Origin of the sequence: Paenibacillus sp. JCM 10914, from assembly GCF_001315105.1 — a bacterium.
GTDB lineage: Bacteria > Bacillota > Bacilli > Paenibacillales > Paenibacillaceae > Paenibacillus_AQ.
Genome location: NZ_BAZR01000012.1, coordinates 57,387 through 115,057, shown reverse-complemented (window position 1 = coordinate 115,057; position 57,671 = coordinate 57,387). Strand labels below are relative to the sequence as shown.

General features: G+C 48.5%; 49 protein-coding genes, 8 pseudogenes and 1 other annotated feature (2 of these 58 cut by a window edge). Of the genes and pseudogenes, 10 read left to right on the top strand and 47 right to left on the bottom strand.

Going from position 1 to position 57,671, the window contains the following annotated elements; all coding sequences use genetic code 11:
- From JCM10914_RS15275 to JCM10914_RS15260, 4 genes are all read right to left on the bottom strand, one after another.
- Positions 1-655: the 5' portion of a 6-bladed beta-propeller gene (locus JCM10914_RS15275; RefSeq protein ID WP_023962472.1), read on the bottom strand. Its footprint begins 692 nt before the window's first position; 655 of the gene's 1,347 nt are visible here — the first part of the coding sequence; the start codon lies at positions 653-655; the stop codon falls past the left edge of the window.
- Between the two features lie 228 nt (positions 656-883).
- Positions 884-3,850, bottom strand: coding sequence for a LuxR C-terminal-related transcriptional regulator (locus tag JCM10914_RS31410; protein ID WP_269433893.1), 2,967 nt, complete (start codon positions 3,848-3,850; stop codon positions 884-886).
- The gene (locus tag JCM10914_RS15265) at positions 3,817-5,259 is read right to left on the bottom strand and encodes an AAA family ATPase (protein ID WP_023962470.1); all 1,443 of its coding nucleotides are present in this window, start codon (positions 5,257-5,259) and stop codon (positions 3,817-3,819) included. The genes JCM10914_RS31410 and JCM10914_RS15265 overlap by 34 nt, the downstream gene beginning before the upstream one ends.
- A 249-nt stretch (positions 5,260-5,508) precedes the next feature.
- Positions 5,509-6,261 (bottom strand): SDR family NAD(P)-dependent oxidoreductase, encoded by a 753-nt coding sequence (locus JCM10914_RS15260; protein WP_023962469.1) that lies wholly within the window; start codon positions 6,259-6,261, stop codon positions 5,509-5,511.
- Between the two features lie 124 nt (positions 6,262-6,385).
- Between JCM10914_RS15260 and JCM10914_RS15255 the strand changes: the two genes are divergently transcribed.
- Positions 6,386-7,273 (top strand): LysR substrate-binding domain-containing protein, encoded by an 888-nt coding sequence (locus JCM10914_RS15255; RefSeq protein ID WP_023962468.1) that lies wholly within the window; start codon positions 6,386-6,388, stop codon positions 7,271-7,273.
- Between the two features lie 144 nt (positions 7,274-7,417).
- Here JCM10914_RS15255 and groL read toward each other — a convergent pair whose 3' ends face one another.
- The 7 genes from groL to JCM10914_RS15220 all read right to left on the bottom strand — a co-directional run bounded on the left by groL (position 7,418) and on the right by JCM10914_RS15220 (position 12,955).
- Complete coding sequence (groL, locus tag JCM10914_RS15250; protein ID WP_023962467.1) at positions 7,418-9,046, bottom strand: chaperonin GroEL; 1,629 nt, start codon at positions 9,044-9,046, stop codon at positions 7,418-7,420.
- A 59-nt stretch (positions 9,047-9,105) separates the two neighbouring features.
- On the bottom strand, positions 9,106-9,387 hold the full coding sequence (gene groES / locus JCM10914_RS15245; RefSeq protein WP_023962466.1) for a co-chaperone GroES: 282 nt from the start codon (positions 9,385-9,387) through the stop codon (positions 9,106-9,108).
- A 543-nt stretch (positions 9,388-9,930) separates the two neighbouring features.
- Complete coding sequence (gene tatC, locus JCM10914_RS15240; protein ID WP_036718449.1) at positions 9,931-10,686, bottom strand: twin-arginine translocase subunit TatC; 756 nt, start codon at positions 10,684-10,686, stop codon at positions 9,931-9,933.
- Positions 10,687-10,793: 107 nt separating this feature from the next.
- Positions 10,794-11,030, bottom strand: coding sequence for a twin-arginine translocase TatA/TatE family subunit (gene tatA / locus JCM10914_RS15235; protein ID WP_023962464.1), 237 nt, complete (start codon positions 11,028-11,030; stop codon positions 10,794-10,796).
- Between the two features lie 214 nt (positions 11,031-11,244).
- Positions 11,245-11,736, bottom strand: coding sequence for a molybdenum cofactor biosynthesis protein B (locus tag JCM10914_RS15230; RefSeq protein ID WP_023962463.1), 492 nt, complete (start codon positions 11,734-11,736; stop codon positions 11,245-11,247).
- A 46-nt stretch (positions 11,737-11,782) separates the two neighbouring features.
- Positions 11,783-12,259, bottom strand: coding sequence for a cyclic pyranopterin monophosphate synthase MoaC (gene moaC / locus JCM10914_RS15225; RefSeq protein WP_023962462.1), 477 nt, complete (start codon positions 12,257-12,259; stop codon positions 11,783-11,785).
- Positions 12,260-12,262: 3 nt separating this feature from the next.
- A complete protein-coding gene (locus JCM10914_RS15220) occupies positions 12,263-12,955 on the bottom strand; it encodes a 5-formyltetrahydrofolate cyclo-ligase (protein ID WP_052019821.1) in 693 nt (230 codons plus the stop codon).
- Positions 12,956-13,143: 188 nt separating this feature from the next.
- On the opposite strand from JCM10914_RS15220, the pseudogene JCM10914_RS15215 reads away from it, so the two are divergent.
- Positions 13,144-15,095 (top strand): annotated as a pseudogene (locus JCM10914_RS15215) (ABC-F family ATP-binding cassette domain-containing protein).
- A gap of 391 nt (positions 15,096-15,486) precedes the next feature.
- Here JCM10914_RS15215 and JCM10914_RS15210 read toward each other — a convergent pair.
- The 7 genes and pseudogenes from JCM10914_RS15210 to JCM10914_RS15180 all read right to left on the bottom strand — a co-directional run bounded on the left by JCM10914_RS15210 (position 15,487) and on the right by JCM10914_RS15180 (position 21,291).
- Positions 15,487-17,009, bottom strand: a pseudogene (locus JCM10914_RS15210) (2-isopropylmalate synthase).
- A 129-nt stretch (positions 17,010-17,138) separates the two neighbouring features.
- Positions 17,139-17,435: a binding site (T-box leader), on the bottom strand.
- Positions 17,436-17,847: 412 nt separating this feature from the next.
- Positions 17,848-18,891 (bottom strand): tRNA (adenosine(37)-N6)-threonylcarbamoyltransferase complex transferase subunit TsaD, encoded by a 1,044-nt coding sequence (gene tsaD / locus JCM10914_RS15205; protein ID WP_023962454.1) that lies wholly within the window; start codon positions 18,889-18,891, stop codon positions 17,848-17,850.
- Positions 18,892-18,900: 9 nt separating this feature from the next.
- Positions 18,901-19,419, bottom strand: a complete 519-nt coding sequence (rimI, locus tag JCM10914_RS15200) for a ribosomal protein S18-alanine N-acetyltransferase (protein WP_023962451.1) — start codon at positions 19,417-19,419, stop codon at positions 18,901-18,903.
- 20 nt (positions 19,420-19,439) lie between these two features.
- On the bottom strand, positions 19,440-20,231 hold the full coding sequence (tsaB, locus tag JCM10914_RS15195; protein WP_023962449.1) for a tRNA (adenosine(37)-N6)-threonylcarbamoyltransferase complex dimerization subunit type 1 TsaB: 792 nt from the start codon (positions 20,229-20,231) through the stop codon (positions 19,440-19,442).
- 7 nt (positions 20,232-20,238) lie between these two features.
- Positions 20,239-20,691: a tRNA (adenosine(37)-N6)-threonylcarbamoyltransferase complex ATPase subunit type 1 TsaE gene (gene tsaE / locus JCM10914_RS15190; RefSeq protein WP_023962447.1), complete on the bottom strand. Its 453-nt coding sequence runs from the start codon at positions 20,689-20,691 to the stop codon at positions 20,239-20,241.
- Positions 20,692-20,913: 222 nt separating this feature from the next.
- Positions 20,914-21,090 (bottom strand): annotated as a pseudogene (locus tag JCM10914_RS15185) (H-type small acid-soluble spore protein); the annotation flags it as partial.
- Between the two features lie 3 nt (positions 21,091-21,093).
- Complete coding sequence (locus JCM10914_RS15180; protein ID WP_023962443.1) at positions 21,094-21,291, bottom strand: hypothetical protein; 198 nt, start codon at positions 21,289-21,291, stop codon at positions 21,094-21,096.
- Between the two features lie 240 nt (positions 21,292-21,531).
- Here JCM10914_RS15180 and JCM10914_RS15175 point away from each other — a divergent pair.
- From JCM10914_RS15175 to ligD, 3 genes and pseudogenes are all read left to right on the top strand, one after another.
- A pseudogene (locus JCM10914_RS15175) lies at positions 21,532-22,460 on the top strand (Ku protein).
- A gap of 5 nt (positions 22,461-22,465) precedes the next feature.
- The gene (locus JCM10914_RS15170) at positions 22,466-23,371 is read left to right on the top strand and encodes a DNA ligase (RefSeq protein WP_036718402.1); all 906 of its coding nucleotides are present in this window, start codon (positions 22,466-22,468) and stop codon (positions 23,369-23,371) included.
- Between the two features lie 5 nt (positions 23,372-23,376).
- Positions 23,377-24,299: pseudogene (gene ligD / locus JCM10914_RS15165) on the top strand (non-homologous end-joining DNA ligase).
- On the opposite strand, the gene JCM10914_RS30430 reads toward ligD, so the two are convergent.
- Positions 24,282-24,833 carry a hypothetical protein gene (locus JCM10914_RS30430; protein ID WP_231638663.1) on the bottom strand — a complete coding sequence of 184 codons (552 nt, stop codon included), beginning with the start codon at positions 24,831-24,833 and terminating at the stop codon, positions 24,282-24,284. The pseudogene ligD and the gene JCM10914_RS30430 sit on opposite strands and share 18 nt — an antisense overlap.
- A gap of 74 nt (positions 24,834-24,907) precedes the next feature.
- On the bottom strand, positions 24,908-25,270 hold the full coding sequence (locus JCM10914_RS30425) for a radical SAM domain protein (RefSeq protein ID WP_023962430.1): 363 nt from the start codon (positions 25,268-25,270) through the stop codon (positions 24,908-24,910).
- Positions 25,271-25,462: 192 nt separating this feature from the next.
- Here JCM10914_RS30425 and JCM10914_RS15155 point away from each other — a divergent pair, with 192 nt between their 5' ends.
- Positions 25,463-26,038 (top strand): TetR/AcrR family transcriptional regulator, encoded by a 576-nt coding sequence (locus JCM10914_RS15155; RefSeq protein WP_023962428.1) that lies wholly within the window; start codon positions 25,463-25,465, stop codon positions 26,036-26,038.
- A gap of 35 nt (positions 26,039-26,073) precedes the next feature.
- Positions 26,074-27,039 (top strand): serine hydrolase, encoded by a 966-nt coding sequence (locus JCM10914_RS15150; RefSeq protein ID WP_231638662.1) that lies wholly within the window; start codon positions 26,074-26,076, stop codon positions 27,037-27,039.
- Between the two features lie 109 nt (positions 27,040-27,148).
- Here the strand turns inward: JCM10914_RS15150 and JCM10914_RS15145 are convergent, their stop codons facing one another.
- Both JCM10914_RS15145 and cls read right to left on the bottom strand, forming a co-directional pair.
- On the bottom strand, positions 27,149-28,066 hold the full coding sequence (locus JCM10914_RS15145; RefSeq protein ID WP_023962424.1) for a YitT family protein: 918 nt from the start codon (positions 28,064-28,066) through the stop codon (positions 27,149-27,151).
- Positions 28,067-28,235: 169 nt separating this feature from the next.
- Positions 28,236-29,666, bottom strand: a complete 1,431-nt coding sequence (gene cls / locus JCM10914_RS15140; RefSeq protein ID WP_023962422.1) for a cardiolipin synthase — start codon at positions 29,664-29,666, stop codon at positions 28,236-28,238.
- 245 nt (positions 29,667-29,911) lie between these two features.
- Here cls and JCM10914_RS15135 point away from each other — a divergent pair, with 245 nt between their 5' ends.
- Together JCM10914_RS15135 and JCM10914_RS15130 are read left to right on the top strand one after the other, a co-directional pair.
- Positions 29,912-30,883 carry a M23 family metallopeptidase gene (locus tag JCM10914_RS15135; protein ID WP_023962420.1) on the top strand — a complete coding sequence of 324 codons (972 nt, stop codon included), beginning with the start codon at positions 29,912-29,914 and terminating at the stop codon, positions 30,881-30,883.
- 13 nt (positions 30,884-30,896) lie between these two features.
- Positions 30,897-31,313 carry a polymer-forming cytoskeletal protein gene (locus tag JCM10914_RS15130; RefSeq protein ID WP_023962418.1) on the top strand — a complete coding sequence of 139 codons (417 nt, stop codon included), beginning with the start codon at positions 30,897-30,899 and terminating at the stop codon, positions 31,311-31,313.
- Positions 31,314-31,402: 89 nt separating this feature from the next.
- On the opposite strand, the pseudogene JCM10914_RS15125 reads toward JCM10914_RS15130, so the two are convergent.
- The 23 genes and pseudogenes from JCM10914_RS15125 to JCM10914_RS15025 all read right to left on the bottom strand — a co-directional run.
- Positions 31,403-32,098 (bottom strand): annotated as a pseudogene (locus JCM10914_RS15125) (ABC transporter permease); the annotation flags it as partial.
- 87 nt (positions 32,099-32,185) lie between these two features.
- Positions 32,186-33,084 (bottom strand): annotated as a pseudogene (locus JCM10914_RS15120) (ABC transporter ATP-binding protein); the annotation flags it as partial.
- Positions 33,085-33,211: 127 nt separating this feature from the next.
- A complete protein-coding gene (locus tag JCM10914_RS28910; RefSeq protein WP_023962412.1) occupies positions 33,212-33,379 on the bottom strand; it encodes a hypothetical protein in 168 nt (55 codons plus the stop codon).
- 118 nt (positions 33,380-33,497) lie between these two features.
- The gene (gene tdh, locus JCM10914_RS15115; protein WP_023962410.1) at positions 33,498-34,595 is read right to left on the bottom strand and encodes an L-threonine 3-dehydrogenase; all 1,098 of its coding nucleotides are present in this window, start codon (positions 34,593-34,595) and stop codon (positions 33,498-33,500) included.
- Between the two features lie 132 nt (positions 34,596-34,727).
- Positions 34,728-36,716, bottom strand: a complete 1,989-nt coding sequence (locus JCM10914_RS15110) for a right-handed parallel beta-helix repeat-containing protein (RefSeq protein ID WP_023962408.1) — start codon at positions 36,714-36,716, stop codon at positions 34,728-34,730.
- On the bottom strand, positions 36,713-36,892 hold the full coding sequence (locus tag JCM10914_RS15105) for a hypothetical protein (RefSeq protein WP_023962406.1): 180 nt from the start codon (positions 36,890-36,892) through the stop codon (positions 36,713-36,715). The genes JCM10914_RS15110 and JCM10914_RS15105 overlap by 4 nt, the downstream gene beginning before the upstream one ends.
- Positions 36,893-36,998: 106 nt before the next feature.
- Complete coding sequence (gene rfbA, locus JCM10914_RS15100) at positions 36,999-37,901, bottom strand: glucose-1-phosphate thymidylyltransferase RfbA (protein ID WP_036718398.1); 903 nt, start codon at positions 37,899-37,901, stop codon at positions 36,999-37,001.
- Complete coding sequence (cps2T, locus tag JCM10914_RS15095) at positions 37,834-39,069, bottom strand: beta 1-4 rhamnosyltransferase Cps2T (RefSeq protein WP_052019818.1); 1,236 nt, start codon at positions 39,067-39,069, stop codon at positions 37,834-37,836. The genes rfbA and cps2T overlap by 68 nt, the downstream gene beginning before the upstream one ends.
- On the bottom strand, positions 39,066-40,451 hold the full coding sequence (locus JCM10914_RS15090) for a glycosyltransferase (RefSeq protein ID WP_023962400.1): 1,386 nt from the start codon (positions 40,449-40,451) through the stop codon (positions 39,066-39,068). Before JCM10914_RS15090 ends, cps2T begins: the two co-directional genes overlap by 4 nt.
- Positions 40,448-41,677 carry an O-antigen ligase gene (locus tag JCM10914_RS15085; RefSeq protein ID WP_023962398.1) on the bottom strand — a complete coding sequence of 410 codons (1,230 nt, stop codon included), beginning with the start codon at positions 41,675-41,677 and terminating at the stop codon, positions 40,448-40,450. Before JCM10914_RS15085 ends, JCM10914_RS15090 begins: the two co-directional genes overlap by 4 nt.
- Before the next feature lies 1 nt (position 41,678).
- Positions 41,679-42,947 (bottom strand): glycosyl transferase group 1, encoded by a 1,269-nt coding sequence (locus tag JCM10914_RS15080; RefSeq protein ID WP_023962396.1) that lies wholly within the window; start codon positions 42,945-42,947, stop codon positions 41,679-41,681.
- Position 42,948: 1 nt separating this feature from the next.
- Complete coding sequence (locus JCM10914_RS30420; RefSeq protein WP_023962394.1) at positions 42,949-43,392, bottom strand: hypothetical protein; 444 nt, start codon at positions 43,390-43,392, stop codon at positions 42,949-42,951.
- Positions 43,359-44,087, bottom strand: coding sequence for a hypothetical protein (locus tag JCM10914_RS30415; protein WP_231638661.1), 729 nt, complete (start codon positions 44,085-44,087; stop codon positions 43,359-43,361). The genes JCM10914_RS30420 and JCM10914_RS30415 overlap by 34 nt, the downstream gene beginning before the upstream one ends.
- A gap of 56 nt (positions 44,088-44,143) precedes the next feature.
- The gene (locus JCM10914_RS15070) at positions 44,144-45,262 is read right to left on the bottom strand and encodes a GNAT family N-acetyltransferase (protein ID WP_023962390.1); all 1,119 of its coding nucleotides are present in this window, start codon (positions 45,260-45,262) and stop codon (positions 44,144-44,146) included.
- A complete protein-coding gene (locus JCM10914_RS15065; RefSeq protein WP_023962388.1) occupies positions 45,262-46,368 on the bottom strand; it encodes a GNAT family N-acetyltransferase in 1,107 nt (368 codons plus the stop codon). Before JCM10914_RS15065 ends, JCM10914_RS15070 begins: the two co-directional genes overlap by 1 nt.
- Positions 46,365-47,849, bottom strand: a complete 1,485-nt coding sequence (locus tag JCM10914_RS15060) for an oligosaccharide flippase family protein (protein ID WP_052019816.1) — start codon at positions 47,847-47,849, stop codon at positions 46,365-46,367. The genes JCM10914_RS15065 and JCM10914_RS15060 overlap by 4 nt, the downstream gene beginning before the upstream one ends.
- A complete protein-coding gene (locus JCM10914_RS15055) occupies positions 47,839-48,960 on the bottom strand; it encodes a glycosyltransferase family 4 protein (RefSeq protein ID WP_023962384.1) in 1,122 nt (373 codons plus the stop codon). Before JCM10914_RS15055 ends, JCM10914_RS15060 begins: the two co-directional genes overlap by 11 nt.
- A gap of 13 nt (positions 48,961-48,973) precedes the next feature.
- Entirely contained in the window at positions 48,974-50,299 is a 1,326-nt protein-coding gene (locus JCM10914_RS15050; RefSeq protein WP_023962382.1) for a phenylacetate--CoA ligase family protein, read from the bottom strand.
- 2 nt (positions 50,300-50,301) lie between these two features.
- Entirely contained in the window at positions 50,302-52,323 is a 2,022-nt protein-coding gene (locus tag JCM10914_RS15045; RefSeq protein ID WP_023962380.1) for an alginate lyase family protein, read from the bottom strand.
- Positions 52,324-52,359: 36 nt separating this feature from the next.
- Positions 52,360-53,598, bottom strand: coding sequence for a UDP-N-acetyl-D-mannosamine dehydrogenase (gene wecC, locus JCM10914_RS15040; protein WP_023962378.1), 1,239 nt, complete (start codon positions 53,596-53,598; stop codon positions 52,360-52,362).
- Between the two features lie 199 nt (positions 53,599-53,797).
- Positions 53,798-54,481 carry a CpsD/CapB family tyrosine-protein kinase gene (locus JCM10914_RS15035; RefSeq protein ID WP_036718392.1) on the bottom strand — a complete coding sequence of 228 codons (684 nt, stop codon included), beginning with the start codon at positions 54,479-54,481 and terminating at the stop codon, positions 53,798-53,800.
- Positions 54,462-55,211 carry a YveK family protein gene (locus JCM10914_RS15030; RefSeq protein WP_023962374.1) on the bottom strand — a complete coding sequence of 250 codons (750 nt, stop codon included), beginning with the start codon at positions 55,209-55,211 and terminating at the stop codon, positions 54,462-54,464. Before JCM10914_RS15030 ends, JCM10914_RS15035 begins: the two co-directional genes overlap by 20 nt.
- 46 nt (positions 55,212-55,257) lie before the next feature.
- Positions 55,258-55,989 carry a tyrosine-protein phosphatase gene (locus tag JCM10914_RS15025; RefSeq protein ID WP_036718427.1) on the bottom strand — a complete coding sequence of 244 codons (732 nt, stop codon included), beginning with the start codon at positions 55,987-55,989 and terminating at the stop codon, positions 55,258-55,260.
- A gap of 177 nt (positions 55,990-56,166) precedes the next feature.
- On the opposite strand from JCM10914_RS15025, the pseudogene JCM10914_RS15020 reads away from it, so the two are divergent.
- Positions 56,167-56,358 (top strand): annotated as a pseudogene (locus JCM10914_RS15020) (helix-turn-helix domain-containing protein); the annotation flags it as partial.
- An 89-nt stretch (positions 56,359-56,447) separates the two neighbouring features.
- On the opposite strand, the gene JCM10914_RS15015 reads toward JCM10914_RS15020, so the two are convergent.
- Both JCM10914_RS15015 and JCM10914_RS15010 read right to left on the bottom strand, forming a co-directional pair.
- Positions 56,448-57,419 carry an LCP family protein gene (locus JCM10914_RS15015; RefSeq protein WP_023962368.1) on the bottom strand — a complete coding sequence of 324 codons (972 nt, stop codon included), beginning with the start codon at positions 57,417-57,419 and terminating at the stop codon, positions 56,448-56,450.
- 40 nt (positions 57,420-57,459) lie between these two features.
- Positions 57,460-57,671: the 3' end of a sugar transferase gene (locus JCM10914_RS15010; protein WP_023962366.1), read on the bottom strand. 460 nt of this gene lie beyond the right edge of the window; the window shows 212 of its 672 coding nt (coding positions 461-672); its start codon lies beyond the right edge, outside the window; it ends in the stop codon at positions 57,460-57,462.

Below are 57,671 nucleotides of genomic sequence, written 5' to 3'. Positions count from 1 at the left end.
ATTGACTGATATAGGTCCCATCTGCATCAAATTTTTGGACTCTATGGTTTTCACTTTCGGTTATATAAACAATTCCACTATCATCTATCGCAACTCCATAGGGGCGATTAAATTCACCATCTCCATTGCCATAGCCTCCCCATTTGCCCAAAAATTGACCATTCAAATCAAATTTTTGGACTCTATGGTTATCCCGATCCGTAACATAGGCTATATCTGTGTTGCGGTCAATTTCAATATTTGCTGGATTTCTAAACTCCCCATCATTAGCGCCCCGCCTTCCCCACTCGGTGAGGTAAGTCCCGTCCGCATCAAACTTTTGGATTCGGTGATTCTCCCTATCCACGACATAGACATTGGCATTGCTGTCTATGGCAACTCCACTAGGATAATTAAACTGACCATTTCCACTTCCCAATCCACCCCACTGGGTTAGGAGGTTTCCATGAGAGTCCAATTTAACAATTTGATGATTACCGTAATTCGCAATATACATATTACCATCATCATCTATCTCTATAGCGACGGGACGATCAATCAAGGTTTGATTCTGATAGATAGAAGGGTTAAATTCGTCCCCTCCGCTTGCCCTTACAATCGGATACGCGTTCAGCAGCAATGCCATGATAAGCATCGTACTAAACATCATTCTCATGAATTGACTCCTACTTTTCATCATAAAATTCGATACCAGTCCTTTCAATTACTTTCATCATAAATCAAATAATTGGACAATATATCCAACTATAGTTGTATTGCACAAAAAAACCTATCATTTGATCAGATAAATGATAGATCAAATGATAGGAGATTGTATCCAACTAAAGTTGTAGAACGTATGGAATTAGCTTGAATTCTGCGAAAGTAGAGTGTTTCGTTCCTGTTATGGAATCAATTGTAAATCTCTTGCCCGAGCAACCGCTTGTCCGCGGCGTTTCACGTCCAGCTTCCCAAATATATTGGAAATGTGCGATTTTACGGTAGGCTCCGTAATGCCAAATCTTTCAGCGATACCTTTGTTGGATAAGCCTTCTGAGATCGCCTTCAGAATTTCCATCTCCCGATTGGTAAGAGATTCGACCAACCGCCCTGGTCCCGTCTTGTTGTTGATTCCAGCTTCGACGCGTTCAGCAGTAGAGGCTGTATCTTCTGCGAGCATCTTGTGGTAGAACATTTGTATTATCATAAGTTCCAATACATTAACGTCTTGATCCGTAAAAACTTTCGGCACATGCCCGTTCTCCAAATAAAGCAACATCACAGCCCGCTCTCCCGGTATCATGATCCGCATGCAGAGTATAGAACGTGGACACCGATCTTGGATATACGGATCCTTAATATAATGGCTCTCTAATGCATCTTGAAGCACAATGGGCTTATCCGTCATCACGGTATGTCGCAAAATGCTCTCCGCATAAGTTAAGTCTCGGTCGCCTCCGTAAGACGATGATTCTGACTTGGCCTCAACTCGAAAAATTTCGTCACGATAGTTCAACACCAATCCACGATCTGCACCCACCTGATGAAGCGCAGCTGTGAGCAATCTCTCCATTACTTGGCCTTGACTGGGCGGGGTTGTCCAGTCCGCTGTCTGACGACGCGGCTCCGCTTCAGCCTGGATCGGATATGATCTGGCTCCCGAACCTGCATGAAGCGGCATGCCTGCGGCCTGGCTGTTCATATCCATCTCGAATACCGGACCCGCATAGGTATTTACAGCATGATTCAATAGATCGGCGTACTGGCTCCTGATTTGGGTGACTTTAGATGAAATGCCCCAGACAGAGTAAGCCGTGCAAGCGTCCATCATCGCAATCATCGTTCCAGCTTGACTGCCTAATTCATTCTGATAGTAGACAGCTAGACGTTCGCAAGCAATTCCTTCCATGAGTCCGTTTTTCTCCGCTCTCGCTGCTCTAATCGCAGAAGAGTACCCACGAGTCGCATCATGGTCCGCAAGCACGATTCCGTTGTATTCTGCTTGTAAAAGTAGATAAGCCGAGGATGCGCTGCCGAGATATCCCTTACGCTTTTTCATCAACCGCAGCTGTTTTTGTAGCGTCTTCTGAATACAGATCCGTTCTTTCGAGCTTGCTTCGGGATAAATAGCCGCCAAGGCCAACATCTCCAGCAGACGGTGTTTGCGAATGCGAACCCAATCCTGATCCAATTCATTGGCTCTCCCTCGCTTGGCCCAGTATAAGGCCTCTCTGTACTTCCCTGCCAAATAGGCGACCTCAAGCCTGCACCCACAACTGTAGTTATCCTCATCCTCTGGCTCGTGCTCCGTGCCATGGGATATGGGTATGGCAACAAAGCGCTCATGTAATGTCTCATCTTGAAGCGCGGCCTGGTAGGCATGGGCTGTGCTTACGACCTCCAGCGTACTATGGTCTGCGAAGGTTTTGGATTTATGTTCGAAATATGCCAATCGCTCGGATAGTTCATGAATATCACCCAAATGGTTAATCAAACTGGTTACCACCGCTAGATTAGCATACAAAGCATCGCTGTGCTCCACGCTCCAGTGCAAAGCCTTATCCAAATGAACCATAGCTTCTGCCGGATTCTCCAATTGTTTGGATATGCCGCTAATCAAGGAAAGTTGATATTGTAAGTTCGATTCCGTTCTTAATACGGACTGCATTCTTTCCAATTGAGTGGCGGGACGAACGTGAAATACAGACGGTAAACCTCGCTGAAGAATTAATTCGTAAATGCCTATAATACGAACGAGATACTTATTGATCCCTTTTTGTAATCCATATCGAATAAATCTCGCGTACAGGGCGATCAAGGATTCGGCATTCTGGATAAGCAAAGGGAAGAACACAGCCTCCATTAGTTCGGATAAAGCACGATAATCAGGCTCATCATTCGGTGATGCGTGATAGCGCTGTTCTTTCATTCGATACAGGAACATGCTCGTGTGGATAACTTCCTTCATTAATGTTGCTTTTGATACGTTCGTTCGCAGCAACCAACCGAATTCCGATAGTGCCTCTCTGCCAAAGTGTACTGCACGTTCATTATCTTCAAACGTATGCATCTGTATCAGATTGATAAAGATCTTCGAGCGTTCCGTTCGACTCGATGAGGTAACTTGATATTTCAATAGCTCTTGCAATTGATGCTTCGCTACTTCAGTGTGGCCACACATATACTCACATCGAGCCAATGCCACCTTCAGCCGGCTTGCCAGCGAATCCAATCGGTAGTCTGTACTCGTATGAGGAATCAACTGCAGGCCAATATCGAAGTAATGCCTGGCCCTCGAAAACTGCGCGGCGTCTTGCGCCTGTAGGCCAGCTTCTAGGTTATGCGCTGCAAGTTCTCCTTTCTCACGTTCGGACATCCGCTCCATACCCATATTCAAATGATCGATGATGTTACTCTTTGCCTTTAGGTCTTCATCCGAACAACGACGCTGAAGTAAACGGCCAATCTTCAGATGCCACTCAGCACTGTTATCCTGATAATGGGTATATACCATCCGCTGTACTTGGTCATCGATGAACAGATAAACATCTTCCCCTATGTTCCCCGGCAAATTCTCGTCCTCCGGGCAGACGATCCCTTCATTTACCGCAGCTTCCAGCAGACCCAAAGTTACATCGAGTGAGTTGTCACTCGCTTCAGCCAAGAGAGACAACGAAAACCGAGATCCGATGGCGGCGGCAATGCCCAGTACAACCTTCGTTTCTTCCCGCAGTTTGGCTAAGGCAGCCTCGTTCAAGCGACGGCTGTCTTCTGAGTCGTTGCGCTGCGCAATGACCTCCGCATCCCACATCCAGCGCTGCTGAACCTCATCAAACTTTAGGCGTTTTTCCTTACTCCAGCGCTCCAGCAATAACCTAATCGATTGCGGGTTACCGCTGGTCTGATAATAAACGCTCCTGGCGAATAGACGAATGCGCGCCGAGTCTCATACATGACGTCGGAGATATACTGCCTTACCTCTTCATATGCTAAACCACGAAGGTCAATCTGCTCAGATGAGCAAGTATGTATATGGGCAGTGGGCCCATTCAGGTTCGAGTAAAGTTGTGAATATTCCCCATTATGGCTGCGAGAGCTTGGATCAGCCAACGTCTGATAGGCTCCGATCAGCATCAGTCCTGGTGCTGCTTGTTCTCCCACTAACAGCTTCAATACTTCGAGCGTGTCGGGATCACAAGTTTGAAGATGATCGATAAACATGACCATCGGCCGTTGGTGGGTCGCTATGCAGCGAATCAGTCGCGCCAACAATTCGGCGTGCTGCAGCTTCGCCCCCATGCTCGGTACATGGGGCACATCGAGCTTGATATCCAACAGCGATCTTACCTCGGGAAGCAATTCCGTAAGCGTCTGCCGTTCCTTCCGGAATTCAGCTCTTATCAGTTCTTTCACTTTCGCAATGGATTCGACGGGCTCGCTCCAGAGTTGACTAATCCACTGCCGCAAAGCCTCCAGAATAGGCTGAAAGGGTGTATCCGCTTGTGACCGCGCATCACCTTGGACAAACCAACCTCCACGGCTAAAAACAACCGAACGATAATGCTGAACCAGTGCAGATTTGCCGCTTCCTGCGTCGCCTGTCAGCCAGCGGAATACGGACAACCCTGCTGCGGCTTGATGAAGACCCGATTCCAGTTGGTCTAACGCTATGTTACGCCCGTACAGCTTATCCGGAAGTTTAAACGTGCTGACCGTGTCCAGGTAACCAGGATTTGGAGTCAGCGCATCTATCGGCCGTGCCAACCTTGCTTCACACTGCTCTAGATCACACAACAGTCCGTACGCGCTCTGATATCGATCCTCGGGGAGCTTTGACAGCAGTTTCATAATCACGTCCTGCAACGGCCCCCCCAAATCCGAGCGATGCACGCTGAGCAAGCGTGGGAAGGCCGTAAGATGAACGTATTCCCAATCCTCCTCGCCTTCCGGTTCAAATGGCTTGCGTCCGCTGAGCAGCTCGTAGAATATGAAGCCCAGTACATATAGATCGCTGCGACCGTCCGGAATCAACGGAATGCGGCTCGACTGCTCCGGTGCACGATAAGCGGCATCCCATTCAGCGTTCTCGTTCATCACAGCCCGCTTGGCATCCAATTGGATTCCAATATTAGACGGATTTATCCCTCCGCTATACGCGTATTGTTGATGTATCTTATATACCATCTTGGTCAAGATGATCGACAATTCCAAAAATTCCGCCAGATCCAGCGGCGACTCAGCCAACCAGCTTTTTAATGATCGTTCTCTTATGCCTGCCATGTCATTTCCTCTTCTATGTTCGCATTAAGATTCTCTACTATTAGATTAACATAATTAGGAATTGAATGAGTACCGACTATAGGTAATTCATAAGCATTATGAGATCCATTTCGTAATGCATGTCGTATTGGTAACAGAAGCTTTAAACCTAAAACAGAGCACTGCTTCGTGACTAGTACAATAATTAATAGAAAAAAGAACGTTCCTCTATTAGCGGAACGTTCTTTGAATTGGGATTCGAAATCCGATCTATAATCTGCAACCTCCGCCGTCAACCATTAAAGTTTGACCTGTTATATAATCGGAATCTTGGCTTGCGAAGAATACGACCGCCTTACCGATGTCGTTCTCCAAGTCCCCTACTCTACGAAGAGGAATCTTCGATAATACTTCATTAAAATCATCTGGCTTATATTGAGCCCAATGCTGAACGCCTGGTGAATTCCCGAAAGGACAAATGACATTGACTTTAACGCCATGTGGACCGAACTCGTTAGCCGCAACGCGTGAAAGTCCACGAACCGCTTCTTTAGCTGCAGCATAGGCCGCTTGATTCAAATCGCCGTTGATTCCTGCGCCGGACCCAAAGTTAATGATATGACCCTTTGTTTCTTTCAAATAAGGGAAAGCATATTGCATGAGATAAAATGTTGGGAAAAAGCCCGTCTTAAACGGAAGTTCCAAATCTTCTGTTGAAAGCTCGAGAAGAGGCTTTACTCTGGAAGCTTGTGCATTGTTAACAAGGACATCCAACTGACCGAACGTAGCGATGGTTTTGTTAATAATCATGGCATGCGTACTAAAATCTGCTAAGTCTGCATGAATGAAAATAGATTTCGGTTGAATCTCGCACAATTCTTCTATTGCTTGAACTCCGGCTTCGTTATTATAATCCACAATAACGACTCTTGCGCCTTCCTTAACGAATGCTTTTGCGATGCCATTTCCGATACCTGACGCTCCGCCAGTAATGATAGCTACTTTATTCTCTAATTTATTCATTATGATCACCTCATAGTAATTATAGCGTTAGCTATTAACTCAATATACAGTGAATAATTTGTTGATTAACAATTGATATTGTATAATCAGATCTAAGTTAACGTCTGGAATGGGAGGTCGAGATATGGAGCTTCAACAACTTAAATACTTTGCGGAAGTCGCGAATCGATTACATTTCGGACGCGCCGCCGAGTATCTTCACGCTTCTCAGCAGACCGTCAGTTATCAGATCGGGCAGCTCGAAAGTGAACTTGGTGTTCAACTATTTAAGCGAACGACGCGTAAGGTTGAATTGACTTTAGCAGGCGAAGCATTATTAGAGGAAGTTCGACATGTTTTTGAGCATTTACAACGAGGAATAGATGAAGCGATCCGCGCAGAGAGAGGAAAACGCGGTAAACTGGTCATCGGTTACATTAACATAATGCTATACAGTATTTTGCCGGGTGTCGTCCGTCTCTATCGCGAGCATTATCCAGACGTCGAAGTCGTAATGCTTGAGATGGATTTTCACCAATTAGAGAAGGGGCTTCAGCAAGGTGATGTCGACATCGGATTTTCTATCTACTTAAACGATAAATATAGCCAACAGAACATGAACTGGCTACCTTTCGCAACTGAATCCATCGGCGTTGCATTACCCAAAGGCCATCATTTATCCGGAAGAAAGAAGTTGACTCTAAACGATCTGGCGAATGAGATGTTCGTCTTCCCTAATCGAAACGAAGAACCTCTCCTATTCGATTCTTATGTCTTCTCTTGCCGACAAGCCGGTTTCAGTCCGCACATCGTTCAGATGGCCGCGAGTAATCAAGCCGTAATCGGGCTTGTTGCAGCGGGGATCGGGATCGCCTTCATGCTTGGCTGCATGTCCCAACGTTTCGCTTATGACATCACCTTTATTCCTTTGGAAGAGCCGTTGCTTGATATTAAACTCGCGATATGTTGGCCACAAAGTAATCAGATTGAACAGGTGTCCCAGTTTACCGGAATCGTAGAAAGTCTGATCTAATCAACCTTAGTTTTACTTTCATGAGCATAAAAAGAGAGCATCTCATTTTTTAGAACCAATGAGATGCTCTCTAATTGTATTACGTGTTCAAACGAGGTTTTTCTCTAAAGGATACCCCTAGTACATAGAGGTTTATCATCCTTATTACATCATGCCGCCCATTCCACCCATGCCGCCCATGTCAGGCATAGCTGGTTTTTCTGGTTCTGGCTTGTCAGCGATAACCGCTTCGGTAGTCAGGAACATAGACGCAACGGAAGCTGCGTTTTGAAGAGCGGAACGTGTTACCTTCGCAGGGTCAACGATACCCGCTTCGAACATGTTCACCCAAGTATCGGTAGCTGCATTGTAGCCGATGCCGATCTCTTCTTTTTTCAAACGCTCAACGATTACGGAACCTTCTTTACCAGCGTTGGCTGCAATCGTGCGAATTGGCTCTTCCAGAGCGCGCAGAACGATGTTCACGCCTGTCTTCTCGTCGCCTTCTACGTCTACAGCAGCTACTGCCTTGTATACGTTCACGAGTGCAGTACCACCACCGGATACCATACCTTCTTCAACCGCAGCGCGGGTTGCGTTCAGGGCATCTTCGATGCGCAGTTTGCGTTCTTTGAGCTCGGTTTCAGTAGCCGCGCCGACTTTGATAACGGCTACGCCGCCAGCCAATTTAGCCAGACGCTCTTGCAGCTTCTCTTTGTCGAAATCGGAAGTGGTTTCTTCCAATTGGTTACGAATTTGCTTCACGCGAGCATCGATATCTTCTTTGTTGCCAGCGCCATCGACGATGATCGTGTTCTCTTTGGTTACGCGCACTTGGCGAGCGGTACCCAGTTGTTCGATCGTAGCTGTTTTCAGGTCAAGACCAAGTTCTTCTGTGATTAGTTGGCCACCAGTCAAAGCTGCGATATCTTGCAGCATCGCTTTACGACGGTCACCGAAGCCAGGAGCCTTGACAGCAACCGCGTTGAATGTTCCGCGCAGTTTGTTCAGGATCAGCATCGCTTGTGCTTCGCCTTCGATATCTTCAGCAATCAGTACGAGTGCTTTACCTTGTTGCACGATTTTTTCGAGGATCGGCAAGATTTCTTGCGTGTTCGTTACTTTTTTATCCGTAATCAGGATGTATGGATTCTCAAGTACCGCTTCCATCTTATCCGTATCGGTAATCATGTATGGAGAGATGTAGCCGCGGTCGAATTGCATACCTTCTACAACTTCCAGCTCAGTCAAGAAGCCACGGGATTCTTCAACGGTAATAACGCCGTCTTTGCCCACTTTGTCCATAGCTTCTGCGATCAGTTGACCTACTTCGTCGTCAGCAGCAGATACGGAAGCCACTTGAGCGATTTCCTGATGGTTCTTTACTTCTTTTGCAATGTTGGACAGCTCAACGACAGCTGCTCTTACCGCTTTGTCGATACCCTTGCGGATAACCATTGGGTTAGCACCGGCTGTAACGTTCTTCAGGCCTTCGCGAATCATTGCTTGTGCGAGAACAGTTGCCGTGGTTGTACCATCGCCAGCCACATCGTTTGTCTTGGTAGCTACTTCTTTAACAAGCTGAGCACCCATGTTCTCGAATGCATCTTCCAGCTCGATTTCTTTTGCAATCGTTACACCGTCATTGGTGATAAGCGGGCTTCCGAATTTCTTTTCCAGCACCACGTTACGGCCCTTCGGTCCAAGTGTTACTTTCACTGCATTTGCCAAAGCGTCTACACCACGAAGCATTGCGCGACGTGCGTCTTCACTGAACTTAATGTCTTTTGCCATGGTAATACATACCTCCCTAGTGGATTAGTAATGATGGAACTTGATATATTCAGGCGTGATTAGCCCAAGATCGCGTGGATATCGCTTTCTTTCATAATCAAATATTCTTTACCTTCGTATTTGATTTCTGTTCCAGCGTATTTGGAGAAAATGACGCGGTCGCCTTCTTTGACTTCCAAAGGTACGCGTGCACCGTCTTTCACAGAGCCGCTGCCTACAGCGATAACTTTGCCTTCTTGCGGCTTCTCCTTAGCGGAGTCAGGAAGTACAATCCCGAATGCCGTAGCTTCTTCTTGTTCAATTGGTTCTACCAGTACGCGTTCACCTAAAGGTCTGATCATGAAAAAATAGCCTCCTTTAAATATGTTGTCATGCTTTTCTCAAAGCCATATGTATTAGCACTCGACTAGTCTCAGTGCTAACAACCATTTTTATGATACTCAAGTTGTCTCCAAATTTCAAGTCCTTTACATGATTTTCTACTCATTTTTTTGTCCTGCCGGGAGTGGAAAAAGGCTGTCCGCTGAGCCACTTCTCCATTGTATCCATGGCCAGGCAAAATATGCCTGGGATTACCGGAAGTTCAGCAGCTGAGATATATGAAAAAGAGTGTCTTCCTTATTATGATGGAAGACACTCTGTGTACAGTATGGGCGGTGGTAGCACGACGCTACCGTTCTTGCGCTGCAAGTCCCTCTCAGGGACTTGCTATGCTCTTTCGCGCCCATTCCCGCGTTACAAGTCCCTCTCGAGGACTTGCTATGCTCTTTTGCGCCAATTCCTGCGCTACAAGTCCCCCTCGGGGACTTGCTATGCTCTTTTGCGCCAATTCCTGCGGTACAAGTCCCTCTCGGGGACTTGCTACCTACCGCCACATGCACGCTTTAATCCTTTTCCTCTTCAGCCTCAACATAATGGCCGTCCCGCTCCAGATCTGCTTCAAGCTGCTTCCGGTAAATAACCGAGGAGAGAAACACGCTAAATTCATACAAGAGCAGAAGCGGAATCGCCACCAGGAAATCCGAGATGAAATCCGGCGGTGTGATTAGAACTGCCGCAAACACGAGTGCAAAATACGAAATTTTCCGCATTTTGCGCAAACGCAGCGGGTTGAGAATCCGCAGTCGGGTGAGGAACATGACCACAAGCGGAAGTTCAAACAACAGGGCAAGCGGTAACACCAAATTGAACATGAAGTTCAGGTAGTTCGTAATGCCATAGGTTTCTTCAAGCCCCATGCTTTGCGTAATCGTTGTCGTAAAGGATAACGTCATCGGAAACACAATGAAATACCCGAATAAAATACCGAGGAGAAACAGCAAGAACGCGTAAGGAATGTAACGAACGGTTGCCTTCTGCTCCTCTTTACGAAGTCCTGGCTTTACGAAAGCCCACAGTTGATAAAAGATTAACGGTATCGAGATCACCAGCGAGAAGATCGCAGCGATCTTCATATAAATACCGATACCATCCCAGAAGGAGAAGGCATGCAGCGTAAAGTTCTTCGCTTCCTCGGCTGCCGTCAAGAATTGATAGATGGGCTCAGCTACAAAAATACCCCCGATGAGCCCGACGACAAATACGACGAGCACAACGATAATCCGTTTGCGAAGCTCGCCCAAATGCTCCACGAGCGCCATATCTTTCAGTTGTTGTTCAGACAAATTCGACACCACCCTATATGTGACCGTGACAAAACAAAATCCCTCCCGAAGGAAGGGATTTCACACCTTACATGCCATAATATTTATTCAGGAAGACGCTTGTCCTCCAGCTTGCTTGGCGCAGCCGTTGGCTCTGGGGCTTCCTCTTTCTTCTTCGCAGGTGCTTCATCTTCCGCCATAATCTCGCGCGTACCGTTCTTGAATTCGCGGAATGTACGTCCGACCGCACGTCCCAATTCAGGAAGCTTGTTCGGTCCGAACAAGAGCAACGCCAAAATGACGAGCAATATAATACCCGGCACTCCAATAGTTGAACCCATATCTATTCTCCTCCTCGTCCTGCTTGATGCCTCGATCAAGGTCTACCAGATGTCTTATGATCCGTCATACCTTGCATGTCGCAGGTTATAACTCAGATGATGTTGTTACACCGACTATGAACAGTTGGAACAATTTCATACATCGCCATCATACCATACTGCAATTTGTATATACAGTCTGCAATCGTGACAGATTATTTACATATTATTCCCCTTAGAGCTGTTCCCGATACTGTCCCGTTACCATGAGTAGCGCTTCCGGCAATTGATCCATGACCGCGGCCAGATTCTCGTGAACGCCTTTTGGCGAGCCAGGTAGATTAACAACCAAGGTCCGGCCGCGAACGCCGCAGATGCCGCGGAACAACATCGCACTGCGATTCTTTTGCATAACGGTTGCACGCATCGCTTCCGCGATTCCAGGGACCTCCCGCTCAATGACGCGCTTGGTCGCCTCCGGCGTCACATCTCGAACCGCGAGCTCGGTTCCGCCGGTCGTTAATACGAGATCAACCTGATAATAGTCGGTTAATTCGATGAGTGCCGCAATGATCTCATCCTGCTCATCCGGAACGATCCGGTATTCAATGATTTCTCCGCCAAGCTCTTCCTCTACCAATTCACGGATCACTTGAGCGCTTGTATCCTCACGTTCCCCCCGCGAACCTTTGTCGCTCGCCGTCAGGATCGCCGTTTTCCACATCATCTGCTCTCTCTCCTTCCCACTCGTCCGAAAATGGCTGTATGTCAACTCAAGTTGATTCTCTTATGTAGTCCCCATTCTTACCGCCGCTCTTGCTTACAAGCATAGTCGGTCCAATGATCATATCCTTCTGAAGCGCTTTGCACATATCATACACGGTCAGTGCAGCAGCCGAGGCTGCGGTGAGCGCCTCCATCTCTACCCCGGTTTTCCCGGTCGTCTTGACCGTGGTTTCTATGTATAACTCATCTCTTCCGTTGTCGCTAAATGCCACGTTTACGCCGGTTAATGGAAGAGGATGACACATAGGAATCCAACTGGACGTATTCTTCGCCGCCATAATCGCTGCTACCTGGGCGACCGCCAGCACATCCCCCTTGCCGATCTTTCCTGCCTGAATCCGGGCCAACGTATCCTCATGCATCGAGACGGTGGTCTTGGCTACGGCGATTCGCGATGTCACCTCTTTATCGCTGACATCCACCATACGCGCCCGTCCCTGATCATTAAAATGACTTAGTTCCATTACTTATCCTCCTGCAAAGGACTGATTCATGCGATAATAGCCCTGCTCCGTAACCAGCCCGTCCAATATTCTGTCATGCACTTCCGTCGGGACATGGTCCAGCACCTGACTCGCGTAACCTAATCCAATCCATTGAGCGTCTCCAAGCATAGCGCTATTCGGGTTCGTTGCCTCCACGGGCATTACGGACAGCCGATCGTAATAGCCTCCGCCATATCCGAGACGCCCGCCATTTCGGTCGAAAGCCAATCCCGGCACCCATATGATCTCGGGTACGATATCCCGCACCCGAGATGAGCGTGATGGATCGGGCTCCATAATACCGTACGCGCCGGGAACCAACTCAGACCAGTCCATCATCTCATACAGCTCCATCGTACGATCCTCAGGCACACTGCGGGGGACGATCACCCGTATCCCGCTCTGCCACGCCCATTCTATAATGGATCGGGTATCAAGCTCTGATCGGAACGATAGGTAGATCATGAAGCTTTTGACCTGATCCGCCTTCATCAATTCGCAGGCATATTCGCAAGCCAACCTTGACTTCTCCGCCCGCTCCTCTAAAGACAGCCGATTTCTTTGCTCAGCCATGCGATGACGCAGCGCTTGTTTTGCGGCTGCCCGCTCGCTCATTTCCTCGAAGTTCGACAACGTGATCGTCCTCTCGCGCAAACCGTATGTTCTTCTATCCATCTATTTGACGAATCATATCTACAATTATATTTAGTTTACCATTGTTCCACCCATTAGCCAAGAATGCGGGAAGTCTTCATTGAAGGTCGATTGTTACGGTGATTTCATGTAAACTTACATGTATAGCCCCAAGCATGATCGGTGCGAATAATTCATAGAAACATAGAATGATGGAGGTTTCACATAACATGCTGCTGCAAGCCAATGGCATTACGAAATTATATGGCGTTACCCCTGTGCTTGAAGGTATTAACCTGCAAGTGCTGGAGCGTGAACGAATCGGACTCGTCGGCGTTAACGGTGCCGGTAAATCCACATTGCTCAAGATTTTGGCCGGAGAAATGTCCTATGATGGAGGACAAATCTTTAAGGCTAAGGAAACAACGGTTGGTTACCTTGCCCAGAACAGTGGACTATCATCCGATGAAACCATCTGGAATGAGATGCTGGCCGTCTTCGCACCGCTGCTGGAGATGGAGCAAGAGCTGCGCCAGATGGAGGTTCAAATCGCAGACCCTGCATCTTCCGAAGACTCCAAACGATATGAGGAACTGTTGAACCGCTATGCGATCCGCTCTGACCAATTCAAAGATCAAGGCGGATACGAGATTGAAACCCGAATACGAAGCGTGCTGCACGGAATGGGTTTTGGAGATTTCCCAGCTGACACCTCCATCTCCACGTTAAGCGGTGGCCAGAAAACAAGGCTGGCACTAGCCAAAATCCTGCTGCAAGCACCTGACTTGCTCATGCTTGATGAACCAACGAACCACCTGGACATCGCGACCCTGACTTGGCTTGAGGATTATCTGCGCGGATACGCGGGATCCCTGCTTGTCGTATCCCATGACCGTTATTTCTTGGACCGTCTGGTCACGACGATCGTTGAGATCGAACGACGCCATTCCAGGAAATATACCGGCAACTACAGCCGCTTTATCGACCTCAAGGCTGCCGAATACGAATCTCAGCTTAAGCAATACGAGAAGCAGCAAGACGAGATCGCTAAGATGGAGACGTTCATCCAGCGTAACCTGGTTCGTGCATCTACAACTAAGCGTGCCCAGAGCCGGCGCAAAGCACTTGATAAAATGGATCGATTGGACAAGCCGATGGGAGACTTGAAGAAAGCCCACTTCTCCTTCGAACCAGAGTATATGTCCGGCAAAGACGTGCTCCACGTACGAGATTTATCCGTCGCGTTCGATTCCAGTCCTCCACTGTTCAGCCAAGCATCCTTCGATCTCAGTCGGGGCGAGACGGTCGCTCTAATCGGTCCGAACGGTGTCGGCAAATCGACATTGCTCAAATGCCTGATTGAGACGATAGTACCCACCGCGGGAAGCATCCGTTGGGGCACGAAAGTGAAAATCGGGTATTATGATCAAGAACAGTCTGAACTGAATCCGCGGAATACCGTTCTTGAGGAGCTATGGGGAACGTATCCCCATATGGAAGAAGCGCGCATCCGGACGGTCTTGGGCAACTTCCTCTTCAGCGGAGAAGACGTGCTGAAGAAGGTCAGCTCCTTAAGCGGTGGCGAGAAAGCCCGCGTATCGCTCGCCAAGCTTATGCTGCTGGAAGCCAATATGCTGATATTGGACGAACCGACGAACCATCTCGATTTATTCAGTAAGGAAGTGCTCGAATCCGCTCTCATCGATTATGAAGGCACGCTGTTGTTCATCTCGCACGACAGATACTTCCTGAATAAAATGGCCGAACGAATTATCGAACTACATCCAGACGGCATTCAACATTTCCTGGGTAATTATGACGATTATACAGAGAAAAAGCAGGAGCTACTGGACATGAAGGACGAACCCTCAGAACCGTTTTCGCGCCATCAGGTGAAGCCAGAAGCAAAGCCGAGGTTCAAGCCGAGAAGCTGGGCGCTGTTTCCTTTGAGGCGGAGAAGCAAGCCAAGCGTGAGGAGCGCAGTCGTCAACGCAAACTCGAAACGCTCGAAGAGCAAATCCAGACACTGGAGCTGCACATTTCCGAGATCGAGAATGAAATGACGCTGCCCGAAATTTTTCAGGATTATATGGCCCTTCAGGAACGACAGCAATCGCTGGATCAGAAGCGGAAGCAATTAGAGCAAATCTTTGGCGAATGGGAGTCCTTATTGGAGTCCTAAAAAAAGTTCACAAAAGTGTTTCAAATTCATAAATACACTTATACACAATTCTATCCCCAGATAAAGTGCATAAGTCTGACTGGAAAATGGCCGAAATGGCCATTTTTTTGTTGTTATACGCGTAATCCGCTGGTTTCATCCAACTTTATCCACCAACTTACTCACATTATCCACAGTTTCATCTAATAAAAATGAAAATACTGTCCCCTTTTTTCAAGAGTTCATCATAGGTTGATTTATCGACATTTTTCGAGGTTATTCACAACTCGCACCGGATATGTGGATAACTTTGTTCACAACTTGACAGATTGAAAAAAGCGGCCAGCTCGCTATAAAGTGAGTTGACCGCATGAATCTTGGATGTCCGTACCGTCCAGTGCTGCTTGACGAGCTAGACGGACATTACGGCAGAATTGCAGGCTGCGACATATGCCATGCCCGCTGCCATGACGATATCCTGATGCACCGCCGTGCCTCGGAATACCTTGCCATCCTTCTCTACCGTCACCGCAGCTTCCGCATGGGCATCTTCCCCGCTGCTTAACGAATGGAGCTCCAAGTCACCGAACGTAATGTCCCCGCTTATCCCTTGACTGATCGCCGATATGACCGCTTGAACTGGCCCCTCTGCCACACTCGAATAAGTATCTTCGGTTCCTTTGTTCAAATGGCGAAGGGTAATCGCTGCGACACGGCTTGCCCCTGACCCGGAAATCACCTGAACCTCTGTCAGCTCATATACCTGTGCTGGCTTGCCCAGCGTACTGCTAACCATCTGCAGCAATTGATCGTCGCTAATAACTTTCTGTTTGTCAGCCGTCTCCTTAAACGTATCATAAAGTGTTTCCATCTCGCCGCCTCAAGCTGCACCCCATAGCGGGCCAGGCGATCTTTAAGCGCATGACGGCCGGAGTGCTTACCCAGTACAATCATGCTGCGTGGTATGCCGAGCTTCTCGGGGTCCATAATCTCGTAGGTACTGCGATCCTTCAGCAGACCATCCTGATGAATACCAGACTCATGCTGAAATGCGTTGCGACCCACAACCGGCTTGTTGAAGGCAATGGGAAAATGCATGGCGCCGCTCACCAGCCTGGATACCTCATACAGCTTCTCCGCCGTGATTCCAGTCTGTGCACGCAGGATATCGCCGCGGGTCGAAAGCGCCATAACCAGCTCTTCGAGTGCACAGTTGCCTGTACGTTCCCCGATGCCGTTCACGGTAACCTCAATCTGGCTGGCACCGTTCTGAATCGCCGCCAGACTGTTCGCTACAGCGAGCCCCAGATCGTTGTGACAATGTGCGCTATAGGATACCGACTTGCCGCCGCGCGCTCCTTCCCGGACTCGGCGGAACATCTCGCCATACTCATCCGGCAGCGCATAACCGACCGTATCCGGCAGATTGATGATGGTTGCTCCCTCCTCAATCGCTGCTTCCACCATTTCGATCAGATCATCGATGCCTGTACGTGACGCGTCCATGGCAGTGAATTCCACGATATCGCTGAACTGCTTCGCGTATGCGGTCATTTCGCGAGCGCGCGCGACCACCTCGGGCCGGCTCATTCGCAATTGATGGCGCAGATGAATATCCGAAGACGAGATAAACAGGTGGATCCGCCGTCTGGCCGCATCTTGCGTCGCTTTCACAGCTGCATCAATGTCGCCTTTCACCGCTCTGGCAAATCCGCAAATCTCCACCCCTTGCAGCTCCCGCGATATCGCCTGCACGGCAGCGAATTCTCCCGGACTTGATACAGGAAATCCCGGTTCCATCACATCCACACCAAGGTCGGCCAGCTTTCTGGCCAAGGCGATCTTCTGTTCCGGCTGAAGACTTGCTCCAGGGGCTTGCTCACCGTCCCGCAGTGTCGTATCAAAAATCGAAATGTTTCTTATGGATTCATTCATCTCACATTATCCTCCCTATCATGCTTGTGTATGTTATGTTCGCTTTACGTCCGCACGTCGACTTACGAACGTCTCCCACCCCAAACTGCTGCCGGCAGCATACAAAAAAATCCCGCCATCTCTTCGAATTGAAGAGACGACGGGATTATACCCTCCGTGGTACCACTCTACTTGACACTCACGCCGCAATGAATAAACGACATGAGCATCCGCTTAGCATCCTTCGTCTGATTCATACCGGCCGGTTATGACAAGACGAGAACTTCCCTATAACGTAGGATTCCCCGTAAGTGAGTACTTCAGGTTATCACCTGTTCCCCGCTTCCGCTCCCGGGTGAGATTCGAGGGTTGCTGCCACTGTGTCACACCGATTCACAGCTCTCTGTAGACCAACGTCCCTGTACTACTCCCGTTCATTGCGTTTGAGATTGATATGAGGTTGTATATTTAACATCAAAAAAGCCTGTCATCTCTTGAAATCAAGAGACGACAGGCTATCCTATCGCGGTACCACTCTTGTTGACTCCGTTCCCCCGTGCATGGTGCTGCATGCATGGATTCTTCAAAGCCCCCTTAATCGCCAAATCATGAATGATTTGTGCGCAGCCTGATGACGTAGGCCATTCCGTAACGAGGTCAAACTCCGCAGCTCTATGTGCGTAAGGTTCCCACGTTCCGCTCCCAAGTGAGTTCAGGTTCCCATCGACTGCGTCGCACCATCCCGCAGCTCTCTTAACCAAGGTCTACCTTACTAATCCTGTTCTTCGCGTTTCAACAATCTGGAATTTGACATGATTATACGTTGTTTATTAAAAGGTGTCAAGCAGACATTTTACCTTTAGCCCTCCGCCCATTCCTTCAGCGGAAACTGCGGATCAGCCTTCATATCAAGCGGCGTGAAGCTTTGCTGCTTCCACTTCAGATGGGCGGCGGCTGCGATCATCGCCCCATTGTCGGTACAATATTGAAAGGGCGGAATCGATAAGGTGATCCGCTCTCGCTCACATCGCTCGGTAAGCGCCTGGCGAAGCCCGCGGTTCGCAGCAACGCCTCCGCACAACAGCAACTGACGTGCGTCATACTGTTTCATGGCGCGTACCGCTTTTTCGACCAGCACCTCGACCACGGATTCTTGGAACCCGCGGGCAATCGCATCCGTACGCACCGTTTCGCCGCGCATCTTACTCTGATTCACCACGTTCAACACCGCCGATTTCAAACCGCTGAAGCTGAAATCATAGGATTCCGGCTCCAGCCACACCCGTGGCAGCGGTACCGCCTCTTCAGCCTCCAAGGCCATCTTGTCGACATGAGGTCCACCCGGATACGGGAATCCGAGTGCACGTGCAACCTTATCATATGCCTCGCCCACAGCGTCATCACGCGTTCGACCGATTAACTCGAAGGAACCTTCGTCCTTCATGTATACGAGCTCGGTATGGCCGCCGGAAACAACCAGCGCCATGCACGGATAGTTCAGCTCACCAACGAATCGGTTAGCATAGATATGACCTGCGATATGATGCGTTCCGATCAACGGCTTATCCAGCGAGAGTGCCAGACTCTTAGCAGCCATAACGCCCACCAACAAAGCACCCACGAGCCCTGGTCCTTGCGTCACCGCGATCGCCGACAGATCCTTCTTCTCGATTCCGGCTTCGGCGATGGCCTGCTCCATGATGAGCGAAATGTTCTCCACATGTTTGCGCGAGGCGACTTCGGGCACGACACCGCCAAACGCTTTATGGGTCTCGATTTGACTGGCGATGACACTGGACAATACTTCGTTGCCATCCTTAACGACCGCAACGGAGGTTTCGTCACAGCTCGTCTCTATCGCCAATATCAAACTGTGCTCCCGATCTATATGTTCTTTTGTCATAACGGTTCTTTAACTTCCTTCCTTGCCTGGATCCTCCCGATAAGGAGGAAGGTCAGCCCACATAATAAGCGCATCTTCCTGGTTATCAGAGTAATAGCCTTTGCGAAGACCGGCGGGTTTAAATCCTTTTTTGGCATATAGGCGCTGGGCTATATGATTCGAGACACGGACTTCCAGCGTCATTTTCTCCATGCCAATGTATGCCGCTGTTTTCATCAATTCCGAGAGCAAACGGTCTCCCCATCTACGCCCCCGGTATTCTTCAAGTACGGCGATGTTGGTAACATGTGCTTCATCCACGATCGTCCACATTCCTGCGTATCCGACGATCTCGCCTTCATGCTCCATTACCATATACTTGGCAAAATGGTTCAGCGTAAGCTCGTTATGAAACGCTTCCTCAGTCCATGGAACCGTGAACGATTCTCGCTCCACGACCATCACCTTCGGAATATCCTCGCGTGTCATCAATCGAAAGACCAGTCCTGCTTCTTCATCGATCTCTATCCAATTCCGTTCCTGCTCCATGACGATCCCTCTCGCTCCCTTCACCGCTTGCGCAGCAGGTTCGCTTCCGCTTCGGAAAGCTGTGTATAATTGGGCACCAGCGTGTGCGTGTCATCCGCTTCACCAGCTAACAATCGCTTGGCCCCAAGGTAACCCATCCATCGTCCTTCCAGCGAATACGGATGAACGTGAAGCATATTGGGGCACAAGTGCTCAAGCCTGCGTGCCGTTTCCGCATGGATCTCTGTCTCACCGACAAACCAAATAGCAGTAGGACGCTGTTCTCCCGGAAGTTCACTAATCCGTTCGATGAGCGACTCCGTCCAGTTCTGCATCAAGCGGATCGCATCCGGCTCCAGTCGCTGCGGTTCTCGTTGCTCGTCTGATGCATCCGCTGCGAATAGAGCTGTATACACTTGACCCCGCCTCGCATCGAGCAACGGGATGACCCAGTGTATTCCTTGCTTTGGCGAAGCATCGCCCCAGCCCGACTGAAGACCTCCCCATGCCAGTGCATGAAGACTCGATACGCCGAGCACCGGAATGTTCTGTGCCCAGGCCAGCGTCTTCGCCGTCGTAACGGCAATCCGTATGCCTGTATAGGAGCCTGGCCCGACGCCAACAGCGATACCGCCGACATCCCCGACTGTCATGTCTGCCTTCTCCAGTGCTTGTGCAATAGCTGGATGGATATGAACGGAATGATTCCGATCGGCGTTTGTGTTCACTTCGGACAGAAGCCGGTCCTGATCCAGAATGGATACGGCGAGGGTGGGCGTTGATGTATCCAGCGCCAAAAACCGCTGCCGCGGCCTTACGTTATCGTTGTTCATGATCTGCTTAACCCCATTTTTCCTTCAATTCCCGGCACCATTTGTCGTATAACTCACCATGGCCCGTTATCGTGATCGTTCGCTGCGATTCGTCCATCGTCTCGATGAGGATGTGCAGATATGCAGCAGGCAGCAGCTCCGTGATCAAGCGGCTCCATTCCACCAGACATACCCCTTCACCGAAAAAGTATTCGTCCAAGCCGAGCTCATCCGCTTCATCCAGCGACAAACGGTACACATCCATATGATAGAGCGGCAACCGCCCCTCGTATTCTTTGATAATGGTGAACGTCGGGCTGTTCACGACGCCGCTCACACCCAGGTGTTTGGCAAATTTTTGCGAGAATGCCGTCTTCCCGGCCCCAAGATCGCCGTCGAGCCCGATCACCGTACCTGGCTGAACCTTGTTCGCCAACCAGGCGGCAAGCGCCTCCGTTTGCTCCAAACTGCTTGAAATCATCTGAAATTGGCATTCGCATGGAAGTTGTTCACCTGGCACCACCCTTATAACGATATTAACACTAACTTAAAAATACTTGATCTTCATTATATCGGTCCTCCCAATTCGCTGCAAGAAATCTGCAACGAACAAAAAAACACCTTATCGGTGTATCGTCCATGCGACGATTGTCCGAGTAAAGTGTTTTGATGTACAACTACTTCTTCGTGAAAATCGGTTACTCTCCTCTTTGAGACGATCCACCTTAACAGTCATCGTATTCGTCGGCCGGGAGCCAACCTGGACGGTAGCCATTCCATTCTGTTGATCGACATGCTCGATCCAGACAGACTCCCCTTCCAGATTCACTTTATGGGTGTCCTTGGAGTTGAAAATATCGACAGCACGCTGCAGTTCCATTCGCTACTCCCCCTTTCCCGTCTCTCTTGGCGATTCGTCAACGATATCCATCGTATCGGTCGTGGAAGCACCGATCAACCCGTTATCCATCGTAACGTTTCCACCACCAAGACCTTCATTAATCATCCGGTCAATATCGAACATTGTAGATTCCCGGGAAATTTCGCTCTCCTCGCTGGTAATGCCTTCCCAATTCAACATCTCGCCGTTTATCGCTCGGCCGCCGAATGGTCTGATGCCCGGTCCTTCTGAATTTCCTCCGAGATTTCGGTTTCTCTAGGCTCCGTCATGATGAAATCAACCTCCTTCAAAGGCAAAGTTCCTCGTCAATATGCCTCAAACCGGTTCTAATTATTCAGCAAGTCGCTATAACTCATACTAGAGTCTTTTTTTGGGCACACTATGGAAACATACTAAAATTTGATAGGAGGTTTCATAGATATGCATACAGTTTGGAAAGGTGCGATCAGCTTTGGCTTGGTCCATGTACCGGTCAAAATGTTCTCGGCCACGGAAGATAAGGATATTTCCATGCGATACATTCACAAAGAATGCGGGAGTCCGCTGTCGTACATTCGGAAATGTCCGGTCTGTGAAGAGGAAGTCGCTTGGGAAGAAATTACGAAGGGGTATGAGTACGAGAAAGGCAAGTTTGTGTTGTTCGAGAAGGAAGAACTTGACCAACTCGCCGAGCAGAACAACAAGAACATTACAATATTGGACTTTGTGGATCTAACGGAGATCGACCCGATCTACTTCCAAAAGACCTACTACCTCTCCCCCGACCAAGCAGGCGCCAACGCATATCGTCTGCTGATGGAGGCGATGAAGCAATCGGGCAAGATCGGGATCGCTAAGATTGCCATCCGATCCAAGAGCAGCCTTGCCGCCATTCGCGTGCTGGATGAGTGCCTCTCGATTGAGACGATCTTCTACCCGGATGAGATACGTCCAATCTCCCAAGTTCCGAACTTGCCTGAGACAACGGCCGTGAATGATAAAGAGCTGGACATGGCTAAGCTGTTGATCGAACAGCTCTCCACGCCGTTCGATCCTGAGAAATATACGGACGATTACCGTGAACGTCTGCTTGAGCTGATCAACAGTAAAGTATCCGGCGAAGAAATCAAAATTGCTCCGGCCAAGCAGGAGACGAATGTAGTGGATCTAATGGCTGCTTTGCAGGCCAGTATCGAGGCGGTCAAACCGATTGGCACGGATCCAGGCACCAAGCGAAGCCGCGTAAATCTCCGCGCAAGAGCGCAACCAAGGAAGCCGCAGCCAAAGTTAGCGGCGGCGAAGCCGATGAAACGACGCCGAAACCGAAGCGCCGGGCAACGAAGTCTAAGAAGTCCGATTCGAATTCCTAATCGTGATGGGACAGATGAAGCATCTGCTGCCACAAGCTCCAATGGCTCCCATTACAGCCGAACGAATCCTTACCGGAAAAGAGTGGGGTTATCAGCTGAAATGGGATGGCGTACGAATTCTGGCAAGTCTGGACCAAAGCGGCGTCTCACTCTATTCCCGCAAGCTGCTGGACAAAACCGCGCTCTATCCTGAGATTGTGGCTTCCTTATCCGGACTTAAGCAGCAGCTCTTGCTGGATGGTGAAGTTGTGTATTTCCATCCCGAGCTAGGACGCCCCGTCTTCCAGAAAGTGCTGCAAAGAGAGCGTTCCCGATCCGTGAGCGCCAACGCCCCCCGTCTCACCTACGTTGTATTCGACATTTTGGTGGATGGAGACCGGGATATGCGTAAGCTGCCTTATATCGAACGCCATCACCGTCTTAAGGAAGTTGCAGCGAACGTGCCAGGGCTCTTAATCGCAGACTTATTCCTTGATGGAGAAGCTTTATGGGATTGGGCAGAGGAGCGCGGCTGGGAAGGCATTGTCATGAAGCGCCTTGCTTCTCCCTACCGTGAGGGCAAGAAGCATCGCGATTGGTATAAGAAGAAGATTGCCATCCAGATGGAGGCAACCGCCGTTGCATTCATCATTCGTGAGGGACGGGTCGCCAGCCTGGTGCTGTCTGATGAGGAGCGCAACTATATCGGCAGAGCCTCCCTCGGTTTAAACGAACGGAACAAGCGACTCCTGCTCCAATATGCCGGGGATCATCATACCGATAACGCAGTCTGGCATCCCCTTCATTCCGATCTGAGAAAAGAGCGGCTTGCCTGGCTAAGCGAGCCGCTCAAGGTGCAAGTGACCTTTCTGGAATGGAGTCAGGACGGTATGATGCGTCATCCGAAACTCGTATCGATTGAGGGGGTGTAAAGATCATAGCACGTCACCGCACGATTAAAGGGACCCTTCAAATCGAGGGACAAGAAATTCAAATCACCAACCCCGATAAACCACTGTGGCCGGAGGTTGGCATTACGAAAGCCATCTACCTGCAAAAACTTGCAGCAATTTCCCCGTATCTGCTTCGTTATTGCCGGGGAAGGCTGCTAACGACGATCAGATATCCGCACGGCGTGGAAGGTGAATCCTTCTATCAGAAGAATGCACCTGAGCCTCTCCCGCCATTCGTTACCACCTACATCCATGAGAACATTAACTATGTGCTGCTTAACGGACTGCCGGAACTGTTATGGCTCGGGAATCTCGCCGCGCTTGAATTCCACCCTTCCCTGCACTTGGCCGGCAGCGAGCAGCCTTGTGAATGGATGATTGACCTCGATCCGTCGCAGCAAGAAGAGCCGCGGATCATGGAGCGACCGCCATTGTAGGAAGTGTATTGCAATCCCTCGGTCTCTCGTCGGTCCCGAAGACCTCCGGTGCAACCGGTGTGCAGGTTATCGTACCCATTTCTGATGGAATTACCTTCGATGACCTGCGTTCCGTCGGACAATTCGTAGGGCAATATGTAACGGAGAAGCATCCCGAACTGTTCACCCTCGAGCGGCTGAAGAAAAACCGTGGCAATAAGATCTATTTCGATTACTTGCAGCACTATAGCGGAAGGACGTTAGCGGCACCGTATACCCCTCGTGCCCGGACGCTTGCCACGGTCTCCACTCCGCTCACTTGGGATGAAGTACAGCAGGACGTATCGCCGAAGGAGTTTCATCTGCTGAACATTGTAGACAGGCTCAAGGATAAAGGAGATCTGCTGCAAGCACTGGCTCCTCAACCGATCGAGAACGTGATCCATCAGCTCAAATCGCAAACCAAGCGTCCGTCAAAACGGAAAGGATAACTGCTCGACCTCCGGCATTAGCTCTTTGCCTGTCACCGGTTTGGAAGGCTCTGGCATCCTCCTTGGCAGGGAAGGAATTGTTTCAGCCATCTCTGCCGTTCGCTTGTCCAGCTTAAATTCTGCGAGCAGCAATGCTGCCATGGCTTTGAAGGAGCGAATATAGTCGCCCTCGGCATATGCCCCTTGACTATAGAGCTCCCGATAGGACTGCACAAGCTGCGGAAAGTGAAGTTTCAGCGTTGCCAGATACCATTTCTTCACATCGCGTGACAACCGCAGCAAAGATATCATCGCATAAACCGCCCCACGCTCGCGCGCACTAGTTAAGAGCCCCCTTATCCCATCCTCCGCATCCGTAATTAATGGCAGTACAGGTGCTACGAAAAGGCTGGTATCCACACCCGCATCAGACAAACGATGAATCGTCTCCAATCGGGCCGCCGGTAACGGTGATGCCGGCTCCAACATGCGGATCACTGCCGCATCCATGGTGTTCAGACTGATATTGACGGAGACGTCCTCCATTCGCGTCAAAATGTCCAGGTCACGCATGACTAGCGGGGAACGAGTAGTGATATTGGTGGATATCCGATATTTCGCAAGCAGCTTCAGGCACTCCCGCGTAATCTCGCTTTCCCCTCAATCGGCTGATACGGATCCGTAGCCGTTCCTATCGTCACTTCACCGATGGACCGCCGCATCGCTTCAAGGTCGTACTCATGTTTCTTGGCAGCGATGGTTAGCTGCTGCTGCAGCGCTTCCGCCGCATTCATCTTCATAAAGATATGATGCTGGAACTCATCCTCATACCCCATTCCGATAAAGGATTGGAAGCCACGGGCATAACAGAAGCTGCAGCCGTGTCCACACCCACGGTACGGATTGATCGACCAATCGAAGGGCATCCTCTCCGCTTTCACCCTGTTTAACGTCTGCTTGGTGGTTACGTGCTCATAACGAGTCTGTCCCATGTCTTTGCCCCCTCCATGCCTCTTAATTATCCAAAATTAATCTACAAATCCATCCATATCCCAACCATTAAACAAACGTATGTTCCTATTATAATCAAAACTTGCTTTGTTTACAAACCAGTCTGTATAATGATTAAATATCAAGTGATATATATCGTTTGATATTCATAATAATAGAGCAAGGAGCTTATCATGCCACCAAAATCTAAATTCACCAAACAGGACATTGTGCTGGCCGCGTTTCAGATTGCCCGCAAGGATGGTCTTGACTCCATCACGATTCGCAAAGTAGCTGAGCAGCTAGGGAGCTCGATTGCCCCGATATACGTTAATTTCAACGATGTGGAGGAACTCGTTCAGCACGTGGTAAACCACGCTCTTCATACCGCTAAGCAGTTGATCACGGATCAATCATCGGGACAGCCGTTCCGTGACATCGGCATGGCCAGCCTTCGGTTTGCTAAAGAGTATCCGGTGCTGTACCGGGACCTGATCATGAAGAACAGTCAACACATGAAACATACGCCTGAGCAAATTCAATACGTAGTAGAACTCATGCAGCAGGACCCGGATCTGTCCGGCTTCTCAGACCAAGAGTTGGAAGCGATATTGATTAAAATGCAGGTATTCCAGACAGGCCTGTGCGTCATGGTGGCAAACCATCTGTTCACCGAGATTCCTGACGATGAACAGATGCTTCGAATGATGGATGAAGCTGCAGAGGACTTTGTCCGCGCCGCACGCAAACGGCAGCATGAAACTCGCTAATGAGGGTATCCAAATTTATGGAGGGGGAATGGCATATGGGGAGTTGGCTCGAACAATCAAGGCTTGATCAGTGGATGTCCAAAATGGGTGAGAATAAACGCATATTCAGTACGGTTCTATGCGTGGAGGATCAAGACAGAAACCTAGCACTTGTCAGTTCTGCTGGCGGGATGCAGCCGCATGACCGATATTTCATTACGAGTGTTACCAAGCTATATGTGACGGCCATCATCCTTCAGTTGAGAGCTGAAGGATTAATAGACCTTGATGACCCGATCCGTCAACATCTGTCTGATGATATTATGCAAGCTCTGCACATTCTGGATCATCACGATTACTCCGGGCTCATCACCGTCAAACATCTTATGTCCAATACTTCCGGCATTCCCGATTACTTCTCGGGTCAGGTATTCGCGGATTTGGTAGCTGGTCATGACCAGCCCTTTGGGCTAACCAGGGTTCTGAGCGCAGCCAAAGCAGCAAAGCCGAAGTTCTTTCCCGGTCAAAAGGGCAAAGCACAATATTCAGACACCAATTATCAATTGCTCGGTCGTATTCTGGAGAATATTACAGGGCAACCCGTCGCCAGCTTATTTAAGGAACGTATATTTGACCCGCTGAACCTGAACGATACTTATTTTTATCTTGATCCACAGGACGACAGCCCGATCGATTTCTATTACAAGGAAAAGCGGCTGCGATTGCCTATATACATGTCCTCGATTGGAACCGAAGGCGGCATCGTTTCAACAGCGAAAGAGAATATGACTTTCCTGCGTGCTTTCTTTGATGGCAGCCTGTTTCCTAAGTCCGAGCTGAAAGAGTTAACGATGAAGTGGAATTTCCTCTGGTCCCCCGGTACTTTCTATTACGGCACAGGGATCTCCAGACAACCGATATCTCCATTTGCACTTCGCCAAGGCCTAATCGGACACTGGGGGCAATCCGGCGCATTTGCCTTCCACCATCGAAACGGGTTTGTATTTCACCGGAACCGTTAATCAGGCCATAGGTCAATCGATAGCGGTACAGGGCATGGCTAGAATTATCCGTCATTATAAAAAAAGTTCCACCCGCGCCAAGTAAGCGAAACGGGTGGAACTAGAACGATTAATGAATGGCTTTTTTCTTGAATCTGCCGCCTTTCACGTCATGAATGTTCCCCACGGCAATGAAGGCTTGGGAGTCCCAGTCCTCGACTATGGTCTTCAGCTTCGCTTCCTCAAGCCGGGTAATCACAACGAAGATTACCTTCTTGCTGTCTCCTGAATAAGCGCCTTCGCCGTCCAGATAGGTAACACCACGTCCCAATCGCTGGGTCAGGGCATCGCCGATTTCCTTATGCTTGTCGCTAATGATCCATACCGATTTGGACTGATCGATCCCTTCAATCGTAATATCGATTAATTTAAAAGCCAGGTAGTAAGCAATCAAGGAGTACATCGCGTGATCCCAGCCAAAGATGAAGCCCGCGCTTCCGAGAATGAACACATTGATGAACATGACGATCTCGCCGACGGAGAACGGCGTCCGTTTATTGATCAATATTGCTACAATCTCTGTGCCGTCAAGCGATCCGCCGGATCGAATAACAAGCCCGACCCCTACACCGAGCAGCACGCCGCCGAATACCGCAGCCAGCAATGGATCGATCGTTAGCGGGTCGACGGGGTGAAGAAAATAAGTGCCGGCCGACATGACCAGCACGGCAAACAGCGTAGATAAAGCGAACGTCTTGCCAATCTGTTTGTATCCCATGAACAAGAACGGTAAATTGAACAAGGTGAGGAATATACCGAGCGGCAATTCCGTAATATGGGAGATCATAATGGATATCCCGGTTATTCCGCCATCAATGATATGGTTTGGCACTAGAAAAATCTCCAAACCTACCGCCATCAATACCGCACCCAAAGTTAAGAACACCAGACGGCGGAGAATCCTCAAGGCTGCGGAACCAGCCCTGGGATTCTCCGGCTTCTGCTGCTCCGCTTTGACTTGTGCAAGAATCTTTACATCACTTGACATATATCTCCCCCGTTCAGCTTAAGAATCTAAGCTTATATATATTTATAAGCGGAACCCATATAAATATTCTATCATATAAACGAAGGGATTTTCAAAGTTCTTCCTTTTATATTTTGGGTCAGAGAGATCAACTTAACATCTCATGTCAGATGTGTATATACGCAAGGATTTATAGTAGTGGGGAGAACATACGACACAAAATTTCCTTGGATTTCTGCCATCTTCCTCGGTGCTGAAAGGCTTGCGCATCAATCTGCTTGCTATGTCTTAGGTCTTCTTCAAAGTCCGAAACGAGTCGGTCGATCGGTTGCTGATCAAACAGCACAGCCGTCAGTTCGAAATTACAGAAGAAGCTTCGCATATCCAAGTTTGCCGTTCCGACGGAGCCGAGCAACTCATCCACAATGAGCACCTTCGCGTGGATAAAGCCTTTCTCATATTCATAGAAGATAACACCGGCGGCTAACAATTCCTCAACGTAAGATAGACTGGCCAGCTTCACAAGCCGGGAATCGGCCCGGTCCGGAATGATAATCCGCACATCCACCCCGCTCACGGCAGCCGTCTTCAATGCTTCGTAAACTCCCTGATCCGGTATGAAATACGGTGTCGTTATCCAGATTCGCTCTTTGGCTACTGTAATCGCCCCGAAGCACATCTCCTGAATGGCATTCCAGTTCATATCCGGGCCGCTGCTTAATACTTGCGCCTGTTCATTGCCGGTACAATCATGCTCCGGGTACAGCCCATGATCCGCAATCCGTTCCCCCGAAGCCAGCTTCCAGTCATGCAGGAACACATTCTGAAGGAAATAAACCGCATCCCCTCTCAGCTCCAGATGCGTATCGCGCCAATAGCCCATTTTAACATCCTTGCCTAGATAGTCATCGCCAACATTGATGCCGCCCAGAAACCCAACCGTGCCATCAACCACCACGATCTTGCGATGATTCCGGTAGTTAATTCTACGACTAAACATGGATACCCATATCGGTAGGAAGTAATAAAATTCCACGCCCGCATCCTTAAACTTCTGGATAAAGGGCTGTTTGAGCTTGATACTGCCAAGCCCGTCACAAATGAGGCGTATCTTGACCCCTTCCCTAGCTTTACGGATCATCACATCCTGAAATTGAGTCCCAATCTGATCGTCGCGAAAAATATAGAACTCGACATGAATGTGCTCTTTCGCCTGTTCCATCGCTTCCAGCATGGCCGCGAAGGTCTCCTCCCCGTCCGTTAATACCCGACTTTCGTTGCAGCCGGTAATGGGGCTTTCAGACAGGTGATTCAGCAAGTTAAACAGACGTGCATTGTGATGGAATTCGGGATTGTTCATATCTTCTTTGCGCCTAACGATATCGGCCCGATCCCATAAATGGCTTCGAATCTCTTGGAACAATCTTGATCCGCGCTTGCGAATCTTTAAGCGCTTCTGATAATCCTGGGCCACGAAATAATAGAGTACAAACCCGATCACCGGAAGGCACAGCATAATGAATACCCATGCGACAGCCTTGGACGGACTGCGATACTCCAGAAGCAATACCGTCGCGACTTGCACAATAAAAAAAATAAGTGCCAGCAGAAGCCACACCATACGGCAGCCCCCTAACTATGAAAGATAGTAATAAAAATCAGCCATGAGCAGATACCTACATCATTGACCAATTGCTTCATTATTTATTCAATTACCCAATGCTGCACCTTGCTGAATAAATTCTCGCTTTGCATTATTTTTGACATGTTCTACGAAACCATAGAATACATACTAGATAAGGAGATGGCCAAGTATATCGGATGTTAAACGCGAGTCCCGAATATGATGTATGGAAGGGAGATGCCATGAGAACCGCACACCGGAAGCAACGTTTGACCCTGCTGGTGCTCCGGGATGCCCAGCATTCTGTCAAACAGATCCAATTGTCCAAACCACTGATGATAGCGGTGCCTGCGGCTGCTCTGCTGTCGATTGCCGGACTAATCGTATCCTTGCAAATTCAATCCGCCCAGACGATCTCGGGCCTGGAACAGCAGCTGACGCTCAAAAGCTTGGAAGCTTTAAAAATGGAGATCACCGTCACAGACAAGAATGAAGCGATAGAACGATTAAACCGGGCCATTATCCAATTGTCTGGCGAGGCCGAGCAGACGAAAATCCAGATGGAACGTGTGCAGCAGCTCGAGGTGGAATTACAGCAATTTATTGAGAAACATGGCCAATTATCCGGCCAAACCTCTTACAGCACCGAAGATGATGCGCATCACGTCGGGGGTGAATTCATTGCGGTCCATGAGAACGAGATGCTGAACCTTGCCAGAGAAACCAAAGATGACTTCGAGGAAATCCAACAGATCATTTCAAGAATGGAGCAGCATATCCCAAGAACATTGGTACAGGCGCAAGAGACACAGGATCAGCGTGAGGGCATGCCCTCACGCTGGCCAACGGAATCCAAACGACTGACTTCCAGCTTCGGCTACCGCAGCGACCCCTTTACCGGGCGGTCAGCCTATCATGCGGGAATCGATATTGCGGGTAAAATCGGTGACCCAATCTATGCAGCCGGTGCCGGTGTCGTTACGACAGCCCAGCGCAGCGGGGCACGCGGACTTTATATTATCATCAAGCATCCAAACGGCCTGGAGACATGGTACATGCATCTGAACAGGCTGAGCGTATCGGAGGGAGAACGTGTCGAGCAGGGCCAGACCATCGGCGAGCTGGGCTCATCCGGAAGAAGCACTGGCCCCCATCTTCATTTTCAAGTCGTAAAGAATGATCAAACGCTGGACCCGATATCATATTTGCAATAGGAGGAATCTGGCCATGAAAAAGAAAAATAAACGCACATCACATCGAATTGATACGTTGATCGGACCTGGGAGTGAAATGGAGGGCGTGCTGCAGTGCGAGGATAATATTCGAATTGACGGGCATTTCAGCGGCACCATTGAAAGTCAGGGTTGTGTCACCATCGGTGAACGTGCCGTTGCCCGTTCCAACATTATGGGCCGTGAGGTTATCGTGGCAGGTCAAGTCTATGGAGATATTACGGCTGAGGCCCGATTGACGATTACGCCGACGGGTCAGATGAACGGTGACGTCTATGCCACTTCCCTCATTATTATGGAGGGGGGACTACTGAACGGTTCAAGTCATATGGAACAGCCAACTGCTCAGACAGGCAAGCAAGCTGAAGTAACGGAGGCACCAATCTCGCTCCAACGCCCGGAAGCAGGCTAGTCTGGTGCATGGAGGATTTGCGTGGCTGCTTCAATGATAAAGAGCCCCTTTCGTATCCATGGCTTTAACATGGCTGAAGGGGCTCCTATTCACTTAGGTTGCAACATCCCTCTTGCAAAAGCCAACCAAGAGATCAAGACAAACAACAAACTGTAGAGCGCGAGCATCGTTACTGAGAAGCCGAGACTAACTCCGCCCGGACCGACAGAAGAACGAATATAGACGCTCAGATCGGTATGTTGGAACAACAGATATTTAGCCCATCCATAACGTTCAGGACTGAAGATGAAGCCGATCAGATCTTTGGTGAACAACACCAGCAGCGACAATCCGATCGACAGTCCGCCTGATCGGAACACGGTGGAGAGCATGAAGGCGATAAGCGCTATGACGAGGACCTGGATCGTGTCCGTCAACAGCAGCAGCAGCGCATGGCTTGCCGCCTGCCCGGCCAACTCCGATGGCACCTGCGAACCGGCAAAGAACAGCATCGAGGAGACGATGCCCACAGCGGCAGTAATAATCGCGCAGAGCAGTCCGAACATCGTGAAAGCGATCAGCTTGGACATTAGGATTTTGCCGCGGCTCCATGGTCTGATCAGCAGCAGCTTGATTGTGCCCCCTGTAAATTCACCCGCCATTATATCCGAGGCAATCATCACGGTGAAGATGGCGCTTAAATACAGTGTGAAGCTTTCTGTCCAGGTGAAGACCGTCCAAGGATCCATTGAAGCATCCGAGAAGAATAAAATCGCCGGCATCGCAGCATTAAAGAATATAAGAATCCCGAGCATCACCCAGGTACGCACCCGATAATAAATCTTCATATTCTCATTCACAATCAGAGAGGCGAAGTTATTCAACATCATGACCCCTCCCGTCATTTCCAGGAATTGATCCTCCAGCGATTGCGTCACGGGCTGAATGCCAAATACCCGCACACCCGCCCCAACGAGCTCAGCGTTCATATCGGCAATCATGTCCGGATTCCCCCTGACAATGATACGGTCACCCAGAGCCCTGACTTCATAAGCGTTAAGTGACTGTAATGCGACACCCACATCACTTACGATGAACGCCGTCTCTTCAAACATCCGCTCCCCTTCTTCGGTACGAAGTTTCCGAATATCAATCAGCTTGCCATGCCGGATGATCGCCACCGTATCACACATCAGTTCCATCTCCGAGAGCAGATGGCTGGACACGAATACGGTCGTGCCTTCCTCCTGCGTCAATCTGCGCAAATAATCGCGCAGCTCGCGAATTCCCTGGGGATCAAGCCCGTTGGTGGGCTCGTCCAGAATCAGAAGCTTCGGTTGATGGAGCAATGCTTGGCTACGCCGAGCCGCTGACGCATGCCAAGGGAATACGTATGAACCTTATCCCTAATCCGACTGCCTAGCCCGACCAGTTCGACGACTTCCTGGATACGCGCTTCCGAAATACCGGGCATCATGCGCGCGAAATGCTTCAGATTATGATAACCGGAGAGAAACTTATACATTTCAGGGTTCTCCACGATCGCCCCGATCTGGGCGGCAGCCTCTTCATAATGGGTCCTGATGCTGTATCCACCAATCGTAATGTCCCCATTACTAATGGACATCAGCCCGACCATCATGCGGATGGTCGTCGTCTTACCTGCACCGTTCGGACCTAGGAATCCGAATATTTGCCCCGGTGTAATATCAAAGGTCACGTCATCCACCAGCACTTTGCCAGATACTTTCTTTGTCACACCGAGCAATCGTACCAAGGGTTCCTGCTTCATATAAATAAATCTCCTTTGCCCATGTATCCTGTGAATCACCATAATTATACAATACATGAGCAAAAGACAGAAATCTCAGCGCGTTCGCCCTTGATGGTACAGGCTTAAATGCAGCGCGTCCTGTTCCTCAGTGTTTAACCAGTTGCGATCCGCCTTCGAGGATCACGATTTGACATTCCTTGCACACCCCTGCTGGAACCTTGTCTTTATAGAAACCGGTTTTGTACAAGCTAAAGCCTTCTGAGATGGGCAGCATTTTGCTACAGCTTACACAATACATAATCGACTCGTTCATTCCGTCATCTCCTCTCCGGATGTATGCCACTGATCTCGCATAACTCGGAACGATACAATATGTATCTACAAGAGGAATTTTATATAATTTGCTACTCTTTGTCAATCAGAGGTTATAGCTACACCTCCTGATAGGCTTCGTTTCTTACGAGGTTACCAAGCTCATATTCACTAGTCGCTTCGTGCAGGAATAATACCTTGCCGCATAATCCGGATTGCATTAATTCAAACGCCTCTTCATAACGTTCCAAGGTAAAGGTATGCGTTACCAGCTTCGAAATATCGAGCGAATGATGATGAAGCAAGCCCTTCATCTGTTGCCAGGTCTTATACATACGTCTGCCCGTAATCCCTTCGAGACGAATTCCCTTAAATATGATCTGACTCATATCAAGCGCAACCTCAGACGGCGGAATTCCCATTAATGACACCCGCGCTGCCTGGGCGGCGCCCACAATAGCTTCTTTTAATGCCTCCGGATTACCCGACATCTCCAGTATGACTTCAGGACCTTCTCCTTCGGTAAACTCTTGCAATGCTGTTGACAATCGGTCGATGGAATTGTTGATGATAACATCTGCCCCCATCTTGCGAGCCATCTCCAGCCGATACGGATTAATATCCACTGCGATAACTTGGCCGGCTCCACACGCCTTCGCTACCGCAATCGACATCAGCCCAATCAAGCCTGATCCAATTACTGCGACGGATTTGCCTACTATGTCACCGGCCATGACCGCATGCACCGCGTTGCCTAACGGATCTTGCAGGCAGGCCAGCTCAAGCGGCAAATTTGCGGCATTATGAATCACATTGCTGGCTTTAACGACGGCATAACTGGCAAAACAACCAGGTGCAGTAATCCCGAAGCTTCGAGTATTTCGGCATACATGAGCATTGCCCGATCGACATGCACTGCACCAGCCGCAGACGATATGTCCCTCAGCCGAGATATAATCGCCCACTGCTACGTTAAAGACATGGTTTCCGATCGCTTCCACAATTCCAGCAAACTCGTGGCCGAACACATTTGGTGTAATCACGGTTTGCTCCGCCCAAGCGTCCCAATTGTAAATATGCATATCCGTCCCGCAAATCGAGCTTACCTTCACCCGCACCAACACCTCATCATGGCCAATTTCCGGAACTGGCACTTCCTTAAGAACTGCCCCCGGTTCCCGACTTTCTTTGACCAGCCCCAACATCGTTGATCCCATCCCCGTGCCCCCTGCTATTCATACTATTTACTGAGTAAACCTGCCAAAAAAAGAAAAAGAACCGTCTCGTTCGGGGTTGTTGCCCAATACCCGAATCCAACCGTTCTTGAACGTTCATCTATCGTGCTTCCATCATGGCGTAACGCGAACGATATTTCCGCTATAGTCTCGCCAGTTCGTACCGTCAAAGTACACCGGTTTTTTTAAGTTGGTGTCATAGTAAGTGTCTCCTGCGATAGGCGTCTTGGTGACTTCCGTGCTTCTTCTAAGATTGATGAATTTATCCCTCATCACGATCTCTGAATATTTTCCGTTCGAATTGTCAGGTTTGCCGCGGTAATACAATTTGCCCGTCCTGCTCTGATAATTGAAATAGCCCGGGGTGAAGTCCTCGCCGGGATAACCCGCCGTGGCATTCTCATTAATATAGATCGGGGCCACCATCGTCTTAAGATAACCTTTGTAGAATAAAGCCAGTTTATCGTGGTTGTACCAGATGGAGCCGGCATCAATCGCTGCCATATTGCCGTTGTTCAGATCACCAGGCAAGAGCGACATCCGCAGCAACGGGTTGCGTTCAGCCAGTTGGGCTCCCACCCATACCTGATCCGCTTCCGTATGATCATCAATGAGCAAATTACCCGGGTTCACATTGCCGCGGATGAGATTATGGCCACTGACAACGGAGATCGCCTTCACCGTGTTTTTTCTCATTTTCTTCGTGTCCACCAGGATGTTACCTTGTACCACACTGAACTCTGCGTCAAACAGATTAATACCACAGTTCTGATCATGACTCGTTACGGGGCTTAGATCCAGGTTGTTCCAAGTTTGAATCCGATTGTTGGTTATGATGATATTGCTGCAGTTCGGTTCAGGATACTGTGACCCATGGGCGGTTGCAATCCCGGAGGTAGGTACGGTATCAATCGAATTCCCGTTCACAATAACATCTTTGGAAGCAAAAATGTTGATCGCGCCAAAACTGAACTGTTTCATATCAGGTGCACTAATACTGTTAGACTCCACAACGATCTGCCGTACGCCCCATAATTCGATGCCATTGTATCGGTTATTAATGGCTATATTATTCGTAATGACGATATCGTAAGTCTCATATTGCTGTGAAGAGAAGGCCGTGATGCCTTCCTGACCATTGCCAATCAGGGTATTCCCCATCGCCATGTTGCTATAGCACAGCCGCTCCTTCGGATCGGTAATACCGATATTCGTATCAAACAAAATCCCCTGCCCCCCGCAGTTCTCCACATGATTAAACAATACTTTGCAATGGATAGAAGAGGATACATTAATACCTGTATTTAAGTTCGGGCCGACTCCATTGAATAAGACGGCATTCTTAATTCGGTTGTTCTCGATCGTCATATACTCACAGTCGTTCACATAAATAATGCGCTCGGTTTTGTTATTCAGATTGAGCAGTTGGTTACCTGCTATATAACCGCCCGATGAACGATAGAAGTACCAGCCATTGCTGTTGCCCTCTACCTTCATATCACGGATGACAAAATCGGAGCTATCCGCAACAAAAAAATCAATCTTCCCTTCGAGCCCGGCAACTTCAAACGAATGTACGCCTGTGGCCCGTATGATGACATCCGACACCTTTGGATCTGGAGATTGCAGAACAGCCCCTGTCTTCCCGATCAGCTTTACGTTGTTCTTCATTATAATCTGATCGACACTATACACGCCCGGTTCAAGCATAACATCCGCTCCAGAAGCTGCAGCCAGATCAATACTGGATTGGATGGCGGCAGCGTCATTGGCCGTTCCGTTCGCACTGGCTCCGAACCACTGCGGCGCGATCGCATCAACTTGAGGTTGTCCTCTCACCATTCCTTGTCCAGCGAATATACGGGATCGCCCCGCTGAAATTTTCCCGTTGATGGTCACCGTCTTCCCTTTGCTAATATTAAGCTCAGCTCCAGGTAGGAAATGGAGCATAATCCCTGCATCCACCGTCATATCCTGGCTAATTGCGTATGATCCCTTACTCAGGACCAGAACACCACCACCGTAGCTCTTCAACTTCGATAACGATTCGGTTAAAGTCTGCGTATCCAGAACGGTCAACCAAGGAAGATTCAATTGATTCAACCATTACTGCCATCCGACAGACCGGATATCGTCGCCTTCTCATCCATCCTATGCTCCTTAACGATGGAATCCTTCGGCAAATCTTTGCCATCATCTGATGATCGAACTGCTGAAATCATCAGACAAGCTGGCAGGACAGCTCGCATAGCTCTGCTGAATTTGGCCGATTTCCTCATCGAACAACCTCCCATCATAATTTCAATATACTATGCGGCTGTCCTTTTTTTGCCATGGTCATATGAACGAAAGACACATGACCTGAGTTATACGATAGAATCGGGTTTATTGAAGCACTCCTTCGTGAATGGGACGGCCGATGTTGTCATCAATCATGTTCAGTAAATAAGTGCTATAAGCACTTTTGCCCATCTTCCCCGCTTGCACCAACAGCTCATGCTTTGATATGTAACCCATCCTGTAAGCAATCTCTTCGATACATGCGATCTTTAAGCCCTGACGCTTCTCCATCGTTTCAATAAATTGCGAGGCTTGAAGCAAGGAATCATGCGTCCCCGAATCGAGCCATGTAAACCCCCGTCCGAGTATCTCTACTTGCAATGCTCCAGATTGCAGATATGCCTGATTAATATCCGTAATTTCCAGTTCACCCCGCTTCGAGGGCCTCAGATTGCTAGCGATATCAACAACGCGCCTATCGTAGAAATACAATCCCGTGACGGCATAATGGGAACGGCAGATCAATGGCTTTTCCTCAATCGATACTGCTTTGCCGTCACCATTAAACTCTACGACGCCGAATTGCTCCGGATTCTGCACGTAGTAACCGAATATGGTGGCGCCTTCTTCACGCTCCGCAGCCGCTCTAAGTAACTTGCCCATCCCATGACCGAAGAACAAGTTATCTCCAAGGATCAGCGCCACCCGCTCCTGGCCTATAAAAGGCTCGCCAATCAAGAAAGCTTGCGCGATCCCAGCCGGGTATGGCTGGACAGCATAACTAAGCTCTAGCCCAATCTGACTGCCATCTCCGAGCAACTGCTGGAATAACGGAGTATCTTCGGGCGTGGAGATGATCAGAATCTCACGGATACCAGCCAACATTAACACGGACAGCGGATAATATATCATCGGTTTATCGTAGACAGGCAGTAGTTGCTTAGAGACTGTTTTCGTTAAAGGATATAACCTCGTTCCGCTTCCGCCCGCCAATATAATGCCTTTCATATACAAGCAGCTCCTTCAGGAATAAATTCTCGTACTGATTGACAATATGCTCCCATGAGTAATGATCGATTACGCGCTGCTTCGCCTTACGACCGAACGCTGCGACCTGTATCTCCGTTAATTCGTCTGCCTTCTGAACAAGTGCTGCGAACGAACCCGCTTCAGCCGTAAAATAGAACGCATGGTCTCCTCCAACCTCTCGATTAAATACTACATCGTATAGCAGGTTGACGTTCGTTGATGCCAGCGACTCTAATAAGGAAGGGTTTGTGCCTCCTACCTCGTGTCCATGGCAATAACCGTAAGCCAGCTCCCGGATTTTCTTCAACCGCTCCGTGTCATATACCGTACCCACGAATTTGATTCGCCGATCCAGATCAAAACGCGTTTCAGCCAGCAGCCTGACATAATAGTCGTTCTGCTCGACCCCGGTGATCAGCACAAGATCCTTATCGGTACCCGATTTCATGAACTCCCTTATCATCAGTTCGTAGTTATTCTCCGGCACAAATCGTCCAATGATCACGTAGTATTCCCCTGCTCTCACCTCGTGCCGGCGAAACCATTCCGTAAGTTCTGTGTCAGAAGCCGTAAGGATGGAGGGGGATACGTCTGCTCCGTATGCGATATAGGTGGTCTTAGGTTGATAGCGCTCGTAGTCGGATTGAATATACGCTTCGATGCCCTGAGAGTCACACACCAGGAGATCTGCGTGCTTCACCATCAGCCGCTCCGAATATTTCCAATACTGCTTGATGAACCAATTCCATTTGCCTCGCTTCCATTCATGACCATCCGGATTCACCAGTACCTGAACGCCAAGCCGCTCCAACTTTCGCTTATAAGCATAAAAGAATGGCCCGATACGGCAGGCCAAAATGTACACAATGCACCCTTGTAACTGATGTTGCTGGATATAGCGAAGACATTCCCTCAGACTGAGAAGATCGTAGAGTACCGCACTGGCACTGCCGATCTTCGGCACTTTTACGTTAAAGCACCTTACTCCCTGATATTCGAACTCGCCCGACTCCTGCGCAAGGCAGGATACATGGTATTGGATATCCTCCGAGACTCTTCTTCTTGTCAACTGATCCACAAACGTCTCAAAACCGCCATATTGGGCGGGGATCCCTTTCGAACCGACTATAAAAACATGTTTCTTCATAATAGGACCTCTTCATATGCATTTGAATACCAATCCGTTATATCCATTGCATGAGTGCTCATCGTAAAATCAATCTCCATCGCCAGCATCCTCCGATTCATCTTCCTCAGCAAATCCCGGTTCTTTACAATCGTATCCAGATGTTGAACCAGCGACATCTCATGCGGCTCGCATATCCAGCCGGTGATACCATCCTGAATCAGATCCTTACACCCTGCATATCGCGATACGACCATGGGCACGGCATGCGCCAGCCCCTCCAGTCCTACAAAGCCGAACGTCTCTTTCCAAACGCTTGGAACAATCAGCAGATCTGTCTGCTCCAGAATCGTGTTTAGCTCGCTGTAATGATACTTGCCATGAAACGTATATTTCGCTTTATCCCAATTCGTTGGCACTACGTCGTTACCGTATATATGCAAATGCCATGCTTCCGTGCTCTGTACTAGAAGCTGATCCAGGCTCCGTTTAAGCAAGCCGAAGCCTTTATAATGATCCACGGGTCCAAGATAAGTAATTCGCAGCGGCTGATCTTCAAGGAACAACTTCAACCTCCGCTGATCCGTTATGTCCCGGTGCCTAATCGTCACGACATCTCCGTGAGTTAGCCCATGCTTGCCATACTCGTCTCTGGAGACAGAGCTGTTGAAATGAAGCCGGTCCATGAGGTGAAACATGTCCATATAATAAGCTCTAAGTTCAAGATAGGCCGAAGCTAGCGGATGATCTTGATAACCAAAGCGCGTTGAGATTCCTGACTGGGCGTCCATGGATACGCTTCGGCTCCTGACCCGTCTGCGAAGCTGCTTAACCATATAGCTATTTTTAAATCGACTATATACTCTGGACTGCATCATATAGATCATCGCCAAGCTGTAGCCGTGCTCATTGCAAGAGACGCAACCCAATCCTTGCCGAAAATTACGGCATACCTGACCGGCTTGGTCCAGCAGATTAACTTTGGGACAGATGCCGAAATAATCATGCGTTGTGTATACCATCCGAATGCCTACCGCTTTAGCGGCCTCCAATAACTCCTTATGAACTCCCATGAAGGTATGGAAGTGAATGACATCCGGCTGAAGCTGTTGCAAAAATAGCTGAAAGGGTTCCCGTGGACTCTCTTTCATGAATGCATGCGGCCTCCGGATTCCACCCAGTAAAGGCACAGGCAAGGGATTCACGATCTCATATACCTCAATCCCTTCATAATCCTCGCATCGTTCCACACGCGTTATGCGAGGCCATGTCGTATGCCCGGGATACACAAGCACGACTTCGTGCGATTGTTGCTTCTGCTCCAGCATCAGGTCTACGCTGTATTTCGTTAATCCGCCGGTGCGCAGGGGCGGAAGTCCCAAGGATACGTGCATGATCTTCATCTCTTCATCTCCATTCCGAACGAATCCTGCCTTTTCAAACCGCTCATTCTCTTTAAACCTAGGCTCCTCCCGGCTTCAGGCACAGCCTCATGGCTCATATAAAAGGCGTTTGCAATCAAGCCATATACGATCCAGTTCACCGGATTAGTAAAATACCCGCCGGCAATCTGATAACAGACGATGAACATAAGCAGCGCATACTTCAGTAATCTCTCTTCCGGCCGTACTTTACGAATTAGAGCGATATGGAAAAGAATTAAAAATATGAGCATGAAGATGCCTCCTTCCGCAATCACATACATGAAGGAGTTCGATATGACTTCAACCAACCCGAATTGATAATACATGCCCCGCGTCAAATCGGTATTCAGATTGCCAAAGCCAATTCCCAGCCAATGGGAGTCTATGAGCATCTGCCACATGACGCGAAAGCTTACATCAAAGCGGTAAACAACAGAGCCGTCATTACCGTTGATGATGTCCAGGAACCGCAAGTAAAAGCTGTTTTTGCTCATAACAAAAATGGATATCGCCACGATACCCACGATCAGTAGGGAGATAAAAGCAACCGCCTTCTTGAGCGTTACTCGTTTAAATAAGTGATAATAGAACATGACCGCCAGCGCCAGCAGCATGCTGCCAAACGCGCCAATGCCTGCCGACAATATAATGATCACCGCATTCGTTCCCATATAAAAAAGGCTGAGCCTGCTCTCTTTCCAGGACCCACCCTTCAAAACCATATACATCAGCAAGATAACGAGAATCGAGGCATGAAAGGATGCCTCACTCGGCTCGAAATATAATAAGGATAAACGAACACTCTGATAAATATTGACATTGTCATCCATCCTCCACAACAGATCGGTTCTTAATACTAAGCCGATACCCAGCAAAATGACGTTAACCAAGGAGATCGTATGAACGATCTTTTTCAACATCGGTCCCGTCAATACCATGTCCCTCACTTGCCAGTACAAGAACAAGCACAGAAAGATTTTGGATGTATTAACGAGTAAGCGGGGGATGTCCATCGTGTAATTCAAATAAATCAGCAGAGTGGCATATAACGCTATCCAGTAAAAATATAAGACGGCCCTTATGGTAATCCCGGTTCGCTTGAGCAGATCGAAGACAATTAGAATCAGAGCCAACATGTAGAACAAGTCCAGGTTCGCATCTACCATCTGGTGGAAGATATAGATCAGTGCGATCAGAAATTCCATCCTAATCCTCTTCCGTATGCGATGCAGTTTGCACTACATTCATCTTGTTCTCAATGAACGTCATAATCTGCTGCATTTGCGACGCTCTGGAATACTTCATTCTGTCCGAGTAGTCAAAAGTGCGTTCCGTCATTCCCTTTAGACTGGACGCAATGGCTTGTGGATCATGTACGGCACACAAACCGTATCGACCATGTATCATAGCCGTCAGCTCCTTATCTTCCGTCACCGCAAGAATCGGCTTGCAGGCGCCGATATATTCGAAGGTTTTGCCCGGAATCGCATACTCACTTCCTTTTCTATGCGTTAGAATGACTGCAATGTCCGCTGCTTTAAGCCAGCGGATAGCCTCGGCATGACTAACACTGCCTATAACCTCCAGGGTTACTCCGGTGTTCCGTAACTGTAACGCATCTATCTCCTGAAGAGCCTGCTGATCAAGCAGCCCTATAATATTCAATGTAATCGGCTTATGAGTCTGCCTGTGGAATTCCACAAGTCCCTGGACAAATTGGGTAATGTTTCTTCCCTTATAGATCGATCCAATATGCGTCAGCGTCAGATGACCTGACGTTCCCAGTGCCTGAGGCACACACTCCGAGAAGAGCTCCTCGTCGTATCCATTCGTAATCAATCTGATGTCCATGCCCGGATTCTGTCGTTGATAGTGAGCGCGAATCCCCTCTGATACGGCAATAATGCCGTCAGCTGACTTGGACACGAGCCGTTCTGCTCTGCGAAACATCAGCCTGGGGTTCCCTTTGCCAATCCGATGGTTGATGATATCGCGGATTTCGATAATCACCGGAATATGTGCGGTTCGTTGCTTAATGTATTGGAGCACGTACAGACCATATACATCCGGAATGGTGATATAGATTGCTGCCACTTCTTGCCGACCAAGAAATTCATCCAGTTGACGATATAACGCCATGTTCATTCGATCGAATTGGTGTTGGCTGTACTTGTAGCTTCGCCAAGCCGACAACAGCCAGCGGTTGCGAAGCAGCGGCTCTACCCTGTACCGCAATCCTTTAGATCGTCCATGATCTCCACGGTGACTACTACTCATCTGTGTGAACGAGCTGCTTGGTGTGGCGAACTTATAATTATCATTCGTGAATTGTGATGTCTCAGCCCCGTTCTTCTCGTCATTGATCACGAGCATCCGGTACTTGTCAGTCATGTATTTCATCATCCCTGCGTAACGAACGGAAGCGATAACCGGCTGTCCCTCTATGTAATCCGATATCACGATGATCTGCTTCATCTTAACCATCACCTTCAACCATGAAATATTCTCCATCCTGGAGCGGTACGTTCGCAACCCCGTTCTTGACCTCTCGCAGCTCTTGATTAGGCAATCGTATTCGGCTCGAGGAACTGCCGCTCATTCGCAGTGAGATCTCCTGCTCCCGGAATGACAAAGGGTACAGCAATTTGAACGAGTGCGAGTTCAATTGAACCACCGATGTGTGATCGCGTACGTTAACATATCTGGCAAGCTCACTGCCCGTGCAATGCCACACGTTCTTATCGGATAAATATCCGAATATCCCCATCAGACTATCACAATCGTCCAATATATTGGGACTCTGCCGCTTGCCATCGTCTCTTGAAGGTGCGATATGCTCCTGAATACTGATCACCAACCGGTGCCTAAGCAAATAATCAATTTGTCTTAGCTTCCAGCGGATATATCCGCGTCCCAGCATTCGCTTGATTCTTCCTTCCAGGAAGCGTCGGGTAACATAACCCCGTTCAGCAGTGCTCCGTTCAGGGTCGATGGAATATCCACCACGTTGTTTTTGCCGAACCGCTTAACATCGTAGTTGGTCAACGGATTGTGATCCGAACCTCTTATATTCAAGCTCTCCTGCTCATTCTGGCCTCGGTTCCAATATCTGCACCACCATGTAAACCCCGATTCGTCGATACTATCGTCCGAGAAGTCATTGCTCTCGTAACCGCAATATTTGCCGCCTTGGGGGAATTCGCCAACAGCATCCCGAAAGATGCTCATTCCAGCTTGAATCGTCTCCCTCGCATCTTCCACACTGCTAAATAACGACCACTCCTGCACAAATTCAGCTGCCGACTCCCCTACCCTTCCGTGCGTTGTTCCATGGTAGGCTAACTCAAACCTCGAATCCTCATGAACCGAACGGAAGAACTGCTTGCTCTCTTCATCAGCGTTTATGGGCAGCGAGATTTGGTTAAGTACCGGTTGCTCCAGAATGCCTACACGCTCTCCGACCGGGACAAAGAAAGTCACCTTCACCTCCGGATACTGTGACAGAATGCGATCCATCAGAAACTGCATAGCAGATTGCTCCGCATATTTGTGATAACCCCAATCGCCACCTAATTCGAGCTCACCGTTACCTTTCGTATCTACATGTGTTCGCAAGATCATCCATCATCAGCAGCACCGGCGAATGTGCGTCGTTATACCATTTACAGGCTTCAATGTGCATGATCGGCTCCCCTTGCATACCGCAGGATTCGTCTCGCCTTGACCAGAGTACGGATTAGCCTCGAATTAAACGATGAATGGTTCCAATAGGTGAAGGAATAATTCACGACAAACTGGTTCACCCACTTGAATTTCCACGGATATGAACCCGCACCCAAATCGATATTCATTGCGTGCTTCGTCTCGTACATATACTTAAATATCTCGTACTGTAGTACATCCACGATGCCATGAATACTTGAATACCGCGGAGAATATCCTGTGTTCCAGTTGTAGGATACGTTACCATGCATGTAACAGCAGGAATAGATGATTGTATCTCCGTCTTCAGCTTCCAGCATGAAGATGACGACCTGTTCGTTATTTTTGAACAACCGCTTAAGAAAATCATGGTTTGCCGGGTCATCGAATATGCTCTTCCGCTCGGATCTGCCCTTCTGTTCCAGCAAGTACTCCTTCTCCATCTTGTGAATGGACGCGATTCGGTCCAAAATCTCCTCACTCTCATCTCCATGCACAACTCTTAATCGATAAGGTATCTGTTTCTTCATTTTCTCGATTTTCTTCAACAGCTTGGTATTGAATATGTGCTGGCTTAACTGCTCAAATGAACTGAACTGCTCCATATTCAAGCGGGGACATGACGTTAAATACTCAACATGGGCGTGATAGGTATCACTGCGAAGCAAATAGTGAAGAAGCGCGGACTGCATGCATAGATGGGTCAGACTGATCTTATCCCACTGACCTTCATGCTCAAGAATCGCCTTAAACAGATGCTTGATGATCAATTGGACCGATGAACCATTGCTGCCTACGATGAAATCCAGGTAATCCCCTTGCCCCAAAAAACAGAGCACATGAAAGTTAAAGATGCGCTTTTCATTTCTTCGGATCATCAGCGGAGCGATGCCAACCAGAACACTGTCTTTATAGCAGCAGATGATAAACAACTTCAACTTGGGATCATGGCCATGCGCAAGCCACCAGGCGTAGTTATAGCGAAACGTACTGTAATAGGATAATGAGGGATTTTGCCCTTCGAGCCGTTCCCAATCCTGTTGAATACTTTTCAATCCCGCGACATCTGTCATGATTTTCGTATTCATTAAGCTAGAACTCCTTTTTGAAGAAATCGCCTTGTCTTCACTAGCCCGTGCAAGAGGCTCGAGCTGAAATTCGACGGATTCCAATAATGCATGGCATAGTTCACAACAAATTGATTCGTCCATCTGAATTTCCAGGAGTACGCCCCTGCTCCGAGATCAATCTGGTCCGCAACGCGGTTTTCAAATAAATATTGGACGATCTCCATCTGCAGAACGTCTGCTATGCCATGAAAACCCGCATATTTGGGTGTATACCCCGTATTCCAGTCATAGGAGACATTACCGAACAGATAACAGCAGGAATAGATAATAATCTCGCCGTCCTGGGATTCCAACAGGAAGATAACCACATCTTCATTGCCTCTGAACAATGTACGATAGAATGCCTCGTTATGCTCATCATCAAAGACGCTCCTTCTTTCGGTTCTCCCGCGTTCATTCTGCAGGTAGTCCTTCTCTTGTTTGTGTACATATGAAATTCGATCATAAATATCTTCACTCTGGCTGCCTCGGATAACCCGAAACGTATATGGAATTTGCTTCTGCATCTTACCGGGTTTCTTGCGCATTTTTTTGTTAAAAATGTCCTCGCTCAGTTGTTCAAAGGACCCATACTCCCTCATATTCATCCTGGGACAAGAGGTCAAGTATTCAATATGGGGATTGTAGGTATCGTGTCTTTGCAGGTAATGCAGCAGCCGCGAATTCATGTGAATATGAGTCAGGCTAATCCGGTCCCACTCCGATGAGTTCTCTTGAATGGCCATAAATATGTTCTTAATGATGGACTGGGCAGAGTAATGCCGGTTATCGACAAGCATATCCAGATAGTCACCCTGACCGATAAAACAAAGCACATTGCAGCTTAGAATCATCTTATCGTTACGTCTAATCATGAGCGGCGCTATGCCGACGATTTGCTGGTCTCGATAACAGCAGATAATAAATAGTTTGTAATTTCTGTCCTCTCCGAAAGCAAGCCACCAGGAATAATTGAAACGAAACGTGCTATAATAAGCGATTTGCTTATCCAGTTTCTCTAGCCGCTCCCAATCCTCTCGTATTCCCAAAAAGCCTTCATGATCGGTGATGATTGTAATATTCATGTCTCAGAATGAACTCCTTCTACAGCCATTTTATTCTTCTTCCTCCACCGTACCCGGCTTAGTACAAATCGAACTTCCTCCATCGAGATAAACTTGAACATGATGCACATGCCGATATACGCCATGCATAGAACCACATTCACTAGAATTTCAATGGATACATGCCCTACCAGATGGTGGCAAACGAAATAAATCGCATAGAGCGGGCAAAAAATCACGAGATACTTATAGGGGTACAGCCATCCGAACCCAAGTGCATAATATTTGGAGCCAAAATAATAGAACACGCCATTCGCTGCAATATACGCAATAACGGTGGATATAGCCGCTCCATATATGCCCATTATCGGAATCAGAATCAGATTGACGCCCAGATTCACTAGCGATGCGAATACGATAATGGATGAGTACAGCTTCATCTTGTTAGCAATATGCAACCCGAGCGAATAGAAAATTATGGCACCTGACAAAAAATAAGAGAACGCTATGATAGGTACCAAATAATCAGCGGCTTGATATTCGGCTGTAGCCACGAGCTTAATCGCAATGTCAGCGAATAGGGAAAGTCCCAGCACGCAGAACCAGCCGATAAAATTATACATTCTGAACATCTTGCCGATGCGCGCCGCTCCATCCGGTTCGTTGTACACCTTATACTTGAACGGAGTAAACACCGATGCGAACGGATTAATAAAGACGGGATTAATCAGCATCCCAATCTTATAGCCGACGGAATACACCGCCACGGAAGAGAGGTTCATATAGCCCTTGATCAAGAACCGATCGCTTAATGTGAGAATCCATGAGGAAGCATCCCCAAGGATCAAACCAAAACCGTACCGCAACATCATATCAATCTCTTTCTTCACGATTTTGAACTTGAATTTCGGCAAATCCTTGATAAACATAAAGATGAATACCGTCATATTCCCGAGCATTTGCGATAGCAAGATACCCAGAATGCCCATATCCATAACCAGGAAGAAAAAGAGAGCGTAGAGCAGTGTGAATAGAATTGCACTGAATTGCACCGCCGAGGAGCCAAGTGCGTTAAATTTCATCGCATAGTGACTCGAATAGATCGTGTTCAAACATACAAATACCGACGAGATGACGATGCACGGAATAAAAAAATGCGCCTCAGGCAGCGCACGGAACATTAAGGGATGCAGTAGCGGGTTCAGCAACAAAGCAAGCACGATGCATACACCGCCCCACAACATCGAGAAGGTCATCGTCGTGTTTTTCAATTGATTAGGATCTTCAACCTCATTAAAAAACCGGATCATCCCCGAGTACACGCCCAATGTTATGGCTAATGCCAACAGCTGCTGCACGCTGATGATCAAGTCATATTGTCCATAGAGCTCCTGGGACAAATTATGAGTATAGAGCGGTATCAGAATCAAGTTAATGGACTGTGTTAGTACAGAGGAACATAAGTAGATGAGCCCGTTGGAATATACTTTTTTATTCTCCATATTTCCCGAGTGTAAATGGGTTGCTCAGATTTTCATTCCCGAATGCAGCTTCGTAAACCTTCAACAAGGGCGAGAGATAATCCGGGGCCGGTAGTTGTACGACGCTCTCCTGATAGGACGCATAGTGCTCAATCACCTGTACAACCAATGTTAGCAACTCATCAACGGATCCTGCGGAGTATAGAAGCGCCCCTTCAGGCCTAAGACATACATCACTGGCTACAGCCGGTATACCACAGGCAAGTGCTTCAGCTATCGATACACCATACCCATCGGTTAAGGTCGGACGAATGAACAACTGTGCATTTTGCAATATGGGATGCAGCTCCGTATTCTTCACTTCATAGAACATAAAGAATTCTGCAAGACCAGTCTCTTGCAATTGGATCTTGAGTCCCTCATAATACGCCCGTTCTTCTTCACTCTGCTCCGTAACGCCCATCAAGGCGAACAATACGCGCACCTCATAATTAAGCTCACGCAAGCGCTGTAGCAAGGTAATCAGTTGATCCGCTCCATACAGTTCTCCCCCACGGTAGAATCGAATGTAACCGTTGGCTGCAATCGTGAAGTCGCGATGTGTAAGAAATTCAATCACCTTATCAGGAATTGCGTGGTCATCATGATGCTGCGTCGATAACGGTGGAATGTAAGCGGGCAGGGTCATGACTTGCTCATGTGAGAATCCCATTTCCACTAGCTTCTGCGCGTCCCTCTCATTCACGCACAAGATGCGATGGATCGACTTCAAACTGTTCAACAGCCAATATCGTTCAATGCTGTTCGCGTATTGAATCTGCTGCATTAAGCTTTCGCCATGTACGGTCAGAACAATCTTCTTGCCAAACCATGCATATAATCCGAGCAACATGCGGACCCGCTTGGAGATGGTATGAAAATGAAACAGATCCCCTTGAATCCACGGGAATCTGAGCAAGAACTTCGTATAATTCTGGATCGGATGGACATCGCTTGCAGTATGCGGTCCATTGGAGTCATCGATAATCTCAACATCCAGACCAACGCGCCTCGCATGCTGCGCCACGCGCTGAATATGGATCGATATACCGCCCAGTGGAGGAGGATACGGACCGATTATCACGATTTTCATGGTATGTCTCCCCCTATGATATATGTACTTCCACCGTCTTCAGTTTGCCTGACGGTTCTTTCGGAATATGGTCAACCATATGCAGTTCGAAGCACATGTCGGGTGTAAAGATGTTCTGCAAACGCTTGAGTACCGGCTTCATCTCCTGCAGCACATGTTCCTCGTTTTGTGTTGTCTCTAGCATAATATCGATCTTGTTGTAATGATGCTGAACCAGTTTACAGGCCGTAACGGACTCGGTTCCACGAACGGCAATTGCCACGAGCGCGGAAGGCACCATGTCCTTATTCGGTTTATACATGATCTCCCCGACCCTACCCTCAATCTTCTGAATGGTTGGGAAAAGATAATGAGTTGGCGCGGCTGCGATCGGAGGTGAAACAATATCCATAATTTCATACCGGATGAACGGCGTCACGTTATTGATGAATGAAGTACCGATAACCGCCCGCGAATCCGGATGAAATTCAGCGTAGCCGTACAACGGCAAGAAGCTGTAACCTGGTTCATAATCGGCCTTGCCCGCCATGACCACCTTCTCCGATTGGCCGTAATGAGCATGCAAGACGGTCCCCGGAAAAGCCTTGCGGATCGTATTTTCTTGATAATCATATAACGTTTCAGATGCCAGCAGAATGGCAGCTGGCTGAATTTGATGAACAAGATTATTCTCAAGGATCAGCTTCGATACCAGGCTTAGGGAGGACGGATATCCATGAATATAACGGTAGCCAAACCGTTGAATGAGCTGTAAAATCTTCGTAATATTATTGCTTGTCAGTCTGGAGACGTTCACTCTCAACACCCGATGGTAGGCATCCACGATGTAATCCTCTTCCCCTGGAATGTACCCCCTGAACTCTACTCGGCCATCGCCCGGCCGGTAACCGACCTCAGACCACATGAAGCAGGTTGCCGCCCATTCACGCTGGTCGAGCGTGCGATTATAGTACAGCGGCAGTGACTGCCCCGTCGAACCGCTGGTAGCTCCTTGGGAGAGCTTGCCTGGCTTAAATTTGGTGCTGATCATATTCTCACCGCTCGCCTTAACCATTGCCTTATTAATCACCGGTATCCGTTTCACATCCTGGAAATCCTTTAACTGTCTGGGGTGAAAGACGTGTAAATCATACAGATTCCGGTAAAATGGGGTCTCCTGATAAGCGTACGTGACCATATCAACAAACATACGAAATTGCTCTGCCTGTATTTGTTCAACAGACATTCGTTTCATGCGCTCAAAATGAGCGAGCCAAGCGTAAAACTCTTTACCGACGTTCACGTATTTATACGGAAAGTAGGATAAGACTTGCTTGGCGATTCCTTTATAAATACTCATGCTTAAATCCCTCCCTCCCTAACAGACCAGTCCATGGAAGTCCGAAGTCCGGAAGACGATCCCTTCACGCGAACGACATGACTGGCCTCTTTCACCCCATAACGTGTGGATACCCAGCATGGCAGAAGCTCGACCTGATCCGAACTCGTATGGAATGTAATTCGGAGACTCGTATTATCTACCTCTGCTTGCAGCACAGTACCACTTAGCGTCAGCTTCACTTTGGGGCTCATCACGAATGAAGCCGCATAAGTAATGGACTCATCCGTCGGCACCGCTGGTATCCGAATCAATTCATCATTTATTTCCAGACCGCCTTCGGTCAGTTGAATTTCTCTCCGATGCAGCATTCCGCATTTATCTACATAGCCGTGATGGTAGCCTGAGAAATGACTTTGATCAAACCGTTCGCATACCGCATCGGTCTGCTCTCTCATTAAGAACATAATATCTTCATCAAATTCGTTCTGTTCTTGACCGTTAATTTCCAGCGTATTATGCATGGCTGTGCTGCGAAAATAATTCCGCATCCGATAATCCGCTGTATAGACATACGTACCTGGATCTACGATATAATCCTTGCCACTGACCTGTAACTCAATGCTTAATTGATCGTTATGACTATGCGCGCCTTGACCGCGGAAGGACAACTCTCCGCAACGAATCATACAGTAGGCTGAATCGTTGCGTAGCATATAGTACCCCCCGTCAGGATAAGCAATTGACGTTAACTCCGAGCATGGCTCGTGCTTCTTGTCTGGAGAAGGTGCGATTCCAGTAATCCACAACGCATCCTCCGCATCGGACAAGCCGGCCGCTTGACGAAAAGTCTCATTTTGGAACCATTCCCCTGCCACGGCCAGAAGATGCCGATAATCGTTCCGGACCCAAGAGCCGTAACGGGACGTAATCAGCAGCCGACCGTCGTCAGCATCGCCAACCAGAGGAGTCAGACCATCCGGCTTTGCCATATCGCGGATGAAACAGCACATGGCCTCCAATTTCTTTCGGAACTCCTGCGAGAAGGTAATATCATTGCGCTCGCATAGTATCGTGATAAGCAACAGCATCTCTGTCACGAGACGATGATAGGATGTGGACGCTTCATAGTTGGTGCCGTCTTCGTTCACCTGAACTAACATTTCGCGTTCAAGCTCACGAAGCCCATAGGATAACCACTGCTCCGGTGTGCTCGAATGCCGAATCTCGCCTTTGTAGCTAAAGTTTGAGAAGTACAGACCTAGCGCTACCAGACCAACCAGATTACTGAGATAGTGATTCCCAGTTACCTCCCCTTGATTCTCCAAGTTATTCATAATAAAGATACCGTGCAAATACAGTGATGCGTTGAATCGATTCCAGAACGGCTCATTGCGGTTGTAACTTCTGCGGAAAAACCACGCTCCGGATAGCCAATTGAAAGCCCGGATAGCTACATCCATCGTGCACGCCCAATTCACCGACATTTCTACCGGATTCTGCACAATCCAAGAATCCGTCTGACGCTGGAATTCGAGTAGATATCTGTCGTCCCCACTTAGCCAATATGCCTTGCCTAGTGTGAATACATGCTGAAAGCGCGAGAGCTCCCACGGTACCTTCACATCTGCTGCATCGCGGAGGTTAACCGTCTTGATTCTTTTGTAGTAATGTTGGGGCCATTGATGTCCTGTTTTGAAATCCTGAGTCCAGTTGATTGGCTCCCCAAGCAAAATATCGCCGGAACCAAGCAGATTAAAGCGGTGTTGGCAGATCGCCTCCGCATCCTGCATGATCTGCTGCTCGACTCCATATAGCCTCAACTGTTCCTTATAGACATCTTGATTGACCGGATCGAAATAGTAACTGCTGGTCGTGCGGAACCCTGCAAACTGTTCAACATCCAGTTTCACGGGCTGCCGCTGAAGCTGGAGGCGCTTGAGCTCATAAACCGTATAAGATATAGCTGTCCCAGCAACCTTCTTGCCGGCAGTATGAAGAGGCATAGCAGTCAATCTCTTCCATTTCGTAATTAACGAAGACACGAAGCTTCACTCCCTGCGGATTTCCGTCGAGTCGAATTAAAGGAAACCCCTTGTATCCAGCACGATTTTTTCCTTCAATAAATTACGGTCAATGCGCTGGAACATATCGTGATTCACGAGCAGCACTACGATATCCGATCTGCGAATCGCCTCTTCCAGCTCTGTAAGATGAACATGCTCCTGACGAAGCGATTCAGGTAGCGATTGGATATGCGGTTCTACGACAAGCAGGGTGCCAATCGTTAATCTGGATAGATTCTCCGCAATCTTAACGGACGGGCTTTCACGCAAGTCATCGATATTCGCTTTGAAGGACAGTCCAAGACAGGCAATGACCGGGTCCTTGAACCGCTCGGCCCGCTGCTTGATTCGTTCCACGATGTATCCCGGCTTATAATCGTTGACCACCCTTGCCGTATGAATCAATCTCGTCTGTTCCGGTGCCGCATCCACGAGAAACCAAGGATCGACCGCGATGCAATGGCCGCCTACGCCTGGTCCCGGCTGCAATATATTCACGCGCGGATGATGATTTGCGAGTCGTATCATTTCCCAAACGTTGATACCCAGATGATCACAGATGAGAGAGAGTTCATTGGCAAACGCAATATTAACATCACGGAATGAATTCTCCACCAGCTTCGCTATCTCGGCTGTCCTGGAATTTGTCTCAAGAATCATACCGCTAACAAATTGTTGATAGAACTCCACCGCTTTCTGGGTAGAAGGACTGTCGATTCCGCCAATTATTCGGTCATTCTCCACAAGCTCTCGCAGAATTTGACCCGGCATCACCCGCTCCGGGCAATGAGCGATAAATACGCGCTCGCATTCATTGTGCAGTGACTCTGTAACACCAAGATCCGGTCTGGACTCTGCAATCCAGCCGGCGATTCGCTCCGTAGTTCCAACCGGACTCGTGGATTCCAGCACTACGATGTTACCTGGCTGCAGATATGGCATAATGGACATCGTCGCCTGATGAACATACGATAAATCAGGCTTCTGGTCCTCCAGAAATGGCGTGGGTACAGCCAGTACGAAAACGTCAGCGGCAACCGGCTCGGTTGATACCGCTAATTGGCCGCTTTGTACCGCTGCCTTTACCATAATATCAAGATCCGGTTCATGAATATGGGCTTTCCCTTGACTGATCAAATCTACGGTGTGCTGGCTAATATCTACCCCGTGCACCGCAAAGCCCTTGATGGCCAGCAAGCTGGCTGTAGGCAATCCAATATAGCCCAGTCCCAAGACACATACTTTCTTAACCATTGAGGTCCCTTCCTTGCTTCCATAAAATGAATAGGGCCGCGCTGATTTGAGAATCAGTACAGCCCCTTATAACGCTGGGCATCTAACCCAACCTCACATCACACTCTTGACGATGTACGTCTAAGGTATCAGATACCCACAGCATGACCGAGTGTCTACTCTGATATAGGTCGTATAGACATTACCTTAAGACTGCCATTCAACTACCGTAGTAGTTGTAATATCGAGCCTCCGACTTGTATATTCGTTTGTTATTAAGCACAACGCCGATTACATTGGCTCTAGCTTGTTCCAGCTTCTCTTTTGACTTGCGAATGTATTCCCGCTTCACCTTACCGGCCCTGATGACGAGAATGGCACCGTCACAATGCGATGATATGATCAAGCCATCTGCGACCGCCATTACCGGCGAGGTATCGATCAAAATCATGTCGTAGCATTCCTTCCACTCCTCCATCAGTTCGCTGAGCCTGCCGCTAGACAACAATTCAGCAGGATTCGGCGGTGTCTGGCCTGCCGTGATGAGAGACAGGTTATCCACCATCGTGTTAAGAACGGTATCCTTCACCAGACAGTGATTGGCAAGAAGATTGGATAATCCCATCCGATTGCTCACGCCAAAGATCTCATGTAAGGACGGCTTCCTTAAATCACCATCCACCAGCAGCACTCGCTTCCCTTCCTGTGCGTAGGCGGTTGCCAAATTGCTAGCCGTCGTGGACTTCCCTTCCCCAGCCTGTGTTGATGTAACAGCAACCACATGCAACCTATGATTCCATTCCGCGAACTTAATGTTCGTACGAATCGTCCGATATCCCTCAGAGAGTCTGGACCGACGATTAAAATGCATAATCAGTCTCGATTTAATTGCTGACCGAAGCATATTTCTCACCTGCCTTTTTCTGTGACCGCAACCGTGCGCGTAAGCGCAAGTCCCGCTTCTTGATTCTACCTACCGTTCCAAGGAGCGTAAGTTCCAGGTAGCGCTCCACATCATCCTCAGACTTAATCGTGTCATCCAGCAATTCCTTGACGAATACGATGCCTAACGCAACCAACAGGGAGGCAGCAAATGCAACTGCAACGTTTAACCAGATTCTTGGGCTGACAGGCAGCACATTATGCTGCGGCTTTGCGGAATCCAGGATGGAGATGTTATCAACCTTCATAATTTTAGGAATCTCACTCTTGAATACTTCCGAAATGCCATTCACGATCTGCATCGCTTGTTCATAAGAGGGATCCTGGATTTTCAGTACGATAATCTGTGAATTCTGCAGGGTCACAATATCAATCCGTTCCCGTATTTCTTCTGAAGTGACACTCAAGTGCGGGTTCTTCTCGACGAATTTATCAATAACGGATGCTGACCCGAGAATGACCTTGTATGAGTTGATCAGCATGATGTTCGAGTTAATCTGATTAATGTCCAGAGAAGAGTTACCGTCATGATCCGTTATCGATTTATTGACTAACATGGTAGTGGATGCTTCATAGATCGGCTGCTGCACATAGCTGCTGAAATACCACATGCCTGCCGTGCATACAAGTACGAAGCCAAGTACGAACCATAGCCATTTCCTTAACATTGACATGATCATTTTCAATTCCATATTGAACCCCCGTAGACTATGATCAACAAGACTTGACAATCCAACCTCAGATCCATCCCTGCGCACCAATCTGTCTGCCTCTGATAACAGCCTCCGCATTCTTCTGCAGTTCTTCCACGTAAGCAACACCGCAAATTTCTTCGATTTTCTGTAAGCCCTCCCGGTAATAGAAGGTACGCTGATAAGAATCGTGTGCATCACTGGCGATAAGCTGCGCCCAGCGCTGCCGGCATATGTAACTTGCCGTCTGCCTTGGCCCTTCCCCGAAGAATCCGACCAGAGCCTGTGTGGTGACCTGAAGGATTACCCCTTGCGAAATCCAGTTCTGAAGCACTTCCGGATTGCGAATGATAGCCGAGTTCCGCTCAGGATGTGCAATGATAACCCCCAGACTACTTCGACTCATAAAGTTCAGGAAGTCTTGGAAATACTCCGGAATGTTTCTGGCCGGCAACTCGGTCAATAGATAATGTGAGTTTGCCAACGTTCTTGCGTGCCCCTTCCTGATCTGGTGGCGAAAGTCGGCGTTTAGACGGAACTCCTGTCCGGGTAGTATCGTCAGGGAGATGCGTTTACTTTGCAGCGCTTTATTCATCTGTTTGACTCTGCGCTCAATCTGGGCAGCCGTATTGTTAAACCGCTTGGTTCCGTGATGCGGGGTCGCGACGATCGTATGGATGCCCAGGTTTACGGCCTCCATCGCCATCCGCATTGCCCCTTCCTTGGTTCTGGGGCCATCATCAATGTCAGGCAATATATGACAATGAGTATCTATCATCTGTATCAGCACCATACTTCCATTTCTTTTTTGATACGTTCTGTTTCAAATATTTTTGTAAATGATACAATATGTATTGACGTTATCGTTAATTTACGATACATTTTGTATCATGTCAAGCGTTTATTATACAGTGAACAATCGAAACCATGGGAAGCCGCAGAGAGGTGAGAATGAATGTCGTATGGATCTCGCATTGCACAATTGCGGGAGCAAAAAGGTTGGACTCAAGAAGAGCTTTCTGAGCTTATAGGCATTAGCCGCGCATCCCTATCACACTATGAGAAAAACCGAAGGGAGCCTAATTTGGAGACGCTGACACGATTAGCTGATTTATTTCAGACCACCATCGATCAAATTATCGGAAGATAATCAAGCCTAATGCTTCTTGGAACTCCAACGAACAAAGCCCCCTCTAATCAGATTAAGGGGGCTTTGTTCGTTCTTGACGTTTCATGCTATCTCATGTATTCCGTTAATGCTGTATGGATATGCTCCTTCTCTTTATCGCTAACCATGTAGTACCAAACACCGTTAATTTTCTGCCCATGGCCCGCAATCTCCATCTGCTCAATCGTCTGCAACTTATCTCGATAATCCGTGACGAACAGCTTCATTTCCTCAAACGTAATATCGGTCTTCACACTGTTACCAATATCATTCAGAAGCGACTCCAGTTTGAAAACAGTGGATATGTTCATGGCTCTACTTAGAATGCCTTTAATCACTTCCCGCTGTCTTAAATTACGCCCAAGGTCCCCTTTGGGATCCTCATAGCGCATACGAGAGAAGGCCAGCGCTTCCTCTCCACTTAAGGTTAATGGACCTTGTTTGAACGAATAGCCTTCATAGTCAAAGGCCATGCCGTTATTCACGGCAACGCCACCCAAGGAATCGATAATATTCGAGAAGCCTTCCATATCCACCTTAATATAGTAATCAATCGGGAATTGCAGAAATTCTTCCACGGTTCTAATCGACATCTCAATTCCCCCGAATGCGTAAGCATGATTAATCTTATCTACCGTGCCGTGACCAACAATCGGAGTTCGTGTATCGCGAGGAATGTTAAACATTAAGATCGATCCTTCTGCTGGGTGAACCGCCATCAGGACCATGGCATCTGAGCGCCCACGATCATAAGGACGTTGATCCACACCCAACACCAGAATCGTAAAGGGATCGATCTCACTATGATTCTGATTGCGCTTATCCAGCCGTTCGCTGGCATCAGCAGCGCGCATCCATTCAGACTGCTGGCCTGGATCTTGCGTATATGCTGTTGTCTCTGATTTTAATGGACGTTCTTCATATATATGGTCCGCTGTGGACTTGATCGACTGATAAATGTATACAACATAAGCCGAGGGCAACAGTACAATGATCGCAAGCGCCCAAGTTAGCCAGCTTCTCTTTTTTTTCATGTGCATGCCGTATTTATTCCTCCAATACCAAGCTCTAAGGCTGATGTTAGAAGGCATCCTTCGAACCGAATAGCACTTTGACGGTCCTGAACATAATACTTACATCCAGTACCAAGGAATGCTCTGAAATATACCTTAGATCCAGCTCCACCATCTCTTGAAAGCCTACCCGATTCCGTCCGCTCACTTGCCACAGCCCGGTACAGCCGGGAACCGCCATCAAGCGCTGCATATCATACGGCGTATATTGTTTCACTT

Coding starts and splice junctions, on each gene's coding strand:
- JCM10914_RS15265 (WP_023962470.1), bottom strand. CDS start 5,259: ATGGCAGGCATAAGAGAACGATCATTAAAAAGCTGGTTGGCTGAGTCG.
- JCM10914_RS15260 (WP_023962469.1), bottom strand. CDS start 6,261: ATGAATAAATTAGAGAATAAAGTAGCTATCATTACTGGCGGAGCGTCA.
- JCM10914_RS15255 (WP_023962468.1), top strand. CDS start 6,386: ATGGAGCTTCAACAACTTAAATACTTTGCGGAAGTCGCGAATCGATTA.
- groL (WP_023962467.1), bottom strand. CDS start 9,046: ATGGCAAAAGACATTAAGTTCAGTGAAGACGCACGTCGCGCAATGCTT.
- groES (WP_023962466.1), bottom strand. CDS start 9,387: ATGATCAGACCTTTAGGTGAACGCGTACTGGTAGAACCAATTGAACAA.
- tatC (WP_036718449.1), bottom strand. CDS start 10,686: ATGGCGCTCGTGGAGCATTTGGGCGAGCTTCGCAAACGGATTATCGTT.
- tatA (WP_023962464.1), bottom strand. CDS start 11,030: ATGGGTTCAACTATTGGAGTGCCGGGTATTATATTGCTCGTCATTTTG.
- JCM10914_RS15230 (WP_023962463.1), bottom strand. CDS start 11,736: ATGATGTGGAAAACGGCGATCCTGACGGCGAGCGACAAAGGTTCGCGG.
- moaC (WP_023962462.1), bottom strand. CDS start 12,259: ATGGAACTAAGTCATTTTAATGATCAGGGACGGGCGCGTATGGTGGAT.
- JCM10914_RS15220 (WP_052019821.1), bottom strand. CDS start 12,955: ATGGATAGAAGAACATACGGTTTGCGCGAGAGGACGATCACGTTGTCG.
- tsaD (WP_023962454.1), bottom strand. CDS start 18,891: ATGACAAAAGAACATATAGATCGGGAGCACAGTTTGATATTGGCGATA.
- rimI (WP_023962451.1), bottom strand. CDS start 19,419: ATGGAGCAGGAACGGAATTGGATAGAGATCGATGAAGAAGCAGGACTG.
- tsaB (WP_023962449.1), bottom strand. CDS start 20,231: ATGAACAACGATAACGTAAGGCCGCGGCAGCGGTTTTTGGCGCTGGAT.
- tsaE (WP_023962447.1), bottom strand. CDS start 20,691: ATGATTTCAAGCAGTTTGGAGCAAACGGAGGCGCTTGCCGCCTGGTTG.
- JCM10914_RS15180 (WP_023962443.1), bottom strand. CDS start 21,291: ATGTTGAATTGGGAAGGCATTACCAGCGAGGAGAGCGAAATTTCCCGG.
- JCM10914_RS15170 (WP_036718402.1), top strand. CDS start 22,466: ATGGGACAGATGAAGCATCTGCTGCCACAAGCTCCAATGGCTCCCATT.
- JCM10914_RS30425 (WP_023962430.1), bottom strand. CDS start 25,270: ATGGGACAGACTCGTTATGAGCACGTAACCACCAAGCAGACGTTAAAC.
- JCM10914_RS15155 (WP_023962428.1), top strand. CDS start 25,463: ATGCCACCAAAATCTAAATTCACCAAACAGGACATTGTGCTGGCCGCG.
- JCM10914_RS15150 (WP_231638662.1), top strand. CDS start 26,074: ATGGGGAGTTGGCTCGAACAATCAAGGCTTGATCAGTGGATGTCCAAA.
- JCM10914_RS15145 (WP_023962424.1), bottom strand. CDS start 28,066: ATGTCAAGTGATGTAAAGATTCTTGCACAAGTCAAAGCGGAGCAGCAG.
- cls (WP_023962422.1), bottom strand. CDS start 29,666: ATGGTGTGGCTTCTGCTGGCACTTATTTTTTTTATTGTGCAAGTCGCG.
- JCM10914_RS15135 (WP_023962420.1), top strand. CDS start 29,912: ATGAGAACCGCACACCGGAAGCAACGTTTGACCCTGCTGGTGCTCCGG.
- JCM10914_RS15130 (WP_023962418.1), top strand. CDS start 30,897: ATGAAAAAGAAAAATAAACGCACATCACATCGAATTGATACGTTGATC.
- JCM10914_RS28910 (WP_023962412.1), bottom strand. CDS start 33,379: ATGAACGAGTCGATTATGTATTGTGTAAGCTGTAGCAAAATGCTGCCC.
- tdh (WP_023962410.1), bottom strand. CDS start 34,595: ATGGGATCAACGATGTTGGGGCTGGTCAAAGAAAGTCGGGAACCGGGG.
- JCM10914_RS15105 (WP_023962406.1), bottom strand. CDS start 36,892: ATGAGGAAATCGGCCAAATTCAGCAGAGCTATGCGAGCTGTCCTGCCA.
- rfbA (WP_036718398.1), bottom strand. CDS start 37,901: ATGAAAGGCATTATATTGGCGGGCGGAAGCGGAACGAGGTTATATCCT.
- cps2T (WP_052019818.1), bottom strand. CDS start 39,069: ATGAAGAAACATGTTTTTATAGTCGGTTCGAAAGGGATCCCCGCCCAA.
- JCM10914_RS15090 (WP_023962400.1), bottom strand. CDS start 40,451: ATGAAGATCATGCACGTATCCTTGGGACTTCCGCCCCTGCGCACCGGC.
- JCM10914_RS15085 (WP_023962398.1), bottom strand. CDS start 41,677: ATGGAATTTCTGATCGCACTGATCTATATCTTCCACCAGATGGTAGAT.
- JCM10914_RS15080 (WP_023962396.1), bottom strand. CDS start 42,947: ATGAAGCAGATCATCGTGATATCGGATTACATAGAGGGACAGCCGGTT.
- JCM10914_RS30420 (WP_023962394.1), bottom strand. CDS start 43,392: ATGCTGGGACGCGGATATATCCGCTGGAAGCTAAGACAAATTGATTAT.
- JCM10914_RS15070 (WP_023962390.1), bottom strand. CDS start 45,262: ATGAATACGAAAATCATGACAGATGTCGCGGGATTGAAAAGTATTCAA.
- JCM10914_RS15065 (WP_023962388.1), bottom strand. CDS start 46,368: ATGAATATTACAATCATCACCGATCATGAAGGCTTTTTGGGAATACGA.
- JCM10914_RS15060 (WP_052019816.1), bottom strand. CDS start 47,849: ATGGAGAATAAAAAAGTATATTCCAACGGGCTCATCTACTTATGTTCC.
- JCM10914_RS15055 (WP_023962384.1), bottom strand. CDS start 48,960: ATGAAAATCGTGATAATCGGTCCGTATCCTCCTCCACTGGGCGGTATA.
- JCM10914_RS15050 (WP_023962382.1), bottom strand. CDS start 50,299: ATGAGTATTTATAAAGGAATCGCCAAGCAAGTCTTATCCTACTTTCCG.
- wecC (WP_023962378.1), bottom strand. CDS start 53,598: ATGGTTAAGAAAGTATGTGTCTTGGGACTGGGCTATATTGGATTGCCT.
- JCM10914_RS15035 (WP_036718392.1), bottom strand. CDS start 54,481: ATGCTTCGGTCAGCAATTAAATCGAGACTGATTATGCATTTTAATCGT.
- JCM10914_RS15030 (WP_023962374.1), bottom strand. CDS start 55,211: ATGGAATTGAAAATGATCATGTCAATGTTAAGGAAATGGCTATGGTTC.
- JCM10914_RS15025 (WP_036718427.1), bottom strand. CDS start 55,989: ATGATAGATACTCATTGTCATATATTGCCTGACATTGATGATGGCCCC.
- JCM10914_RS15015 (WP_023962368.1), bottom strand. CDS start 57,419: ATGCACATGAAAAAAAAGAGAAGCTGGCTAACTTGGGCGCTTGCGATC.